The sequence below is a fragment of the Sulfitobacter sp. JL08 genome, from assembly GCF_003352045.1.
Classification (GTDB): domain Bacteria; phylum Pseudomonadota; class Alphaproteobacteria; order Rhodobacterales; family Rhodobacteraceae; genus JL08.
The window spans coordinates 732,849-788,135 of the sequence record NZ_CP025815.1 but is presented as its reverse complement, the minus strand read 5'-3'; the positions used below and the strand labels follow the sequence as shown (position 1 = coordinate 788,135).

General features: G+C 59.4%; 59 protein-coding genes and 1 riboswitch (2 of these 60 running past the window's edge). Of the genes, 36 read left to right on the top strand and 23 right to left on the bottom strand.

Annotated elements, in window-relative coordinates; genetic code table 11:
- Nucleotides 1-72, top strand: the end of a protein-coding gene (locus tag C1J05_RS04005) for an alpha-hydroxy acid oxidase (protein WP_114869132.1). It extends 1,095 nt beyond the left edge of the window; the window shows 72 of its 1,167 coding nt (coding positions 1,096-1,167); its start codon lies off the left edge, out of view; the stop codon is at nucleotides 70-72.
- Between the two features lie 23 nt (nucleotides 73-95).
- Nucleotides 96-731, top strand: a complete 636-nt coding sequence (locus tag C1J05_RS04000; RefSeq protein WP_114869131.1) for a sulfotransferase family 2 domain-containing protein — start codon at nucleotides 96-98, stop codon at nucleotides 729-731.
- Here the strand turns inward: C1J05_RS04000 and C1J05_RS03995 are convergent, their stop codons facing one another.
- Nucleotides 732-1,883: an MFS transporter gene (locus C1J05_RS03995; protein ID WP_114869130.1), complete on the bottom strand. Its 1,152-nt coding sequence runs from the start codon at nucleotides 1,881-1,883 to the stop codon at nucleotides 732-734.
- Between the two features lie 150 nt (nucleotides 1,884-2,033).
- On the opposite strand from C1J05_RS03995, the gene C1J05_RS03990 reads away from it, so the two are divergent.
- From C1J05_RS03990 to C1J05_RS03970, 5 genes are all read left to right on the top strand, one after another.
- The gene (locus C1J05_RS03990; protein WP_114869129.1) at nucleotides 2,034-2,690 is read left to right on the top strand and encodes a 50S ribosomal protein L25/general stress protein Ctc; all 657 of its coding nucleotides are present in this window, start codon (nucleotides 2,034-2,036) and stop codon (nucleotides 2,688-2,690) included.
- Between the two features lie 122 nt (nucleotides 2,691-2,812).
- The gene (gene pth / locus C1J05_RS03985; RefSeq protein ID WP_114869128.1) at nucleotides 2,813-3,517 is read left to right on the top strand and encodes an aminoacyl-tRNA hydrolase; all 705 of its coding nucleotides are present in this window, start codon (nucleotides 2,813-2,815) and stop codon (nucleotides 3,515-3,517) included.
- Complete coding sequence (locus tag C1J05_RS03980; protein ID WP_114869127.1) at nucleotides 3,514-4,554, top strand: DUF2332 domain-containing protein; 1,041 nt, start codon at nucleotides 3,514-3,516, stop codon at nucleotides 4,552-4,554. The genes pth and C1J05_RS03980 overlap by 4 nt, the downstream gene beginning before the upstream one ends.
- A gap of 76 nt (nucleotides 4,555-4,630) precedes the next feature.
- Nucleotides 4,631-5,794: a serine hydrolase domain-containing protein gene (locus C1J05_RS03975; RefSeq protein WP_114872097.1), complete on the top strand. Its 1,164-nt coding sequence runs from the start codon at nucleotides 4,631-4,633 to the stop codon at nucleotides 5,792-5,794.
- A gap of 10 nt (nucleotides 5,795-5,804) precedes the next feature.
- Nucleotides 5,805-6,176 (top strand): DUF2237 family protein, encoded by a 372-nt coding sequence (locus C1J05_RS03970; RefSeq protein WP_114869126.1) that lies wholly within the window; start codon nucleotides 5,805-5,807, stop codon nucleotides 6,174-6,176.
- Between the two features lie 188 nt (nucleotides 6,177-6,364).
- Here the strand turns inward: C1J05_RS03970 and C1J05_RS03965 are convergent, their stop codons facing one another.
- Nucleotides 6,365-7,258: a LysR family transcriptional regulator gene (locus C1J05_RS03965; RefSeq protein ID WP_114869125.1), complete on the bottom strand. Its 894-nt coding sequence runs from the start codon at nucleotides 7,256-7,258 to the stop codon at nucleotides 6,365-6,367.
- Nucleotides 7,259-7,457: 199 nt separating this feature from the next.
- Here C1J05_RS03965 and C1J05_RS03960 point away from each other — a divergent pair, with 199 nt between their 5' ends.
- Entirely contained in the window at nucleotides 7,458-7,808 is a 351-nt protein-coding gene (locus tag C1J05_RS03960; protein WP_114869124.1) for a cytoplasmic protein, read from the top strand.
- A 164-nt stretch (nucleotides 7,809-7,972) separates the two neighbouring features.
- Here C1J05_RS03960 and trpB read toward each other — a convergent pair whose 3' ends face one another.
- The 6 genes from trpB to rpsA all read right to left on the bottom strand — a co-directional run bounded on the left by trpB (nucleotide 7,973) and on the right by rpsA (nucleotide 12,942).
- Entirely contained in the window at nucleotides 7,973-9,205 is a 1,233-nt protein-coding gene (gene trpB / locus C1J05_RS03955) for a tryptophan synthase subunit beta (RefSeq protein ID WP_114869123.1), read from the bottom strand.
- Between the two features lie 15 nt (nucleotides 9,206-9,220).
- The gene (locus tag C1J05_RS03950) at nucleotides 9,221-9,670 is read right to left on the bottom strand and encodes a GNAT family N-acetyltransferase (RefSeq protein ID WP_114869122.1); all 450 of its coding nucleotides are present in this window, start codon (nucleotides 9,668-9,670) and stop codon (nucleotides 9,221-9,223) included.
- Nucleotides 9,667-10,314: a phosphoribosylanthranilate isomerase gene (locus C1J05_RS03945; RefSeq protein ID WP_114869121.1), complete on the bottom strand. Its 648-nt coding sequence runs from the start codon at nucleotides 10,312-10,314 to the stop codon at nucleotides 9,667-9,669. Before C1J05_RS03945 ends, C1J05_RS03950 begins: the two co-directional genes overlap by 4 nt.
- A gap of 29 nt (nucleotides 10,315-10,343) precedes the next feature.
- Complete coding sequence (locus tag C1J05_RS03940) at nucleotides 10,344-10,694, bottom strand: lipopolysaccharide assembly protein LapA domain-containing protein (protein ID WP_114869120.1); 351 nt, start codon at nucleotides 10,692-10,694, stop codon at nucleotides 10,344-10,346.
- Between the two features lie 8 nt (nucleotides 10,695-10,702).
- Nucleotides 10,703-10,984 carry an integration host factor subunit beta gene (gene ihfB / locus C1J05_RS03935; RefSeq protein WP_114869119.1) on the bottom strand — a complete coding sequence of 94 codons (282 nt, stop codon included), beginning with the start codon at nucleotides 10,982-10,984 and terminating at the stop codon, nucleotides 10,703-10,705.
- Nucleotides 10,985-11,280: 296 nt separating this feature from the next.
- A complete protein-coding gene (gene rpsA, locus C1J05_RS03930) occupies nucleotides 11,281-12,942 on the bottom strand; it encodes a 30S ribosomal protein S1 (protein ID WP_114869118.1) in 1,662 nt (553 codons plus the stop codon).
- Nucleotides 12,943-13,354: 412 nt separating this feature from the next.
- On the opposite strand from rpsA, the gene C1J05_RS03925 reads away from it, so the two are divergent.
- Together C1J05_RS03925 and C1J05_RS03920 are read left to right on the top strand one after the other, a co-directional pair.
- Nucleotides 13,355-14,713, top strand: coding sequence for a c-type cytochrome (locus C1J05_RS03925; RefSeq protein ID WP_368073730.1), 1,359 nt, complete (start codon nucleotides 13,355-13,357; stop codon nucleotides 14,711-14,713).
- A gap of 61 nt (nucleotides 14,714-14,774) precedes the next feature.
- Entirely contained in the window at nucleotides 14,775-15,074 is a 300-nt protein-coding gene (locus C1J05_RS03920; RefSeq protein WP_114869117.1) for a DUF1330 domain-containing protein, read from the top strand.
- On the opposite strand, the gene C1J05_RS03915 is transcribed toward C1J05_RS03920, so the two are convergent.
- Nucleotides 15,043-15,633 carry a hypothetical protein gene (locus C1J05_RS03915; protein WP_254684692.1) on the bottom strand — a complete coding sequence of 197 codons (591 nt, stop codon included), beginning with the start codon at nucleotides 15,631-15,633 and terminating at the stop codon, nucleotides 15,043-15,045. The genes C1J05_RS03920 and C1J05_RS03915 overlap by 32 nt on opposite strands.
- Before the next feature lie 160 nt (nucleotides 15,634-15,793).
- Here C1J05_RS03915 and C1J05_RS03910 point away from each other — a divergent pair, with 160 nt between their 5' ends.
- Both C1J05_RS03910 and C1J05_RS03905 read left to right on the top strand, forming a co-directional pair.
- Entirely contained in the window at nucleotides 15,794-16,480 is a 687-nt protein-coding gene (locus tag C1J05_RS03910; RefSeq protein ID WP_114869116.1) for a cyclic nucleotide-binding domain-containing protein, read from the top strand.
- A gap of 151 nt (nucleotides 16,481-16,631) precedes the next feature.
- Entirely contained in the window at nucleotides 16,632-18,176 is a 1,545-nt protein-coding gene (locus C1J05_RS03905) for an arylsulfatase (RefSeq protein ID WP_114872095.1), read from the top strand.
- 138 nt (nucleotides 18,177-18,314) lie between these two features.
- Here C1J05_RS03905 and cmk read toward each other — a convergent pair whose 3' ends face one another.
- The 6 genes from cmk to C1J05_RS03875 all read right to left on the bottom strand — a co-directional run bounded on the left by cmk (nucleotide 18,315) and on the right by C1J05_RS03875 (nucleotide 24,470).
- Nucleotides 18,315-18,926 carry a (d)CMP kinase gene (cmk, locus tag C1J05_RS03900; RefSeq protein ID WP_114869115.1) on the bottom strand — a complete coding sequence of 204 codons (612 nt, stop codon included), beginning with the start codon at nucleotides 18,924-18,926 and terminating at the stop codon, nucleotides 18,315-18,317.
- Nucleotides 18,923-20,269, bottom strand: a complete 1,347-nt coding sequence (gene aroA / locus C1J05_RS03895; RefSeq protein WP_114869114.1) for a 3-phosphoshikimate 1-carboxyvinyltransferase — start codon at nucleotides 20,267-20,269, stop codon at nucleotides 18,923-18,925. Before aroA ends, cmk begins: the two co-directional genes overlap by 4 nt.
- A gap of 89 nt (nucleotides 20,270-20,358) precedes the next feature.
- Nucleotides 20,359-21,051 (bottom strand): tRNA (guanosine(46)-N7)-methyltransferase TrmB, encoded by a 693-nt coding sequence (trmB, locus tag C1J05_RS03890; RefSeq protein WP_114869113.1) that lies wholly within the window; start codon nucleotides 21,049-21,051, stop codon nucleotides 20,359-20,361.
- Between the two features lie 62 nt (nucleotides 21,052-21,113).
- On the bottom strand, nucleotides 21,114-22,520 hold the full coding sequence (gndA, locus tag C1J05_RS03885) for an NADP-dependent phosphogluconate dehydrogenase (RefSeq protein WP_114872094.1): 1,407 nt from the start codon (nucleotides 22,518-22,520) through the stop codon (nucleotides 21,114-21,116).
- 71 nt (nucleotides 22,521-22,591) lie between these two features.
- Nucleotides 22,592-23,581: a sterol desaturase family protein gene (locus C1J05_RS03880; protein WP_114869112.1), complete on the bottom strand. Its 990-nt coding sequence runs from the start codon at nucleotides 23,579-23,581 to the stop codon at nucleotides 22,592-22,594.
- Nucleotides 23,582-23,600: 19 nt separating this feature from the next.
- Complete coding sequence (locus tag C1J05_RS03875) at nucleotides 23,601-24,470, bottom strand: hypothetical protein (protein WP_114869111.1); 870 nt, start codon at nucleotides 24,468-24,470, stop codon at nucleotides 23,601-23,603.
- A gap of 112 nt (nucleotides 24,471-24,582) precedes the next feature.
- Here C1J05_RS03875 and miaB point away from each other — a divergent pair, with 112 nt between their 5' ends.
- The 8 genes from miaB to metK all read left to right on the top strand — a co-directional run bounded on the left by miaB (nucleotide 24,583) and on the right by metK (nucleotide 32,531).
- Nucleotides 24,583-25,905 (top strand): tRNA (N6-isopentenyl adenosine(37)-C2)-methylthiotransferase MiaB, encoded by a 1,323-nt coding sequence (gene miaB / locus C1J05_RS03870; protein ID WP_114872093.1) that lies wholly within the window; start codon nucleotides 24,583-24,585, stop codon nucleotides 25,903-25,905.
- Nucleotides 25,906-26,230: 325 nt separating this feature from the next.
- Complete coding sequence (locus C1J05_RS03865; RefSeq protein WP_114872092.1) at nucleotides 26,231-26,755, top strand: OmpA family protein; 525 nt, start codon at nucleotides 26,231-26,233, stop codon at nucleotides 26,753-26,755.
- A gap of 1 nt (nucleotide 26,756) precedes the next feature.
- Nucleotides 26,757-27,059 (top strand): hypothetical protein, encoded by a 303-nt coding sequence (locus tag C1J05_RS03860; protein WP_114869110.1) that lies wholly within the window; start codon nucleotides 26,757-26,759, stop codon nucleotides 27,057-27,059.
- 167 nt (nucleotides 27,060-27,226) lie between these two features.
- Nucleotides 27,227-28,237, top strand: a complete 1,011-nt coding sequence (locus C1J05_RS03855) for a PhoH family protein (RefSeq protein WP_114869109.1) — start codon at nucleotides 27,227-27,229, stop codon at nucleotides 28,235-28,237.
- On the top strand, nucleotides 28,230-28,790 hold the full coding sequence (ybeY, locus tag C1J05_RS03850; RefSeq protein ID WP_114869108.1) for an rRNA maturation RNase YbeY: 561 nt from the start codon (nucleotides 28,230-28,232) through the stop codon (nucleotides 28,788-28,790). The genes C1J05_RS03855 and ybeY overlap by 8 nt, the downstream gene beginning before the upstream one ends.
- Entirely contained in the window at nucleotides 28,790-29,707 is a 918-nt protein-coding gene (locus C1J05_RS03845; RefSeq protein ID WP_114869107.1) for a hemolysin family protein, read from the top strand. The genes ybeY and C1J05_RS03845 overlap by 1 nt, the downstream gene beginning before the upstream one ends.
- The gene (gene lnt / locus C1J05_RS03840; RefSeq protein WP_114869106.1) at nucleotides 29,704-31,254 is read left to right on the top strand and encodes an apolipoprotein N-acyltransferase; all 1,551 of its coding nucleotides are present in this window, start codon (nucleotides 29,704-29,706) and stop codon (nucleotides 31,252-31,254) included. The genes C1J05_RS03845 and lnt overlap by 4 nt, the downstream gene beginning before the upstream one ends.
- Nucleotides 31,255-31,295: 41 nt before the next feature.
- A riboswitch (SAM-SAH riboswitch) is annotated at nucleotides 31,296-31,344 on the top strand.
- Between the two features lie 5 nt (nucleotides 31,345-31,349).
- Nucleotides 31,350-32,531, top strand: a complete 1,182-nt coding sequence (metK, locus tag C1J05_RS03835; RefSeq protein WP_114869105.1) for a methionine adenosyltransferase — start codon at nucleotides 31,350-31,352, stop codon at nucleotides 32,529-32,531.
- 473 nt (nucleotides 32,532-33,004) lie between these two features.
- Here metK and C1J05_RS03830 read toward each other — a convergent pair whose 3' ends face one another.
- Nucleotides 33,005-34,063, bottom strand: coding sequence for an IS110 family transposase (locus tag C1J05_RS03830; protein WP_114868711.1), 1,059 nt, complete (start codon nucleotides 34,061-34,063; stop codon nucleotides 33,005-33,007).
- A gap of 219 nt (nucleotides 34,064-34,282) precedes the next feature.
- Between C1J05_RS03830 and C1J05_RS03825 the strand changes: the two genes are divergently transcribed.
- Nucleotides 34,283-34,663, top strand: coding sequence for a hypothetical protein (locus tag C1J05_RS03825; protein WP_114869104.1), 381 nt, complete (start codon nucleotides 34,283-34,285; stop codon nucleotides 34,661-34,663).
- Between the two features lie 1,334 nt (nucleotides 34,664-35,997).
- Here the strand turns inward: C1J05_RS03825 and C1J05_RS21275 are convergent.
- From C1J05_RS21275 to irrA, 3 genes are all read right to left on the bottom strand, one after another.
- On the bottom strand, nucleotides 35,998-36,207 hold the full coding sequence (locus C1J05_RS21275) for a hypothetical protein (RefSeq protein WP_162797907.1): 210 nt from the start codon (nucleotides 36,205-36,207) through the stop codon (nucleotides 35,998-36,000).
- 249 nt (nucleotides 36,208-36,456) lie between these two features.
- Nucleotides 36,457-37,524, bottom strand: coding sequence for a hypothetical protein (locus C1J05_RS21270; protein WP_162797906.1), 1,068 nt, complete (start codon nucleotides 37,522-37,524; stop codon nucleotides 36,457-36,459).
- Between the two features lie 723 nt (nucleotides 37,525-38,247).
- Complete coding sequence (gene irrA, locus C1J05_RS03810; RefSeq protein ID WP_114869101.1) at nucleotides 38,248-38,676, bottom strand: iron response transcriptional regulator IrrA; 429 nt, start codon at nucleotides 38,674-38,676, stop codon at nucleotides 38,248-38,250.
- A gap of 184 nt (nucleotides 38,677-38,860) precedes the next feature.
- Here irrA and fabA point away from each other — a divergent pair, with 184 nt between their 5' ends.
- From fabA to C1J05_RS03790, 4 genes are all read left to right on the top strand, one after another.
- Entirely contained in the window at nucleotides 38,861-39,367 is a 507-nt protein-coding gene (gene fabA, locus C1J05_RS03805; RefSeq protein WP_114869100.1) for a bifunctional 3-hydroxydecanoyl-ACP dehydratase/trans-2-decenoyl-ACP isomerase, read from the top strand.
- Between the two features lie 29 nt (nucleotides 39,368-39,396).
- Entirely contained in the window at nucleotides 39,397-40,626 is a 1,230-nt protein-coding gene (fabB, locus tag C1J05_RS03800) for a beta-ketoacyl-ACP synthase I (protein ID WP_114869099.1), read from the top strand.
- Between the two features lie 9 nt (nucleotides 40,627-40,635).
- Nucleotides 40,636-41,427 (top strand): enoyl-ACP reductase FabI, encoded by a 792-nt coding sequence (locus tag C1J05_RS03795; RefSeq protein WP_114869098.1) that lies wholly within the window; start codon nucleotides 40,636-40,638, stop codon nucleotides 41,425-41,427.
- Nucleotides 41,428-41,498: 71 nt separating this feature from the next.
- On the top strand, nucleotides 41,499-41,795 hold the full coding sequence (locus C1J05_RS03790) for a hypothetical protein (RefSeq protein ID WP_114869097.1): 297 nt from the start codon (nucleotides 41,499-41,501) through the stop codon (nucleotides 41,793-41,795).
- A gap of 221 nt (nucleotides 41,796-42,016) precedes the next feature.
- Here the strand turns inward: C1J05_RS03790 and C1J05_RS03785 are convergent, their stop codons facing one another.
- From C1J05_RS03785 to C1J05_RS03775, 3 genes are all read right to left on the bottom strand, one after another.
- On the bottom strand, nucleotides 42,017-43,417 hold the full coding sequence (locus tag C1J05_RS03785; RefSeq protein ID WP_254684690.1) for a phospholipase D family protein: 1,401 nt from the start codon (nucleotides 43,415-43,417) through the stop codon (nucleotides 42,017-42,019).
- Nucleotides 43,418-43,562: 145 nt separating this feature from the next.
- On the bottom strand, nucleotides 43,563-44,090 hold the full coding sequence (locus C1J05_RS03780) for a GNAT family N-acetyltransferase (protein WP_114872091.1): 528 nt from the start codon (nucleotides 44,088-44,090) through the stop codon (nucleotides 43,563-43,565).
- A gap of 223 nt (nucleotides 44,091-44,313) precedes the next feature.
- Nucleotides 44,314-44,742, bottom strand: a complete 429-nt coding sequence (locus C1J05_RS03775) for an FKBP-type peptidyl-prolyl cis-trans isomerase (RefSeq protein WP_114872090.1) — start codon at nucleotides 44,740-44,742, stop codon at nucleotides 44,314-44,316.
- 191 nt (nucleotides 44,743-44,933) lie between these two features.
- Here C1J05_RS03775 and C1J05_RS03770 point away from each other — a divergent pair, with 191 nt between their 5' ends.
- The 10 genes from C1J05_RS03770 (at nucleotide 44,934) to C1J05_RS03725 (ending at nucleotide 54,234) form a co-directional block, all read left to right on the top strand.
- Nucleotides 44,934-45,620: a haloacid dehalogenase type II gene (locus C1J05_RS03770; protein ID WP_114869096.1), complete on the top strand. Its 687-nt coding sequence runs from the start codon at nucleotides 44,934-44,936 to the stop codon at nucleotides 45,618-45,620.
- Nucleotides 45,620-46,444, top strand: coding sequence for an alpha/beta fold hydrolase (locus C1J05_RS03765; RefSeq protein ID WP_114869095.1), 825 nt, complete (start codon nucleotides 45,620-45,622; stop codon nucleotides 46,442-46,444). The genes C1J05_RS03770 and C1J05_RS03765 overlap by 1 nt, the downstream gene beginning before the upstream one ends.
- Nucleotides 46,441-47,415: a threonine ammonia-lyase gene (locus C1J05_RS03760; RefSeq protein ID WP_114869094.1), complete on the top strand. Its 975-nt coding sequence runs from the start codon at nucleotides 46,441-46,443 to the stop codon at nucleotides 47,413-47,415. The genes C1J05_RS03765 and C1J05_RS03760 overlap by 4 nt, the downstream gene beginning before the upstream one ends.
- A 4-nt stretch (nucleotides 47,416-47,419) precedes the next feature.
- Nucleotides 47,420-48,613, top strand: coding sequence for an endonuclease/exonuclease/phosphatase family protein (locus tag C1J05_RS03755; protein ID WP_114869093.1), 1,194 nt, complete (start codon nucleotides 47,420-47,422; stop codon nucleotides 48,611-48,613).
- 10 nt (nucleotides 48,614-48,623) lie between these two features.
- Nucleotides 48,624-49,412, top strand: coding sequence for a 3-oxoadipate enol-lactonase (gene pcaD / locus C1J05_RS03750; protein WP_114869092.1), 789 nt, complete (start codon nucleotides 48,624-48,626; stop codon nucleotides 49,410-49,412).
- Nucleotides 49,405-49,782, top strand: a complete 378-nt coding sequence (gene pcaC, locus C1J05_RS03745; RefSeq protein ID WP_114869091.1) for a 4-carboxymuconolactone decarboxylase — start codon at nucleotides 49,405-49,407, stop codon at nucleotides 49,780-49,782. The genes pcaD and pcaC overlap by 8 nt, the downstream gene beginning before the upstream one ends.
- Nucleotides 49,782-50,498, top strand: coding sequence for an alpha/beta fold hydrolase (locus tag C1J05_RS03740; protein WP_114869090.1), 717 nt, complete (start codon nucleotides 49,782-49,784; stop codon nucleotides 50,496-50,498). The genes pcaC and C1J05_RS03740 overlap by 1 nt, the downstream gene beginning before the upstream one ends.
- Nucleotides 50,495-51,832 (top strand): lyase family protein, encoded by a 1,338-nt coding sequence (locus C1J05_RS03735; RefSeq protein ID WP_114869089.1) that lies wholly within the window; start codon nucleotides 50,495-50,497, stop codon nucleotides 51,830-51,832. The genes C1J05_RS03740 and C1J05_RS03735 overlap by 4 nt, the downstream gene beginning before the upstream one ends.
- A gap of 71 nt (nucleotides 51,833-51,903) precedes the next feature.
- Nucleotides 51,904-53,067: a TCR/Tet family MFS transporter gene (locus C1J05_RS03730; RefSeq protein WP_114872089.1), complete on the top strand. Its 1,164-nt coding sequence runs from the start codon at nucleotides 51,904-51,906 to the stop codon at nucleotides 53,065-53,067.
- Between the two features lie 84 nt (nucleotides 53,068-53,151).
- Nucleotides 53,152-54,234, top strand: a complete 1,083-nt coding sequence (locus C1J05_RS03725) for a zinc-binding dehydrogenase (RefSeq protein ID WP_114869088.1) — start codon at nucleotides 53,152-53,154, stop codon at nucleotides 54,232-54,234.
- Here the strand turns inward: C1J05_RS03725 and C1J05_RS03720 are convergent.
- Complete coding sequence (locus tag C1J05_RS03720) at nucleotides 54,231-54,680, bottom strand: GNAT family N-acetyltransferase (protein ID WP_114869087.1); 450 nt, start codon at nucleotides 54,678-54,680, stop codon at nucleotides 54,231-54,233. The genes C1J05_RS03725 and C1J05_RS03720 overlap by 4 nt on opposite strands.
- Nucleotides 54,681-54,709: 29 nt before the next feature.
- Between C1J05_RS03720 and C1J05_RS03715 the strand changes: the two genes are divergently transcribed.
- Nucleotides 54,710-55,287, top strand: the start of a protein-coding gene (locus C1J05_RS03715) for a mandelate racemase/muconate lactonizing enzyme family protein (protein ID WP_114869086.1). Its footprint extends 655 nt past the window's final position; 578 of the gene's 1,233 nt are visible here — the first part of the coding sequence; its start codon is at nucleotides 54,710-54,712; its stop codon lies beyond the right edge, outside the window.

The window sequence follows — 55,287 nt, the reverse complement described above, 5'->3', positions numbered from 1 at the left end:
CGCGACGTCAAGAACCTCAGCCGCAAGGATCTTCTTATTCCGCAGGATTTCGAAGGCCGTTGGCAAGACTAGCGCAGGCAGGCTAGAACAGGGGCATGTTGGTTTTCTCCGATCAGTCGCTGGCGTTTCTTGCCGTGCCCAAAACCGGCACGACGGCTGTGGAAATGGCGCTGAAACCGCGCGCCGATATCGTATTTACCAAGCAGCGCAAACACATGACGGCCCAGCGGTTTCACACCAGGATCGCCCCGTTTCTGCGCGACACTTTCGATCTGGTGCCAGACCGCGTGGCGGTGATCCGCGACCCTGTCGATCAGATCCGCAGCTGGTACAGATACCGCAACGGTCCGCGCCGCGCCGGCACGGCACGCAGCACGAACGGATGCAGTTTCAATGATTTTGTGCTGGCAGTGATTTCCAAAAATCCCCCCGCCTTTGCCGGCATCGGCAGCCAGTATAATATGCTGACATCGGGCAATCTGAACAAAGAGGGTGATCTTCTGGTGCATCACCTGTTCGCCTATGATCACCAGCCGTTGTTTCGCAGTTTTCTGTCAGACCGGTTCGGCAAAGAGATTGTTCTGAAACAGAAAAACGTATCACCCGACGCACATGCCCCGCTTGATCCTGATATCGAGGCGCAGTTGCGCAAGGCGCGCGCGCGGGAATTCGCGCTTTATGATCAGGTCATGCAGGCAGGGGGCCATCTGGTCAGCAGGGTAGAGGGATAGCTACCCGCGCACTGCGACCCGCCGCGCCAGAAGCGGAACCAGAAACGCCGCGACCAGAACCAGCCAGACCGACACCAGCAGGAACGCAACCGACAGGCTGAACGCCTCGGATGCAAAGCCGATCATGGCTGGCCCGATGAAATAGGCACCATATCCGATCAGCGATGTGCGCGACAGCGCATGCACCCGCGCATCGGGCGGCACCACACGCCCCACCAGCGCCAGCGCCAGCGGCATGACCACGGAAATGCCAAGGCCCATGATCCCGAACCCGAAATAGGCCACCAGAATATTGGGCGCAAACGCCGCCAGCGCCAGACCTGCGGCAGAGATCAGGCAGGCCACAGTGATCATCACCGTATCGCGTACCCGCGCCGCCAGCACATGGCCAAACAGCCGCCCGAACCCCATGGTCAGGCCCAGAACGGCCGGACCGAACGACCCTTCGGCGGCCCCTGCCCCCAATGTGCGTTCCAGATGCAGCGCAGACCAGCCTTCGGTGGCCTGTTCGGCCATCAGCGCCGCCAACACCACCAGCCCGCCGATCCAGACAATGCCGCGCGGCGCCGGGTGCATGTCCAGCACTGTATCCTGCGGCGTGATTTTGTGCGGCGCGCGCATCCACAGGCACATCAGCAGGATCGCGCCGCAGATGATCGAAAAAATCGTCACCGGGCCCAGCCCCGCCTCGCGTGCAAACCCGGTCAAAATCGCGGCCCCCGCGTAAGCGAACGAAAAAATCGCATGGTTCAGGTTCATCAGGGACCGGCGCGCGGCGCTTTCGGTTTCCGAAATCCGCGCATTCATCAACACATCGGCGATTCCCGTTCCCGCCGAAACCATCATCAGCCCGAACGTGAAAAACCAGATGCCCTGCGCATATCCCGGCAACAACAAAGCCACAGCCATCGCCGCCGTACATACCTGAAGCGATGCCGCCCTGAACACCCGGTCAAACAGCGGCGCCAGCCACATCGCGCTCAGCGCGCCCAGACTGGCAACAAGGGAAATCAGGCCCAGATCCGCATCACTTGCCTTGATTTGTGCTTTTAGATCAGGGATTTGCGCCGATATACCGGCCCAGACCAGACCGATTGCGATAAAGCCCAGCAAAGGCGCGCGGCTGATCCTGATATCGGTTCTGATTGACATGGCGCCACACCTGCCACGCGCCCTGAACCAAAGCCAAGCAAAAAGAGCGCTGCGGCCTCTTTTCAACACCGCAAATCCCGTCTATACGCGCGCTTTCACGCGGGGCTACAGCCTTGGAGGAGTCCCGCCCTTATCAAATTGGAGATTAACATGGCTGGAGAGATCCCTGATCTTGAAGTCCTGGAACGTACGGGGACAGGCAAGGGCGCCGCTCGTCAGGCCCGTCGCGACGGGATGGTTCCCGGAGTTGTTTATGGCGGTGGCGCAGACCCCGTTGCAATCAACGTTCCTTTTAACGCCCTGCTGAAAAAGCTGAAGCAGGGGCGTTTTCTGTCGACGCTGTTCAACCTGAAAATGGACGGCCACGATGATGTGCGCGTGATCTGCCGCAACGTCCAGCGTGATGTTGTAAAAGACCTGCCGACGCATCTGGACCTGATGCGCCTGAAGCGCACGACCCAGATCAATCTGTTCATTCACGTGAACTTTGAAAACGAAGACCAGTGCCCCGGCCTGAAACGCGGTGGCGTTCTGACGGTTGTGCGCCCCGAGGTTGAACTCAAGGTGACCGCGGGCGACATCCCCGAAAGCCTGACCGCAGACCTGACCGGTCTGGATGTGGGCGACACGATCACGATTTCGTCGATCACGCTGCCCGCCGGTGCAAAGCCGACAATCGACCGCGACTTTGTGATCGCAAACATCGCAGCACCATCCGGCCTGCGCGCGTCTGACAACGAAGACGAGGACGAAGCCGAAGAAGTCGCTGCAGACGAAGTCGAGGCGACACAACAGTCCGACGAATGATCTGACGACAGACATGACAGATGAAAACGGAGCCTCTGGGCTCCGTTTTTTGTTTGACCACTGGAAAATCCCGCCATTTACGGGCATGACAGGGTCAAACCGGAGACAGGCAGGCGCGGGCTATGAAACTTATCGTCGGATTGGGCAACCCCGGCCCAAAATATGCGGGCAACCGGCATAACATCGGGTTCATGGCGCTGGACCGGATTGCCGAAGATCACGGCTTTGGCCCTTGGAAATCGAAATTTCAGGGCGTTATCAGCGAGGGCCGTTTTGGCAGCGACAAGGTGGTTTTGCTAAAGCCTGAAACCTTCATGAACAATTCCGGCCAGTCGGTGGGCAAAGCAATGCGGTTTTACAAACTGGACCCGCAGGATGTGATTGTGCTGCACGACGAAATCGATCTGGCACCGGGCAAGGTGCGGGTCAAATCCGGCGGTGGCCATGCGGGGCACAACGGATTGCGGTCCATGCACGCGCATATCGGCGACACCTATCAACGCGTACGGCTTGGCGTCGGCCATCCCGGCCACAAAGACCGGGTGCCCGGCTATGTCCTGCATGATTTTGCCAAGGCAGATCAGGACTGGCTTGAGGATGTGTTGCGCGGCCTGTCGGACGGTGCGGCCCATCTTGCCGCAGGCGACAGCGGCAAATTCATGAATGCCGTGGCCTTGCGGGTCAATCCGCCCCGCTCCAGCACATCGGGCAAGGGGGACAGCGCACCCGACGCAAAGGCGACGCCTGCGAAAACCACGCCCGAACCAGATGCGGATACATCCGAACCCCGCTCTGCCCTGCAACGGCTGGTCGATCGGTTTCGATGAGCCTGCGTGCCGCGTTTCTCAGTCAGGCGGCCTCGTGTGAAAATCTGGGCTCCGGCTTTATGGGGCGGGTGTTGCGCCTGCTGGCTCGGGATTGGCCGGAAGATACCGAACTGGGGCAGTTATGTTCCCGCTGGCCGGGTGATCCTGGCCCCAACGGCGCGTCCCTGCCGCTGCGCATTGCCGGCGGGTTGCACGCGCTGGTGCTGACCAACCGGTCCAGCGCACTTGCGGCGGTCTATCCACCGCAGCGGGTTGCCGACGATGTTCTGGGTGCGCAGGTTCTGGCCACCCTGCACGATCATGAACCTTTCCTGCTCGACTGGATCAAAAGCGCCCCCCAAACCAACGAAGTGCGCCGCAGCGCCCCTTTGATTGCCGCAGGTCACTGGCTGGCGGCACGCCATGATTTGCCGTTTGTCACATCCGAACTGGGCGCAAGCGCCGGGTTGAACCTGATGTGGGATCACTACGGGCTGACCACCGCACGCGGGCATCTGGGGCCACCGGATGCGCCGCTGACGCTGACCCCGGACTGGCAGGGTGACATGCCCGTACCTGCCGCACTGCATGTGGCAGAGCGGCGCGGCGTTGATCTGAACCCGATCAACGCGCACGATCCCGATCAGGCCCTGCGGCTGATGGCCTATCTGTGGCCTGATCAACCCCACCGCGCCCGCCTGACCCGCGCCGCCATTGCGGTTCAGAACGCCACCGTGGATCGCGGAGATGCCATCGACTGGCTGGAAACGCGCCTGAACACGGCCCCGCCGGATCACCTGCACCTGATCTATCACACCATCGCGTGGCAGTATTTTCCGCCCGATGCCGCAGAACGCGGGCGCGCTCTGATCGAAGCGGCCGGCGCGAAGGTGACCGCGCGCGCCCCGCTGGCCTGGCTGGCCTATGAAAACGATGGTGATGCCGGTGCGGGCGGCGCCGCACTTACCTTGCGTCTGTGGCCCGGCGATGTGACGCTGGCTTTGGGGCGCGCGGATTTTCACGGACGTTGGGTCAATTGGCGCGTCACCGGGGCCTAGCGCCTGCACACGGGATTGCACCGCCCGGCGCGCCATGTTCTGGTGCATGAAAACCGACTGGAGAAAAGTACACCAGATGCGCACATTCGGAAAATGGCTGGGCCGGATCCTGCTTTCGCTGCTTGTGGCGGCGATTGTTATCGGGGTCTGGAAAAAAGACGAAATCACCCGCCTGATGGCGGTGAATTCGCTGTTCAGCGCGGACAGGATCGTGGCCAATTTCAGCACGATGGACAGCGCGTTCCTGACGGTCGAGGTGCCGCGCGGCAGCGGCGCAACAACCGATCTGCCCTACGGCCCGGAAACCACCCTGCCCGATGCAGTAACCGGCTGGGTGCAAGACCGCGCCGTCACATCGCTGCTGGTTTTGAAAGACGGGCAGATCGTGTTCGAAGAATATTATCTGGGTACAACGGCGGATGACCGTCGCTTATCCTGGTCCGTCGCCAAAAGCTTTGTGTCGGCCCTGTTCGGCATTCTGCTGGACGAAGGCGCGATCGCGTCGCTTGACGATCCGGTGACGCAATACGCGCCGATGCTGAAAGGTGGTGCCTATGACGGCGCGACCATCCGGGATGTGTTGCAGATGGCCAGCGGCGTCACTTTTGACGAGGATTATCTGGACTTCAATTCCGACATCAACCGCATGGGGCGGGTTCTGGCCCTTGGCGGGCGGATGGATGATTTTGCCGCCGACCTGACGGAGACCTTTGTCGCGCCCGGCCAGCAATGGCAGTATGTCTCGATTGATACCCATGTGATCGGCATGGTGATCCGGGGGGCAACCGGGCGCACCATTCCCGATCTGCTGTCGGAAAAGGTGATTGCACCCTTGGGGCTGGAACAGTCGCCGCTTTACATCACCGATGGCGCGGGCACGGCCTTTGTGCTGGGCGGCCTGAACCTGACCACGCGGGATTATGCGCGCTTTGGCCAGATGTTTCTGCAAAACGGCCGCTATAACGGGCAACAGATCGTTCCGGCCGACTGGGTTGCCGCGTCAACCGCGCCCAGCGCCCCGACGAAAGCCGACGCAATCGGCTATGGCTATCAGTGGTGGGTGCCCAAGGGCGCGCCTATGGGTGAATTCATGGGGCGTGGAATTTACGGCCAGTACGTCTATGTCAACCAGAACAGCGGCGTGGTTATCGCGACCACGGGGGCCGACCGGAATTTTCGCGATGACGGTGTGAATGACGCCAATGTCGCCATGTTCCGCACCATCGCAAACAGCCTTTAGGGGGGACGACATGGAAAAGGACGACAGCATAAACGTACTGGGCGGCCCGCTTCTGATCTGCGGCACCGACCCGATGACCGGTTTCTTCCGCGATGGCCACTGCAACACCTGCGCCGCCGATCAGGGCTCGCACACCGTGTGCGCCATCATGACGGTGGAATTTCTGGCCTTTTCAAAATATGTCGGCAACGATTTAAGCACACCGCGCCCCGAATTCGGCTTTGCCGGTCTGAAAGACGGCGATGCGTGGTGCCTGTGCGCCAGCCGCTTTCTTCAGGCACATGACGAAGGCTGCGCGCCGCAGGTCAATCTGGCGGCGACCCACAAACGCGCGCTGGCGATTGTTCCGCTTGAGGTGTTGCGCCAGTACAGCGCGGGCTAAGCGCACGGTCCGCTCACGCGCCGTCAACCTGCCCCTGTCAGGGTGCCGCCCGTAGCTACATCGCTGCGCGCAGAGCCCATCGCCATTCCTGCGGGAGTATCTGCAATGCGGAGAGGTTTTTCAGCGCCGTGGCCAGTTAACGCTTCAAATTCCAAGTTGCCACGTCGGCAAAACTCAGCATCGACTCGTCAACCAGTCAATACCGGTTTAAGGTTGTCTATTTCAGCGTGGACGAAATCAAAAAATAATACCACGCGCCGGGTTTGCCGAACGTTAGGATGACACAGAATGCGCCATGCCCTTGTCAGTTCCGGCACGAGATTGATGACACGTATCAAATCGGGTTCGGCATCTCCTAAAGCAACCGGCAGAGGGGCAATGCCGACACCGGATTTCGCGGCTGAAACCAGACCCAGAACACTGCTGCTGCGCGCTGCGTATTGCGCATCGGGTGCCACCCGGGAAAGCCAGATGGACAAACGGTGTTTCTGCATCTTCTCGTCGAATCCGATCAGCGGATGGGCCGCCAAATCTTCAATAGACTGCGGCACCCGCACGCGTGCAACGTAGGTTCGACTGGCATAGATACCCCAGATCGAGTCCGCAATTTTCCGCCCCACCAGAACGCCATCTTCGGTATCGCCGGACCTCAGTGCTACATCGGCCTCACCCGTCGACAGATCGACATACCTGTCGCTCAGGACGAACTCGATATGTATATCTGTATGCGCGGTGTGAAAACGGTTGGTGAACCCGCTGTTGGTTAGCCGGGCGGCGATCGGCTCAGGACAGGTCAGCCGCAGCAAGCCCGATTTTGAAGTGTCCTCTAATTTGGCGTGGTGTTCGAATGCCGACGCCGCTGACGCGACACTTTCCGCGAAAGGTTGCAGATGTTCTCCCAGTTGAGTCAAGCGGTAGCCACTCTGATGGCGCTCGACTAACGCGCAACCGAGTTTGCGTTCGAGCTCCGCAATGCGTCGCTGTACGGTTGACTGGTTGACTCCAAGTGAACGCGCGGCAGCCAATGTGCTGCCGTGCCGCGCAACAGCAAGCAGGTGTTTCAGGTCGTTCCAATCGTACATGATGGGTGTGCCAAGAGCGCGCCGGTACCGCGATACTGCAGCACCATTGCGCAAAATAGCATATCACAGATCGCATAGCGATACGGTATGTTCTTCTCAGACCGGTCGACCGGTCAGTTTCAATCCAATGCGAGCATCAAAGAATTCTGTACCAACGGCACAGGATTTTAGTTGCTCGCTCAAACAAGGGAACATCGCAATGACAAAGATCGTTTCAGTTCCGGCCCTGCTTTTGTGTGCGTCGGTCGCCCATGCCGCCGATCCAATCCAAACCGATGCCGACAAATACAGTGTCCGGTTTGAAAATGAACGGGTTCGTGTCCTCGAGTACCTGGATGCGCCTGGCGACATAACAAAAGAACACGATCACCCCGATTTCGTGCTCTACGCGGTTAGTCCGTTTAAGCGTCTGATCACGCTTCCAGACGGGAAGACGATGATCCGGGAATTCGCCGCAGGTGATGTGCTATTCTCAAATTCGCAGACCCATGTCGGCGAAAACGTCGGTGCCACGCCCACGCATGTGATCATGATCGAATTGAAGGAGTAGCGTTTTCTATGTTTGCGACTGTCCGTCAGTCAACCGAGGGTGGTTGGCTGACAAGCCCGCGGTACGGTACGCTGCCTCAACAGCATCGCCTCAAAGCCCTTGTTCACGGTGGGCGTCCAACCGTACCTTAGACAGACGCAAAACCCGGCGTGTTTCACACCCCCCTAAGCAAACTCGCCCATTTCAAACCCCAGCGCACGGGCGACCGTAAAGATATCCTTGTCGCCGCGGCCGCACATGTTCATGCAGATCAGGTGGTCCCTGGGCAGGTCGGGGGCGATCTTCATCACGTGGGCCAGTGCGTGGCTGGGTTCCAGCGCGGGAATGATGCCTTCCATGGTGCAGCACAGCTGGAACGCCGCGAGCGCCTCGACATCGGTGATCGACACATATTGCGCGCGTCCGATATCGTGCAGCCAGGCGTGTTCCGGCCCGATGCCGGGGTAATCCAGACCCGCGGAAATGCTGAAGCCTTCCAATATCTGCCCGTCATCATCCTGCAACAGATAGGTGCGGTTGCCGTGCAGCACGCCGGGGCGGCCACCGGTCAAGGAGGCGCAATGTTCCATCTTGGCGTTGACGCCCTTGCCGCCGGCCTCGACCCCGATAATGCCGACCTCCTTGTCATCCAGAAACGGATAGAACAGGCCCATCGCGTTTGATCCGCCGCCAATCGCGGCGATCAGCGTGTCGGGAAAGCGGCCTTCGGCGGCTGTCATCTGGTCGCGCACTTCCTTGCCGATGATGCTTTGGAAATCGCGCACCATCGCGGGATAGGGATGCGGGCCGGCCACCGTGCCAATGCAATAAAACGTATCGCGCACATTGGTCACCCAGTCGCGCAGCGCATCGTTCATCGCATCCTTGAGGGTGCCGCGCCCCGATGTGACGGGCACAACCTCGGCCCCGAGCAGTTTCATCCGGAACACGTTGGGGGCCTGACGTTCGACATCATGCGCGCCCATGTAAACGATGCATTTCAGCCCGAATTTCGCACAGACGGTTGCGGTGGCCACGCCGTGCTGGCCGGCACCGGTTTCCGCGATGATCCGGGTCTTGCCCATGCGCCGCGCCAGAATGATCTGGCCCAGCACGTTGTTGATCTTGTGCGCGCCTGTGTGGTTCAACTCGTCGCGCTTCATATAGATTTTGGCGCCGCCCAGATGATCGGTCAGCCGTTCGGCAAAATAAAGCGGGCTGGGGCGACCCACATAATGGGTCCACAGATCGTTCATTTCCGCCCAGAAACTTTCGTCTGTCTTGGCCTTTTCGTATTCTTCCTCAAGGCTCAGGATCAGGGGCATCAGCGTTTCGGACACAAAGCGCCCGCCAAAGTCGCCAAAGCGGCCGTTTTCATCCGGCCCCGTCATGAAAGAATTGAAAAGATCATTTGCCATTTTGGCCTCCGCAGATCACGTCAGGTCGCGTTTATACCCGATATGCGAAGGGGTAAACCCAACGCGTTGGTAGAAGCGCGCACTATCGGTGCGCGACGCGTTCATTGTCAGTTGCATCAGGCTGCATCCGGCGGCACGCGCGCGGTTTTCGGCATCGCCAATCAGCGCCTCACCGATCTGTTGGCCGCGCATGTCGCTCGCCACCCGGACGCTTTCGATCTGGGCGCGGCGCGCGGCGCGCAGGGACAGGCCGCGAATGAATGTCAGCTGATAGGTCGCTACGATCCGGCCATCACTTTCGCCCACAATCAGATGATTGTGGCCTTCGGATTGCATCTGGTGAAAGGCGGCAATGTAGTCGTCCATGTCCAGCCCTTCGCGCGCCTGCCCCAGCATGTCATCGCGCAACAGGGCCACGACCGCGGGCACATCCGCCACCCCGGCCAACCTGAACACCACGCTCATGCCGCGTGCGCGGCGTCCAGAAACGCCACGATTTTCGCAGGATCCTTGATCCCCGGCGCGCTTTCGATGCCCGAGGCAACATCGACCTGAACAGCGCCTGTCATCCGGATCGCTTCGGCGACGTTCTGAGCGGTCAGACCACCGGCCAGCATCCACGGCACCGGCCAGCGGCGCCCGGCAATCAGGCGCCAGTCAAAGGCCAGACCGTTGCCGCCCGGCAATTCGGCCATCTTTGGCGGCTTGGCATCCACCATGATCTGATCGGCCACACGGTTGTAGACATCCAGCGCCTCCAGATCACCGGCATCGGCCACGCCGATCACCTTCATCACCGGCAAACCGTAACGCGCCTTGATCTCGGCCACACGCTCGGGCGTTTCGCTGCCATGAAGTTGCAACATATCGACAGGTACAGCCGTCGTCAGCGCATCCAGCATCGCATTGTCCGCGTTGACCGTCAGCGCAACCTTGCAGATGCCAGCGGGCACAGCGGCCGCAAGGTCTGCCGCCTTTTGAAAATCGACATAGCGCGGCGATTTGGGGAAAAAGTTGAACCCGATATAGGCCGCGCCCGATTTGGCCGCCACGGCAATATCCGACGGCAGTGTCAGGCCGCACAATTTTACGCGGATCCGGGATGTCATCTGTCAGGTGGCCTTTGATCGGTTGCGGGTCAGCGTGCGTCTTCCAGCAGGGCAAGCACCTCGTCTTTACCCTCGTGCTTCTCGCCTTTCAACTTGGTCACTTCACGCTCCAGCTTGCGCACCTCGCGTGATTTGCGTGTCGCTTCGGCGCGGTGTTTGTATTCGCGCATCCATTCCCAGACAAATCCGATGATCAGCCCCGCCACGATGCCGCCGAAAATGATGACAAACAGCGGCAGATCGACACTGTGGCGCAATCCCAGCGGATCGGGCAGGCCTTCGGGCATCGTGCTGACCGTGACGTGCGTACGATTGGCCAGCGCAAGGCAGACAAGAACAATGGCCAGAGTGGCCAGAAACGCATAGCGGATATAGCGCATTACCTGTTTTACTTTCCGTTCAGACGGTCACGCAGCAGTTTTCCGGTCTTGAAGAACGGCACGTGTTTTTCCTCGACCTGCACTGTTTCGCCAGTGCGCGGATTGCGCCCGACGCGCGCATCGCGTTTCTTGACAGAGAACGCGCCGAAACCGCGCAGTTCGACACGATCGCCCCGTGCCATTGCATTGGTGATCTCGTCAAAGATCGTGTTCACAATTCGTTCGACATCCCGTTGGTACAAGTGCGGGTTGTCGTCTGCAATTTTTTGAATCAGTTCCGACCGGATCATCGGTTGGTCCCCCCGAGGTGTAGTTTCTTTTTTTCGTTCCGAGTTCTTTCAAACTATAGGAACAAACCTGCGCCGCGGAAACAATAAGCACGATAATGTAGCAAAAATAATGCCTTATACGCGTGAAATCCGGTCACATTCTACCATGTGAAGGCATCAAAGCGCCAAGTTGGGCACCGATTGTTGAATGCCGCGTTGCGGCGCCACCGTTTTTGACCAAAACGATTCGCGATAAAAAACGGCCCCGCACGCGATGTGCGGGGCCGTATCACTCAACGCCGGAATGGCGTCAGGTCTTATTCGTCGCCCTTCAGGGCCGCGCCCAGAATGTCGCCCAGCGATGCGCCGGAATCCGAGCTGCCGTATTGCTGGACAGCTTCTTTTTCCTCTGCAATCTCGCGCGCCTTAATCGACACGCCCAGACGGCGGGTTTTCGCGTCGACATTGGTGATGCGCACATCAACCTTGTCACCCACGCTGAACCGCTCGGGGCGCTGTTCGGCACGATCACGCGACAGGTCAGAGCGGCGGATGAAGGATTTCATGCCTTCATATTCCACTTCGATGCCGCCATCTTCGATCGACGTTACTGTCACGGTCACGATCGATCCGCGTTTCACGCCGCCCACCGCTTCTGCGAACTTGTCACCGCCCAAGGCTTTGACCGACAGTGAAATGCGTTCTTTTTCCACATCCACTTCGGACACGACCGCCTGCACCATGTCGCCCTTGTGATAGGACTGGATCGCGTCTTCGCCGCGCTCGTCCCAGCTCAGGTCGGACAGGTGAACCATGCCGTCGATGTCGCCTTCGAGACCGATGAACAGACCGAATTCGGTGATGTTCTTGACTTCGCCTTCGACTTCGGTGCCCTCGGGGTGGGTTTCTGCAAACACTTCCCACGGGTTGCGCTGTGTCTGTTTCAGACCCAGGGAAACGCGGCGCTTGGCGCTGTCGATTTCCAGAACCATGACTTCGACTTCCTGGCTGGTCGAAACGATCTTGCCGGGATGTACGTTTTTCTTGGTCCACGACATTTCCGAAACGTGCACCAGACCTTCGACACCGGGTTCCAGCTCAACAAACGCACCGTAGTCGGTGATGTTGGTCACGCGGCCTGTGTGGGTCGATCCCAGCGGGTACTTGCCAGCCACCAGATCCCAAGGATCTTCCTGCAACTGCTTCATACCAAGGGAAATCCGGTGGGTTTCCTTGTTGATCTTGATGACCTGCACCTTGATCGTTTCACCGATTGTCAGAATTTCCGACGGGTGGTTCACACGGCGCCATGCCATGTCGGTAACGTGCAGCAGGCCGTCAACACCGCCCAGATCAACGAACGCACCGTATTCGGTGATGTTCTTGACCACACCGTCGACTTCCTGGCCTTCGGTCAGGTTGCCGATGACTTCGGCGCGCTGTTCGGCACGGGATTCTTCAAGGATGGCACGACGCGACACAACGATGTTGCCACGGCGGCGGTCCATTTTCAGAACCTGGAACGGCTGCTTCAGACCCATCAGCGGGCCGGCATCGCGCACCGGGCGCACATCGACCTGCGAACCGGGAAGGAACGCAACCGCCCCGCCCAGATCGACTGTAAAGCCGCCTTTGACACGACCAAAGATCGCGCCTTCGACACGCTCTTCTTTTTCGTAGGCTTTTTCCAGACGGTCCCAGGCTTCTTCGCGGCGGGCCATTTCACGCGAAATAACGGCTTCGCCGCGCGCGTTCTCGACCTGACGCAGGAACACTTCTACTTCGTCGCCAACGGCGATTTCAGGAGCTTCCCCGGGATTTGCGAATTCTTTAAGTTCAACGCGGCCTTCCATTTTGTAGCCGACGTCGATGATGGCTTGTCCCGCTTCGATCGCGATGACCTTGCCTTTAACGACAGACCCTTCTTCGGGTGTGTCCATTTCGAAGCTTTCGTTCAAAAGGGCTTCGAATTCGTCCATAGATGTTGATTGAGCCATGTGGTCTCTGGTTTCCTAATCTAGCGTTTATACGGGCCGAACGGTTGTCTCCGCCGGTCTTTGGGTTTCAGTTGGTCACGGGCTTTGGTCCAAATAAACGAAGGGCCGGCGTATTCCCCCGACCCTGCTCATATATGTCTGCGATCTGGACCGCCGCTTAGACGAGGCGGGGTATAGGTCAGCTTTGCCTTGTTGGCAAGGGGGTTCGGCCATGTTGGCCAGGTTGCGCCGGCACAAGGATCGGCGGGTGAATACACCAGCGCAGCGCCGCGACAGGCAGGGCCGCGCCGTCTGTGTTTGCAACCGATAGACCGAAGCCGGAACTTGATGTAATATCTGGCGTTACTGGCGTTGTTACGCAGGTTCAGGTTCGGGCAGTCCACTTGATGGTAATGTGACCAAAGCAGATGCAAATATCCCGCCGCAGGCACGGTTCCGGCCTGCGTTACCGGGCTGGCGCGCCATATGTGGCGCGGCATTGTTTCTATTCGCCGCTTCGGGGCACGCCGGGGCGCAGGAATTCTATACCCTCAAGGGCCATGGCGGCCCGATCAAGGGCATCGCGGCGGCCGGTGACGGTACGATCCTGACGGCCAGTTTTGACAACACCGTCGGGCTGTGGCGCAACGGGGCGCCGACATGGCTGGACGGGCATGATGCGGCGGTGAATGCGGTTGTCTATCTGGGCGATGGCAGGGTGGTTTCGGCGGGGGATGATTATTCCATTCGCCTGTGGGACAGCGCGGCAGGCACCTCGCGGCTCTTGGGGCGGCATGCAGCGAAGATCCTGCAACTGGCGGTGTCACCGGATGGTAAATACGTGGCCTCGGCCAGCTGGGACAGAACCGCGCGGGTCTGGCCGCTAAAGGGCGATGCGCCACCGGTGGAAATGCGCGGCCACGGCAATATCGTGAACGATGTCGTGTTTTCAGGCGACGGCACACAGCTGATTACCGCGTCCGGCGATGGCACGTTGCGGGTGTGGAACACGGCGACAGGCGCGGTGGAACGGCTGCTGGTGGAACACGGGTTCGGCATCAATGCGATCGAACTGGCCCCTGATGACAACTGGATCGCCTATGGCGCAGTTGATGGCGGCACCCGCGTGCTGTCCCTGCCAGACGGAGAAGTTCTGGGCGATTTCACGCTGGGTCACCGCCCGATACTGGCACTGGCCCAGCACGCCGGAACCGCGCGGATCGCGGTGGGCGATGGTCAGGGCTATATCATGATGGTCGATACGGAAAACTGGCGGGTCGCGGATGATTTCCAGGCCTCGACCAGCGGGCCGGTCTGGGCGCTGGCATTTTCACCGGACGGGCAGAACATCCACGCGGGCGGGCTGGACAATGCGATGTACAGCTGGCCGGTGAACAATATGGTCAAGGCCAACCAGATGGCCGCCGGGCAACGCAGCTATCAGACCCCGCCCGAAGAAATGAGCAATGGCGAACGCCAGTTCCAGCGCAAATGTTCGATCTGCCACACGCTGGGCCCCGACAGCGAACGCCGCGCCGGGCCGACACTGTATCAGGTGTTCGGGCGCCCCGCCGGTACGATCGACGGGTATTCCTATTCGGACACGCTGAAAACCTCGGATATCATCTGGTCCGAAACCACCATTGATCTGCTGTTCGATCACGGCCCCGATGATTATATTCCCGGATCGAAAATGCCGCTGCAACGCATCACATCCGCCGCCGACCGCGCCGACCTGATCGCGTTCCTGAAGACCAGCACCACGCCAGAGTGATTTCGAAACCCGCACTCTGGTGCCGACTCAGTTCAACCCGACCAAGCCGGAAAGACACGCCATGGCAGCCTATGCGATTTTTGACGTCGAAATCCACGATGCCGAGCAATATCAAAGCTTTATGCTTGGCGTGAAACCCGCGCTTGAAGCGGCAGGTGCGAAATATCTGTCACGCGGCGGGGCGCACAAGGTTTATGAGGGCGATTGGGAGCCGCGCCGGATCGTGCTGCTTGAATTCCCTTCGGTCGCGCATTTCGAGAGTTTCTACAACAGCGCAACCTATCAGGGTCTCAAATCAATCCGTGATGCGTGCAGTTCCGCCCGGCTTGTCAGTGTCGAAGGGATCGATCCGGGCCAATAGCGGCCCAGGCGTGCCCTAGATTTCTTCGCCCTTTTCCAACAACCGGTCGATCAGCTGGCGCTGTAACGGAACGGAATCGCCGCCCCCGAACTGCATCGCCCCGCCGGTGTAAAGCGATCCATAGGTCTGGGGTCTGGGCGACATTCACCGTCTGGCCGATGCCCGAAATGAACTGATCCCGCTCCAGCGGCGACAACGGGTGGATGAAAACCGCCCACAAACGCCCCTGCGCCACGGCATATCGCGCATCCAGCGCGCTGTCGAAATTGGCCTGCATCAGGCGCTGCCATTCCGCCGCATCAATATCTTCGGCCAGACGGATCGGCACCATCGCGCGCATCCGGTCGGCGCGCGGATCGGTGATGATCAGGATCGGCACATCGTCTATCGACAACTCGAACGCGGGCCCCATCTGTTTTGCTTCGGGATCAAGCGCCATCACGATCTGCGCCATACGGTCCAGCGTCATCGGTGGTTCCGTGGTCGGGGCGTCCTCTTGCGCCTGCGCAAGGCGCGCAACGCCCCCCGCAAACAGCAGCGCCAGAATAAGGGTGCGCATGATCTATCCTTTCGCCGTGGTTTCGCAATTCACCCTAGCCTGCCGACGGTTCAATCCCAAACCACACTTTGGTGAGGCATTTTGCCCGCATCGCCTAAGCGGCTGGATCGAAACCGCTTTGCGCTGTAGCGTTTTGCACAGTTCAAACGGAGACGCCTGAATGGAACTTACACTGGAATCGGCGTTTTCGACGGGCGGGCTTGTCGGGCACACGTCTTATCTGTTGCTGGTCGCATCGATGCTGATGCGCGATATCACCCGGTTGCGCATACTGGTGATCGCCTCGGCCCTCGTGGCCATCACCTATGATACGATCTGGCTCAAGGATCCGATCGGCGTATTCTGGGAAACGCTGCTGGTTACGGTCAACGTGGTGCAGATCGCCCTGATCTGGAACAAGAACCGACGCACAAGATTCAACGCGGACGAACAGGCGCTGGTCAATGCACGCCTGTCGCGGCTGGACCCGCATTTTGCGCGCGCGATCCTGAACATGGGGTTCTGGGCCGATGGCACAGCGGGCACCGAACTGACCCGGCAGAACCGGCCGGTGCGCTTTCTGGTGTACCTGCTGTCCGGACAGGTTGATATCATGTGCGATGGTCACAAGGTCGGCACCTGTGGTCCGGGCAACTTCATCGGCGAAATGTCCCTGCTGGACAACAGCAACGCGTCCGCCACGGCGGTGGTTGCCGCGCCGTCGCGCTACTGGATGATCCCGACATATGAAATCCGCAAAATGCGCGTCGTCGCGCCGGAACTGGCTGAAGCGATCGAAATGGGCATCGCGCAGGATCTCAAAACCAAGATACTGGCGCTGAACGCACGACCCAAAGCCACCGGTTAGCCAGACGCATGGTTGCGCCACAATAATTTCATACAATCCTGACTTGAAAGCAGGCAGGATCAATCTATCATCCCAATATTATATTTTCGAAACAGGAGGGTATGCCAAAATTTTTTATAAATCTGTTACAATTTCTGCATGTTGCATCACCATGTTCTGTGCCGGGTTTGCGTCGGCACAGGATACGTCGCGCCCCAATATCCTGGTGATCTGGGGGGATGATATCGGCTGGCAGAACCTGTCTGCCTACGGGGCCGGAACGATGGGTTATACCACCCCCAATATCGACCGGATCGCCAATGAAGGCATCCGGTTTACCGATCACTATGCCCAGCCCAGTTGCACAGCAGGACGCGCGGCGTTCATCACGGGCCAGTATCCGATCCGGTCCGGCATGACGACAGTGGGGCAGCCGGGATCGCCGCTTGGGCTTCAGGCGGCGTCGCCTACTTTGTCCGAAGAACTGAAGGATATCGGCTATCGGACCGGCCATTTCGGCAAGAACCATCTGGGGGACCGCAACGAACATCTGCCCACTGTACACGGGTTTGATGAGTTTTTTGGCAACCTTTATCACCTGAACACGCAGGAAGAATCCGAACAGCGCGACTATCAGCGCTCCGGGGAACAATTTGCCGGTTCGCTTGAGGCATATGAAGAACGGTTCGGAACGCGCGGCGTGATCCACAGCTTTGCAACCGACACGTTTGACGAAACCGAGCACCCCCGTTTCGGCGTGGTCGGCAACCAGACCATCGAAGATACCGGCCCGCTGACGCAAGAGCGGATGAAAATGTTTGACGAAGCCGAGGTTATTCCGTTGGCCAAGCAATTCATGGCCAACGCACAAGAGGCGAACGAGCCGTTTTTTGTCTGGCTCAACACCAGCCGGATGCATCTTTACACCCGTCTGAACGAAGAATGGCGCTATGCCGCGGAAGAGTTCACATCCGAGGCCGACATGCATGGATCAGGCATGTTGCAACACGACCATGATATCGGTCTGGTGCTTGACTGGCTTGACGAACGCGGACTGAGCGACAACACAATCGTCTGGTATTCCACCGATAACGGGCCGGAACATTCATCCTGGCCACACGGGGCCACAACCCCGTTCCGCGGCGAAAAGATGACAACCTATGAAGGCGGCGTGCGCGTGCCTTCGATGATCCGCTGGCCCGGTATTTTGCCCGAACGGACAACACTGAACGGGATGCAGGCGCATCAGGACATGTTCACGACACTGGCCGCTGCTGCCGGTATCGAGGACGTGGCCGCAAAAGTGCTGCAAGAGGACGACCAGTTCATCGACGGTATCAACAACCTTGCGTACTGGAAGGGCGAACAGGACAACACAAACCGCACGCATATCTTTCACTATTATGAAAGCATCATGACAGCGGTGCGAATGGGGCCGTGGAAGTCCCATTTCTCGACCAAGGAAGACTATTATGCCAACGTCGTGCCGCGCACGGTGCCCCTGGTCTTTAACATCCGTCAGGATCCGTTCGAAAGCTATGACACCACAGACGCCTACGGGCATCTGATGCAAAAAGTATCGTGGTTGATCCAGCCGATGGGCGTGTTGATGGGCCAGCACCTGCAAACGCTGGCCGAGTACCCGCCGGTGCAGGGCGGAACTTCGTTCAATATGTCCAATATCGTCGAAGATTTCATGAGCAAGGGTATGCAGTAACCCGTCTGAAACAATGGTCGCGCGTTCGGGAACCAGCCGGGCGCGCGGCTTTTTCACTTTTTCCTTTGTCGTGGTTTCAATGAACGGTGCGATCCACGATGTGTCATCGCAAAGTGTAGGGCGTATGTTGATGCGGTTCTAAATCGCTCTGGTCGCCTGCACGGCTGCAATCGCAGTGGCGACAGCTTCGTCAATGCTCAGCTCGGACGTATCAAGAACAACTGCCCCATCAGCAGGGATCAGGGGGGCTGTGGCGCGGTCGCTGTCGCGCGCATCGCGGCTTTGCACATCGGCCAGAACAGCCTCCAGCGTCACCTCGTGGCCCTTGGCCAGCAGTTCGTCATAACGGCGGCGCGCGCGCACTTCGGCGCTGGCAGTGACAAACAGTTTCACCTCGGCCTCAGGGCAGATGACCGTGCCGATGTCGCGCCCGTCCAGTACCGCACCACCCGGACGGCGGGCGAAACTGCGCTGGAAATCGGTCAGCGCGGCGCGCACATCGGGCAACACCGCGACACGGCTGGCGGCCTGTGCCACATCGGGGGTGCGCAGGCGGGCATTTTCCAGATCGACCGGATCAAGGTTGCGCGCCGCCTCGACCGGGTCGGCCCCGTCCAGCGTTTTGGCCCCGACTGCACGGTACAACAGACCGGTATCCAGATGGGCAAAGCGGAAATGCGCGGCGACTGCCTTGGAAATCGTGCCCTTGCCGGCAGCGGCAGGGCCGTCGATGGCGACGGTAAAGCTCATCCCGGATCGCGCGTGATCTGCGCGCCCAACCGGGCCATAAGTGGTTCGAATATCGGAAAGGACGTGGCAATCGGCGATCCGTCATCCAGTTGCACGGGTTGCTCTGTGGCCATGCCCAGCACCATGAACGACATGGCAATCCGGTGATCCAGATGGCTGGCACAACGCGCGCCGCCCTCAACGGTTTTGCCGCCGGTCACCACCCACCAATCGGGTCCGTCTTCAACGGTGACGCCGCAGGCGCGCAGGCCGGTGGCCATGGCATCGATCCGGTCGCTTTCCTTGACCCGCAATTCCTTGACGCCGCGCATTTCGGTGTCGCCCTGCGCAAAGGCCGCCACGACAGACAGGATCGGGTATTCGTCGATCATGCTGGCCGCGCGTTCGGGCGGCACGGCGATGCCTTTCATATCCGGCGAATAGCGCGCGCGCAGGTCGGCGACGGGTTCGCCGCCTTCAAGGCGTTCGTTTTCATAGGTCAGATCGGCGCCCATGTCGCGCAGGGTGATGAACAGGCCCGCGCGCGTCGGGTTCAGACCGATATTGGGGATCAGAACGTCCGACCCCGGCACGATCAGTGCTGCACAGACCGGAAACGCCGCGCTGGACGGATCACGCGGTACGGTAATGGTTTGCGGTTGCAGTTCGGGTTGCCCGGTCAGGGTGATCACGCGGCCTTCTTCGGTGACTTCGGTTGTGATCTCGGCGCCGAAACCTGCCAGCATACGTTCGGTGTGATCGCGCGTGGCTTCTTTTTCGATCACGACGGTCTGGCCCGGCGCATTCAGCCCCGCCAGCAGCACCGCCGACTTCACCTGCGCCGACGGCATCGGCACGGTATAGCGCACCGGCACAGGATTGGCCGCGCCGACAATCGTCATCGGCAACCGCCCGCCCGAACGCCCGACAGACACCGCACCGAACAGGGCAATCGGATCGGTCACACGCGCCATGGGGCGTTTGTTCAGACTGGCATCGCCGGAAAAGGTTGCGGTGATCGGGCACGTTGCCATCGAACCCATGATCAGGCGCACGCTGGTGCCAGAATTACCGCAGTCAATCACCCGGTCCGGCTCGGCAAACCCACCCACGCCAACGCCATGCACCGACCAGTTGCCATGGCCCAGATCGGTCACTTCGGCCCCGAAGGCGCGCATCGCGGCGGCGGTATCCAGCACATCTTCGCCTTCAAGCAGGCCGGAAATCCGGGTTTCGCCCACCGCCATCGCCCCAAGGATCAGCGACCGGTGGGAAATGGATTTGTCGCCCGGCACATCGGCCACACCCGTCAGCGGACCGCAGGCGGCAGAGGTCATCGGGATCGGCGTGGCATGGCTGGACATGGGGTACGGTCTTTCCTGCGAAGTGGTATTTGGGCAGGCTTAGCCAATCGGGCCGGACGGGTCCAGCGCAGAACGTCCGGTGGCCGGCCCTAGCTACGGCGGAACGTCAGATAATGCGGCGGCCGGCCTTCGCGCAGCGCCTTTTGTTCATAGCGCGTTGAAATCCAGTCGGGCCAGGGCGTGTGAATATCGGCCTTTACGCGCTCGAACCCGGCGGCTGGCACCTCTTCCAGCGTCTGGCGCACGTAATCCTCGATGTCGGTGGCCACACGAAACAGCGCTCCCGGTTTCATCACCCGCGCCAGCGGTCCCAGATGTTCGGGGGTGACAAACCGGCGGCGATGGTGGCGCGTTTTCGGCCAGGGATCAGGATAAAGAAGGAACGCACGCTCGATCGATGCATCGGGCAGCACATCGAACATATCGCGCACATCACCGGGAAACACGTTCAGGTTTTCAACGCCGGCCTTGCGGATCTTGCCCAAAAGCATGGCCACGCCGTTGATATAGGGCTCGCACCCGATGATCCCGACATCGGGGTTCCGGCTGGCCTGATGCACCATGTGTTCCCCACCGCCAAAGCCGATTTCCAGCCAGACCGGTTTGCCGTTGAAACGGGCGTTCAGATCAAGCGGCAGGCGTTTGGGGTTTTCATCCCATCCCACCGGGCCGGGCGACAGGCGCGCCAGATCCTGATCCAGATAGGTTTTCTGGCTGTCGCGCAGGGCCTGCCCTTTCAGGCGGCCATAGAAATTGCGGTGCGGGCGATCTGGATGTGTCATGAGCGCGGGTTTAGCGACAGTTGCAGACAGGAGCAACGGGGGGCAAAGCCGGTTGCGCCGGATCAGTCGCGCATCCACATCCCGTGATGTTTTCCGTCCTTGTCCAACCGTTCAAAGCCGTGTGCGCCAAAGAAATCGCGCTGCGCCTGTATCATGTTGGTGCTGCCGCGACCGTGCCGCATGGTGTCGTACCACGAAAGCGCACCGGAGAGGGCCGGAACCGGCACGCCCGCAAGCGCGGCCTGTGCCACCACGCGGCGCAGCGGGCCGATGGACGCAGCCAGCATGTCAACCATGCGGGGCGCCAGAATCATGTGCCCGAACGGCATGTCGCTGCGCAGGGCAGCGGCAAAATCATCCAGCAGCGCCGAGCGGATGATACAGCCCGCCCGCCAGATTTCTGCGATCCGCGCCAGATCAAGCGACCAGCCAAACTCATCCGATGCCGCCTGAAGCAGGCGAAACCCCTGCGCATGGGCCAGAATACGCCCGGCCAGCATCGCATTTTCAAGATCTGCGTCCTGCGGAACGGCCGCCGGTTGCGAATCAGCAGCCAACACGGTTTCGCCCGCCTGACGCGCGTCTTTTTCCGATGACCAGCCGCGCGCGGCAATCGCCGCCTCAATCGTGCTGGCCGACTGGCCCAGTTTCAGCGCCTCGATCACGGTCCAGCGGCCAGTGCCTTTTTGCCCGGCCTTGTCCAGAATCACATCCACCATCGGGTGCCCGGTTTCGGGATCGACCGATTGCAGAACACGGGCCGAAATATTCATCAGATAGGATTGCAGCGGTCCTGCGTTCCAGCGCGCGAACACCTCGCCGATTTGCGGCGCATTGCGCCCTGCCCCATCCCGCAACAGGCCGTAAAGTTCGGCGATCATCTGCATGTCGGCATATTCGATACCGTTGTGCACGGTTTTCACGAAATGCCCCGCGCCATCGGGGCCAACATGGGCCACGCAAGGGTCGCCCTTGTATTTGGCGGCAATCGCCTCGGCCATGGGTTTGAGCTGCACCCAGCTGTGATCGCTGCCCCCCACCATCATCGACGGACCGTGGCGTGCGCCTTCTTCCCCTCCAGATACGCCCATGCCGACAAAGTGGATGCCACTGCCCTGCAAGGCGGCATCGCGGGCCCGCGTCGCGTTGAAATCGGCGTTGCCACCATCAATGATCGTGTCCCCGTCTGACAGCAGCGGCGTGACAGCGGCAATCATCGCATCCATCGGTGCGCCGGACGGGATCATGAACAGGATGGTGCGCGGGGTTTTCAGCGCGGCCACGAACTGTTCCAGCGTTGCCGCGGGCACCAGATGCTGTGCCAGCGGGCCGGCTTCGCTGACAAAATCGGCGATCCAGTCGGTTTCGCGGTTGGTCACGGCCACGCGAAACCCATGATCCGCAAGGTTCAGCGCCAGCGCGCTGCCCATGGTGCCAAGGCCGTAAACCCCGATATCCGCCTGTGCCATGTGCCGTGCGCCCTTGTCGTTCATGTTTGCGCTAAACTTATCCGCTGACCGCGCAAGCGCAAGCGCCCCGATCAGCGCCCCAGCCGTTTGCGCCGTGTTTTCATCTTTTCATGGGCCGCGCCGGTACCATCGTGAAACGAGCCGAACCACTTGTCCCATGGCATTTCCAGATTGCCGTAATTCACCTCGAAGTAACGATGATGCATCTGGTGGTGGAACGTGCCCAGCGCCAGACGCTTGCGATCCTTGACCAGCAGATTTTCAAAGCCGGTGTGCGATGTTGCCGCCGTCAGCGCCTGATGCTGCATGTGAAACAGGATGTGCAGCGGATGGGCCGGCACAATGAAATGGATCAGGACCGAACTGAAAAAGGCGATATGTTCCACCGGATGCATCGACAGGCCCGACCAAGGGCCGACATTGACGTTGCGGTGATGCAGCGCATGCACCAGCCGGTAAAGCGGCCCCCAGTGCAGCGCGCGGTGAATCCAGTAGAAATGGAACGATATCCAGATCGGGGTCAGAAAAAACAGGGCGACGAACCAGACCGGATTGTCAGACCACAGCAGAACCGGCGCCCACCCGTTCGCCATCGCGTGGAACATCAGAACCTCATACGCTGTCCAGAACCCGACGCCGCTGGTCAGCGACCAGAACATGTTGTCACACACCTGCCCGCCAAAGCTGAACTGTTTGCCTTTTGTAGCCAGATCACGCGGATCGTACTTCAACCGGTCGCCCTGTTTCCTGTGGTGGAAAAAGTAAAGATGCAGCCCGCCGGCCACCAACAGCATCAGGATGGTGTTGCGCAGCCAGATCTGCGCGATCCATCCCAGGGCCAGGGTTTCCATTTCGGCCAAGGACGGTTGCAACCATGTCCAGCAGATCAGGGCCAGCCCGACAAGAAGGCTGTTTTCGGCCAGCGACAGCCAGCGCGCCGCAACCCAGCCTGCCATTCTGCGCGGATCGGGGGGCCAGCTGAAAAACGGCGACACGGCGATCGGAACGTCGGGCACATGGTTCCAACCCGCGATACTGTCCGGTTTGTCGGTCTGCGTCATCGCCGTATTCCCATCGCGATCAGAACCACTGGCCCGGCTCCATCAGCCCCAGATCCAGCAATTGCCGCGAATGCCATTCAAACGGTGTCGAATTGTGCCAGGTAAAGGTTTCAATCTCGAACGTGCTGCCGGGGTTGCGTTTCAGCGCCTTGGCGGTGCGGAACGAACAGATCGCCGATGTCAGGTTATTGTGCCACGGACAGGCATAGGTGTTGTATTCTTCGTCGTTGAACGTGTGATCATCGCGCAGTTTCAGCCCCGGCTTGGCACGAAACAGGGCCACGCGATCAATCTTGCGCCGCAGTTGCGGCACATGTTCTTCATAGCGCCAGCGCAACCCGCCGAAAAAATCAAGCTGCCGTTCCTTGGGGTGATCGTGATTGGCCGGATCGGTGCGCGCCAGCGCGTAATAGCCCGATTTGTCCAGACACGCCTGTTCCAGCGATACCGCGTTCGGATTGGCGTTCAGGTCAGAGGCGTAAAGATCGATCACATAGCTCAGCATGGCATCGCGCCGCTCTTCCGTATGAAAGGACAGCATTTCGCCGACAGTGCGGGACTCGCAAAACGGGAAAAACAGGTATTCGGCGTTGAAGCAGTAATAAAGCCAGGTGCCCGGTGCAGCCGCGATAATCTGGTTCACCGCCGTTTCCATCGCGCCTTGCCGCGACATATCGTAATCGATCCGGTGCACCACACCGGCCAGATCATCGGGCAGCGCAAAGCTGGGCGGCATCAGCGCCAGAACCTGATGGAAGCCCGATTGCAGATGGTGACGCAAGGTTGTGTCCACCTCGACATCGTCTTCGACCAGCACCATGGCAACCGGCCCCTTGGCCAGCGCGGCCTTGCCGACATTCAGAAAATCGCTGATCGAAGAATATCTCATGGGGCCTGCATCTACCGGTTTTCTGCAAAATCCGTTAATTCCGTTTGCATTGCAAGCCACCCCTGCTTGGTCTAGTCAGGCGGCGCATCACATCCGCAGAAAGTTTTATACCATGTCCGCGCCCAAAAAGCTGTTTATCAAGACCTATGGTTGCCAGATGAACGTCTATGACAGTGAACGCATGGCCGAAGCCCTGGGCGGTCAGGGCTATGTCACGACGGACAAGGCGGACGAGGCGGACATGATCCTGCTGAACACCTGCCATATCCGCGAAAAGGCGGCGGAAAAGGTGTATTCCGAACTGGGACGACTGAAGGTGCACAAGGCCACCAATCCGGACCTAAAAATCGGTGTGGCCGGGTGCGTGGCGCAGGCCGAAGGCGCCGAGATCATGCGCCGTCAGCCTGCTGTCGATCTGGTGGTGGGGCCGCAATCCTATCACCGCCTGCCCGAGATGGAGGCCAAGACCCGCGAAGGCATCAAGGCGCTGGATACGGATTTTCCTGAAGAGGACAAATTCGAAAAGCTGAAATCGCGCCCCAAGGCAGCGCGCGGTCCAACCGCGTTTCTGACCGTGCAGGAAGGCTGTGACAAGTTTTGTGCCTTCTGCGTCGTGCCCTATACACGCGGTGCCGAAATCAGCCGCCCGGTGGACCGCATCCTGCGCGAGGCGCAGGATCTGGTCGAACGCGGCGTGCGCGAAATCACGCTGCTGGGCCAGAACGTAAACGCCTATCACGGCGCCGGTCCGGACGGATCGGAACAGACCCTTGCCCAACTGATCTGGGCGCTGGACAAGATCGACGGGCTGGAACGCATCCGGTTCACGACGTCCCACCCCAATGACATGAGCGATGATCTGATCGAGGCGCACGGCACCTGCGCCAAGCTGATGCCCTATCTGCATCTGCCGGTGCAGTCGGGATCAGACCCTATTCTGAAACGGATGAACCGCGGCCATACCGCCGAACAATATCTGCGCCTGATCGAACGCATTCGCGCCGCGCGCCCCGATATCGTGCTGTCGGGGGATTTCATCACCGGCTTTCCCGAAGAAACCGATGACGATTTTCAGGCAACGCTCGATCTGGTCGAGGCGGTGCGCTATGGCTATGCATTTTCGTTCAAGTATTCGACCCGCCCCGGCACGCCGGCGATGGAACGCCCGCAGGTGCCCGAAGACGTCAGGGCCGAGCGGTTGCAGCGTCTTCAGACGATCATCACCCGCGACCAGCGCGCCATTCAGGACGCGATGGTCGGGCGCGATGTAACCGTGCTGATCGAAAAGCCGGGGCGCTGGCCAGGACAGATGGTGGGCAAATCGGAATATCTGCACGCGGTGCATGTGACCGGATCGAATGCGCAGGCGGGCGATCTGGTACGGGCCAGAATCGTGTCCAGCACCACGAATTCGCTGGCGGGGGAATCAATCTAAGGTATTTCGAAAACACTGCGTGTTCTATCCTGACGCGATCCTGAGTTCGCGAAAACTATCCAATTTACCCGATCCCTAGCCCAATGTGGCCGATTTAGACACAATATGTAGTCAAAGCGGCTTCACAGAGCGATATTTTGTTCCTAGACTTTTTGACGTGAGGGAAAGGCAGAGCGTCTGCAATGTGGAACGCGTGTCTTTTTGGGGAATAGTCATTGGGGAATAGTCAAAGGATAGTGTTGTGGTGTGTACTTTTATCCGCGCAATGCGGGCGTCATTATCAGCGTCCGCGATTGTATTTGCCAGCGCGGTATTTTTTCCGCAGATGGCATCGGCGCAATCGGACGCCGTAAGTTCCGGTGAACCTCGGACAATCAAGGGCGAACGTTATGTCCCGACCATCTGGGTCGATCCGGACGGATGCGAACACTGGGTCATGGATGACGGGATCGAAGGCTACATGTCGCCCCATGTCACCCGCGACGGGCGGCCTGTCTGTCATCGGGGCAAAGTCTGCGGCGTGATGAACACCGATCAGTTCTTTGCCACCGACCGTTATTCGATCAACGCCGCGGGCCAGCAGCGTCTGCGTGAATTCTTCACCAGCGCCACCGCTGAATCCTTTATCATCGTCGGCCACACCGACAGCCGCGCATCGGACAGCTATAACATGCGCCTGTCGCAAAACCGCGCCAATGCGGTTGCCAGGGTCGCGCGATCGGCCGGGGTCAGAGTGGCGGAAATCCGTGGCTACGGCGAACGGCAGCCCAAGGCTTCGAATGCCACGGCAGAAGGGCGCGCGCAAAACCGCCGCGTCGAAATCCTGTGTTTACGCTACAAGGGGGGCTGAGATGTCTGTTCTGAAGATATTGTGTGCCCTCGGGGCCGTTTGCGCCATGTCGGCGTGTGAATTGTCCAGCAACGCCGACAAGACGGTCGATGGCGGTCTGGACAAAAAATCGCTGACTGGCCTGACGGCTGGCATTTGGGTCGATCCCAACGGCTGCGATCACTGGATCATTGACGATGGCTTTGAAGGCTACCTGTCGCAACGGTTGCAACCTGACGGAAAACCTGTCTGTTCGGGCATCGCGCCTCCGGGGTATGCGGTGGGGCCGTTCAAACGCGGCACCACGGTCGAAGACCCGATCTGACGCCAGACCATTCGCAAAAGTGCACCGGCCCGCCCTGAACACGGCGGGCCTGTTTGTTTATGCGCGATGCGGCAGTTTTTGTGACTCTTTTAGGATATTATTGATCCAGCCGCTTGCGCTTGGGTTCGGATATTGGCACCATCCCCACAGGTTGTTTAGCTAAGGATATGCGTTTGGCAATCAGTGCCCAGACTCCCCCGCCCCCTTCCGATCCCGCGCCCGAAGTGCTGGTGGAATTTCCCGATAACCGTTTGCTGATTGATCTGTGTGGCGAATTTGATCGCAACCTTGCGGATATAGAACAGAAACTGGCGGTGCAGTTGTTGCGACGGGGCAACCAGATCGCAGTTATCGGTGCCCCCGAAGCACAGAAACAAGCCACCGACATCCTGCAATCGCTTTATGCACGGCTTGAGGCGGGGCGCGCGGTGGAAGCCGGCGATATCGATCGCGAATTCCGCATGGGCAGCGAAGAGGACGGCGCAAGCCTGTCCACCCAACTTGAAATGTTCAAGGGCGGTAAGGTTGAAATCAAGACCCGCAAGCGGCTGGTCGAACCGCGCACCGATGCACAGAAAGCCTATGTTCAGGCACTGTTTGAAAACGAACTGGCCTTTGGTATCGGCCCGGCCGGTACCGGCAAGACCTATCTGGCCGTCGCCGTGGGCGTGAACATGTTTCTGAATGGTCAGGTCGACAAGATCATCCTGTCGCGCCCCGCTGTTGAAGCGGGCGAACGGCTTGGCTTTCTGCCCGGCGACATGAAGGAAAAGGTCGATCCCTACATGCAGCCGCTTTATGACGCGCTGAACGATTTTCTGCCCGCCAAGCAACTGGCCAAAATGACCGAGGAAAAACTGATCGAGATTGCGCCGCTTGCGTTCATGCGGGGGCGTACATTGTCCAACGCCTTTGTTGTGCTGGACGAGGCGCAGAACGCCACGACGATGCAGATGAAAATGTTCCTGACCCGCCTTGGCGAAGGCAGCCGCATGGTGATCACGGGCGACCGCACCCAGATCGATCTGCCACGCGGAGTGCCCAGCGGCCTTGCCGATGCCGAACGGTTGCTGAACAGCATCCCCAAGATCAGCTTTAATTACTTCACCTCCAAGGACGTTGTGCGCCATCCGCTGGTGGCCGCCATTATCGAGGCCTACGAGAAAGACAGTGCCTGACAGCGTCCTGTGCCAGATCGAAGACAAAAGATGGCAAACCATCAATCTTGAAGACGTGGCCGAACGTGCCACCTGCGTAACACTGGCTTTTCTGGGCCATGATCCCGCGCGCTTTGAAATCAGCCTGCTGGGTTGCAGCGATACGCGTATCGCCGATCTGAATGCCGATTTTCGCGGCAAACCCGTGCCCACCAATGTTTTAAGCTGGCCAAGCGAGGATCTGGCGCCGAAAAAGGCAGGCGACCCGCCACATCCCCCTTGCAAGACTGCGTTTTTCCCGACAGGCGCAGATATGCCCATCGAATTGGGGGATATTGCAATTGCCTTTGAAACTTGCCAATCCGAAGCGGACAAAGCCGGTCTGCCGCTTGTGGATCACACCACACATCTGATCGTTCACGCTGTGTTACATTTGTTGGGGTATGACCACGTGCGTGACCAAGATGCCACTTTGATGGAAGATCTTGAGACGGATATACTTGGCAGCATGGGGTTGGATGACCCATATAGGGACGATAACGGGGCCGCACGGCCCCATTCTGGATTGGATTGATGGGCGATATTGACGGTTCCTCTAACGCAGCGCGCAGCGCGCAGCCGACAGAGCAAGACGAGTTAAACGAGACAGATCAGGGCGATACGCTGGTTACAGACAGGCCCGGTTTCTTCCGAAGAGTGATTGAGGCGCTCAGCCCGTCCGAAATGGACGAAGCCACCCCCGACGCCCCGACAGAGGCGCCGCGCCCCGCATCACATGGCATGATCAATCTGCGACGCCTGCGCGTCGAAGACGTGGCGATTCCGACAGCGGATATCGTGGCGGTGCCCGACACGATCACCAAGGACGAACTTGTTGCGGTGTTCCGCGACAGCGGCCTGACCCGCCTGCCCGTCTATCACGGCACGCTGGATACGCCCATCGGCATGGCCCACCTCAAGGATTTCGCGCTGACCCATGGCTTCAACGGCAGCGGCGGGCGCTTTTCGCTGAAAAAGATGGTGCGACCTTTGATGTTCGTGCCCCCGTCGATGAGCATTGGTGTGCTGCTGACGAAAATGCAGACCGAACGGCGGCATATGGCGCTGGTGATCGACGAATATGGCGGCGTGGACGGGCTTGTCACCATCGAAGACCTGATCGAACAGGTGGTCGGTGAAATCGAGGACGAACACGATACGGTCGAGGGCGAATACTGGGTCAAGGAAAAGCCCGGCTGTTATGTCGCCTTGGCCAAGACGCCGCTGGATGAATTCGAGGCCGAAATCGGCCTGTCCCTGACAGATCACGACCGCGTCGACGAAGAAGAAATCGACACGCTGGGCGGTCTGGTGTTCATGCTGTCCAGCCGCGTGCCCGCACGCGGAGAGGTTGTGGTACATCCCGACGGGCCGGAATTCGAAGTGATCGATGCAGACCCGCGCCGGATCAAGCGGTTGCGCGTTCGGGTGCCGGGCCTGGCCGCGGCATGAACCTGCTGCGGCGGGCCAGACAGATCCGCACGACCCTGCCAGATGCCAGCCCCAGCCGCGCATATGCCTATGGTGTGACTGCGGGCGCGGGGACGGCACTGGGGCTGGCCCCGTTTGATCTGTGGCCCGTTGCCGTTTTCGGGCTGATCGCCGGATACGTCCTGTTTTCCGCTGCCGCCACGCTGCGCCGGTCTTCGCTGATCGGATGGGCGTTTGGTACCGGGTATTTTGCCGTTGCGCTGCACTGGATCGTGGAACCGTTTGCGGTGGATGCCGCGCGGCATTTGTGGATGGCGCCCTTTGCGCTGGTGTTCATGGCAACGGGGCTGGCGCTGTTCTGGGGTGCTGCGTTTGCGCTGGCGCACTGGCTGGCGCCGCCCCCTGCCCGCTGGACGCAGGGTGTGGCGCTGGCGCTGTGCCTTGGGCTGGCGGAGCTGGCGCGCAGCTATGTGTTGACCGGGTTTCCCTGGGCGGTGCTGTCGCAAATCTGGGTGTCGACACAGGCGATCCAGTGGATCAGCGTGATCGGGCCACACGGGCTCGTTCTGCTGGCGCTGCTGGCGGTCTGGATGCCTTTGAGCGTGACGGGCGGCGCGGTCCGGCGCGCAATATCTTTCGTGCCGGCACTGTGTCTGGGGGCGGGTGCGCTGTTGTGGCCGGATACCGCGCCAGTGGCGGGCAGCGATGCCCCGATCATCAGGTTGATCCAGCCCAACGCCGCCCAGCGCGACAAATGGAACCCGGATATGATCCCGTTGTTCTTTGACCGGCAGGTCGCGTTTACCCGCGCACCGGGTCAGACCGGACAGCGCCCCGATCTGATCGTGTGGCCGGAAACGGCAGTGCCAACGCTGCTGGAATATGCCAACGGCGCGTTCGATGTGATTACCGATGCCGCGCAGGGCAGCACCGTTGTGATGGGCATCCAGCGCAAGAACGACGCACGGCTGTTCAATTCCATGGTTGTTCTGGATGGAAACGGCACGCTGACCGGCATCTATGACAAACACCACCTTGTGCCCTTTGGCGAATACATCCCGTTCGGGTCCGTTCTGGGCCAGTTCGGGTTGCGCGGCCTTGCTGCCGAAGACGGCGACGGGTTCAGCGCCGGGCCCGGCCCGGCCTTGCTGGATCTGGGCAAGGCGGGGCGCGCGCTGGCCCTGATCTGTTACGAGGCGATTTTCCCGCAGGATGTGAACCGCGCCCCGACACGCCCCGATTTTCTGCTGCAGGCCACCAATGATGCGTGGTTCGGTACGTTTTCCGGCCCCTACCAGCATCTGGCACAGGCGCGGATGCGGGCCATCGAACAGGGGGTACCTATGGTGCGGGCGGCCAATACCGGCGTGTCGGCGATCATTGACGCACAGGGGCATGTGCTGCGGCATCTGGCGCTGGATACATCCGGGTTTATCGATGCCCCGTTGCCACCTGCTCGGGCTGCGACGTGGTACAGCAAAACCGGCGACCTGCCTGTGCTGCTTGTGTTGCTTGCAGGCCTCTTTGCGCTGGCCGCTGTCAATTTGAGCGCACGCTCAAAACTTTAGCAATTGACCCTGTGGTGCGCACCGCGTACTGCATCTTGCAGCGCCTGCCACAACGGCTTCCTGACGTGGCGGGGTAAAACCAATGGAGCATTTTCATGTCACGGCAGAACTATATTTTCACTTCGGAATCCGTTTCCGAAGGACACCCCGATAAAGTGTGCGATCGCATTTCCGACGCGGTTCTTGATGCGTTTCTAAGCGAAGAACCCGAAGCGCGGGTGGCCGCCGAAACCTTTGCCACCACCAATCGCGTGATCATCGGCGGCGAAGTGGGCCTGTCGGATCAGGAAAAACTGCACGACTATATGGGCCGCATCGAAGACATCGCGCGCGCCTGTATCAAGGATATCGGATACGAGCAGGACAAGTTTCACCACGCCACCTGCGAGATCACCAACCTGCTGCACGAACAATCGGCCCATATCGCCCAGGGCGTGAACGCCGCCGACAACAAGGACGAAGGCGCGGGCGATCAGGGCATCATGTTCGGATTTGCCACCAACGAAACAGACATGCTGATGCCGGCGCCCATTCATTATGCGCATGCGATCCTGCGCCGTCTGGCCGAGGTCCGCAAGGACGGCACCGAACCCACGCTGCGCCCCGATGCCAAAAGCCAGCTGTCCGTGCGCTACAAGAACGGCAAGCCGGTTGGCGTATCCTCTATCGTTCTGTCGACACAGCACGCCGACGCTGGGCAAACCAGCGATGATATCCGCGACATTGTCGAACCCTACATTCGCGAGGTTCTGCCAGAGGGCTGGATCACGCCCGAAACGGAGTGGTGGGTGAACCCCACCGGCACTTTCGTGATCGGCGGGCCGGATGGCGATGCGGGCCTGACAGGGCGCAAGATCATCGTGGATACCTATGGCGGCGCGGCCCCGCATGGCGGGGGTGCGTTTTCCGGCAAGGACCCGACCAAGGTGGACCGTTCGGCCGCCTATGCCGCGCGTTATCTGGCCAAGAACGTGGTCGCCGCCGGACTGGCAGACCGCTGCACCATCCAGCTGAGCTATGCGATCGGGGTCAGCAAACCGCTGTCGATCTATTGCGAAACCTTCGGCACCAGCGATGTGCCCCCGGCAGCCATCGAAAAGGCCATTGATCGGGTGATGAACCTGACGCCCCGCGGTATCCGCGAGCATCTGCAACTGAACAAACCGATCTATCAGCGCACGGCGGCCTATGGCCATTTCGGGCGCGAACCGGACGCCGATGGCGGGTTCAGCTGGGAAAAAACCGATCTGGTCGAGGCGCTTCTGAAAGAGGTCTAGGGCACCAGCCCAAGTCTGACTGCAAGAAAGCCGCCCCTGCAAGGAATTGCGGGGGTGGTTTTGTGTGTGGGTGTGATGGAGCTACAGCATTCGGCCCAGAGCCGACCTTCGTAGATGATGCAGCGAACGGCAGGTCTGAGCCCATTTTTGCACGATGCTGCGCGGCGAACGAATGTCCGCAATGAACCCAAATTACCGGATGCTGTACCCGGCACGAACGGCTGATCCGAGCCCGAATGTATGTACCGGCTGCTGTTCGCAAGTGTTCAATTGCATGTCTTCTGGAAGTCGCTGATATGTATCCGGCCTTTGGATCGGCTTGTGTTGCTTGCCGTGGCCCTGTTGGGAGTACGCACGCGCCTTTGTCTCATTAGCGGACAGGTCGATTATGACCATTCGGGCTCTCAGACTTTGAGTGCGTTTTTATTCCGTTCCATGCATTTGAGGTTTACGAACGTCGTTTGCGGCTGTGATCAGATCGCAGTCGCCAATTCTTTTTCCATCCAATCGAAGTCCTTGCCTGAGTTAAGAACACTCCATGCGATCCGCGCTAGCTTATTGGCAAGCGCCACGCCGAGCTTGTTGTGCTGCATGCGCGTCGCGGCGGCTTCCAACCATGCGCCAAAACTAAACTTATGCCAGTTCTTCGGTCGCATCATGATGACCTGCGCGGCCTGCACAAACAGCATGCGGAGATACCGGCTGCCTCGTTTTGTGATACGACCCAGGATGGTGCGCCCGCCGGTGCTGTGTTGTCGCGGAACGAGCCCCAGCCAAGCCGCAAAATCTCGCCCCCGATCATAAGCCTCGCCGGTCCCGACAGCTGCAACCACAGCCGTTGAGATGATTGGCCCGATGCCCGGAATGGTCATCAGACGTTGGCAGCTTTCCTCGGTCTCGCTGACCTCTTTGATTTCAGATGTGGTCATATCGATCCGTTTATCCAGCCATATCCAATCCTGTTGGAGCCCCAGGATCAATCTCCGCATCCGCAAGGACATCTCGTCGCCGCGATTGCTAAGAATGGCTTCGAGCGAGGCGCGCAGAGCCGCGACACTACGTCGGACAGTGATCCCCTGTTCGATCAGAAAGGCCCGGATCTGATTCATTGCTGCTGTCCGACGTGACACAAGCCGTGACCGAACGCGATGCAGCGCCTGGAGATCAAGCTGCTCCTGCGTCTTCTCCGATACCGTCTTGAGATTGGGACGCAAAGCGGCTTCTGCAATAGCTTCAGCGTCATTGTAGTCGTTCTTCTGGCCCTTGTTGAAAGGCTTCACATAAATCGCGGGAATGATCCGGGGCTCGAACCCCATCTTGCTCAGCGTTCGGCTGACAAAGTGCGCGCTCAGGCAAGCTTCCATCCCGACAATACATTGCGGCAGCTCCTCAAACGTCGCAACCAACGCCATGCGTTTGATCTTCTTGCGCAAAACAAGCCGACCTTCTTTGTCAAAGCCAACCAAGTGAAATACGTCTTTGCCGATATCAACGCCAACTGACATCAGCTCATCAAAATCATTCTTCGCCATGCTACTTCTCCTTTTTGCAGTATAGGCCAAGCCTAACCTGCTGGGTGAAGCAGCCGGTACATCCCATTAGCAGACATACTTCCCCGCTGACGCTCGCATTTGCAGCAATGCAAATGACCTAGACCATCAGACGCACCCCAAAAATCAGCGGAAAAATGCACAGAGATTAGACCTGTTCTAGCAACTCAGCTAGGATGCGGAGCAAAAGGAGCATCGGAAATGATGGTAAAATCTTGCTTTTCCGCAGCGTTGGTGGCGATGTTTCTCGTTGCAACTCCGGCTTTGGCCGGAAATGGCAAAGGGAAAGGCGCAAAGAATTCTGGCCCGGGTATCATCGCAAATTGTCCACCTGGTCTGGCCAAGAAGAACCCACCATGTATTCCACCCGGGCAGGCAAAGAAGCGCTATCCAGATTATCGCCCCCGCTATGATGTTGGTGACCGGATTTACGGAGATTATCGTATCATACGGGATGCCAAGCGCTATGGGCTGCGCGAAGGTGATCTTTACTATCTGATTGGGCGAGAAGTTTTCCGCATCAGCCCGGACACCGGGCGGGTTATCGCTTTTGTTGGACTGGTGGATGCCTTGCTGAATTGACTGTAGTTCTTTGTTCAATAATTACTGAGGTATTCGCTCGGTAACGTGTGTCACCATTACCTACGCAACCGATTGTGCCAAATCCGCATTGGCCCGGGTTGTCCCGCAACTCGGTCATCTCAGCAATTCTCTTCAGTGTCTGACTTGGGCCGAAGCTACCGTTGACGCAGTTCCTTTTTGTTGGCTCAGAGCTACGAATACCTGGCCACCCATTGGCGCCGCAGGCATAAGTCCACCCAGTCCACCTGACGGGCAAAACTAAAAACGGTGCATTACTATCATTTAGGCGCCTTTGTATCGCTACCGCTTTGAGTGCTGATGTCCCCCCAGCAAGGAAAAACGGTCCGTCGCGCTTCATTCATTTTCAAAGTTCGCGACGGGTCGTCTTTTCCCAAAGACGCGATAGAGGTGCGCAGAAGCATACCGCAGCAAAAGCTTTCTCTTTTTTGATGGGGTGGTAGCAACGTTCGCCAAATTCAGTGGCCGGACATACGGTGGGGTAAACCAGAACACTGACCCCAACCCAAGAAAACTCGTGCGCGACAAACGCCGCTACCACAATTTAAAGTAGTAGTGGCCTTTTGATATGCAAGGGGGAATTGGTGCGACCTTTTCCCCACTGCCCAAAAGGTCCACAGAACCAGCGTCGCATCCGGCCTTCGCCTTGCTGACGAAAGCCGGACTGCGCGTTAGCTCAGTATAAGATGATAAACCGAAGCGCAGACAAGCAGCGCAATAACGCACACTTCGGCGATCTCTGCTGAGCGTTCCCAAAAACTCGGGATGTACTTTTTACAAATGACGAAGGGGTCATCGTGCCCTTCCTTATGCAGTTCATTCATCTGGAAACCCAACGAACTCGTTACTAACCAGCTCAGTATTGAATAGGTTCTTGTTAGGAATAAGACTGTTTCTGGGTCATTTTGGTAAAGTAACTACCGCTCTTGAATCTCTGTTTTATCAAGCGATGACAGTGGCTTAAGGTGCCATCTCACAACGTTAGTGTACAAAATTACACCTTAGGGTCTACTAATTGACACTTTCTGCCAATCCTCTACAACTAAAGCGTGCTGAATGGGTTTGTTGTTCTCCATACCATCCAGTGTTGTTTGTGTTTGTAACCAGTATCCTTGTTTATAGGGCCTTTGAGTATGACTTTTCTTGCTACGTGCGTTGCTTTTTGCCACATGTCACTGTCCCAAGCTGCGGCAGAAGCGACGCACGAAGCAATTGATTTATCCGTACCGTTCCGGGCGAATCCGTTTCTAGATTTCCCGTTCATACTGACGTATGTCGCTGTCGTTTCGACCGCGATAATTCTCATCGCAAAGTCTCTAGAAATTCTGTTCTAGAAACCGTTGCCAGCCGAAAGCACGCCGCACACCTGTTGCCAGGGCTTTCGGTTCATTCATCGCAACACGCAGGCCCGGTAGTTGCGCCCTTTCCGTTCGTAAACGGATTTTGACAGGCGAAATGCGCCTTTGAGCAAAGCTTTGAATTGCGAGGATTTCCGCCCGATCCAACTTGCGGAAAGCTTTGTACATACACGCTTCCAAGAATTCAGAACATTCAAACGTCAGGTTCTGAAGAAAGCGGCCGTTCGGGTCGGAAATTTCACATAATCTAATTCGATCGACCGCTCACCGGTACTCAGCAGACGCCCAACAAAATCCAACGAATGATTGCACTGAGCCAATTGCAACTCCTTTAGCGTAGAAGTCATTCGCAAGCGCGGCCGGTATCGCTGCGTTTGAACAGCGGCTCATGTTCTGCCGAAGTTTACCGAACTTACTTCATTCTGTGGACAACTCTGGGATTGAAGCCTCATCAAGTCCCAGCAGACCATGCAGTTCTGAGAGGGCATCTTCCGTTAGGTCGTCGACGTCCTGTGGAGCATAAGCCTCTGACAATGCCGAAATCTGATTTGCTTTCGAATCATCCAGATCACCTTCAAGCTCGGCGATGTTTTCAGCCAGTTCTGCCTGCGCGTCCTGTGCTGTCACCGTATCATCAATGCTTTCCGCAATCTCATTCAAAGACTGCTGGTTTTCCGGGTCGTTTGGATCCAACCCACTCAGTGCGGCCGCGATCGCGTCCACATCGGATTGATAATCATCCGCCGCAGGATCAAGTGCATCAATTGCTTCCGCTATGTCCTCGGGTGAAACCGAGCTATCCTCGGAAATATTCTCGGCAACAAATTCCGCAGTTGTAGCCACTGTGTCGTCGACCTGTTCGTTCAGGGCCGCAATCTGGTCCGTCAGTCCGATCACGCCTATCTTCGCTTCCTGATAACCTGCGATCTTGCCGACCCGGCTATTTGGGCTGGCATTCAATCGTGCTGTTTGACTGGCATGGGCAGCGTTCAGGCCTTTTAGGTTGCTTGCGACTTTACCGTGCTGGTTTTTCGAAACAGTCGAACGGGCCTGCTTTGCCTCTTTACTGCGTTTTCCCTTGTTTCCGGAAAACACCGAGCTGATTGCGTCAGATAATGATGAACCTGACAAGCCTGCCAAACCCAACCCCGTTCCCCTTGAGCGTCCTTTTCCCCTATCAGCGCTCTTGCTCTTGCCTTTATCTGCGCGGGATTTCGAATTGCCGCGTCCTCCAGAGGCGCTACTGGATGCACCTTCATTGCCATTGGATGCGCCATTCCCACCATTGCCGCCACCATTGCCATTACCGCCGCCATTGCCGCCGCCGTTGCCACCACCGTTGCCATTGCCGCCGCCGTTGCCGTTTTTTGCATGTGCTGTGTCTGCCGAAACGGCCAGCGCTACGACGCTGGTTACAACTGGTGTTGAGCTCATTGCCGCAACGATCAACGCGCTGATGAGTGATTTGGAAAGTTGATTGGTCATGGCAACCTCTTTGGAAAATACTGAATATCAAGGTAGTAATGTCGCAAAGACACGGCAAATTTGTATCACAAGCCGTTCTCCAGAATATGACCAAAATTTGACGCATTAAGCACTGAAACACAGACAGTCCTGAGCACTGCGTGTCATTGTTGAGAATGTCGAAACGGGCTCAGATCAGGAGCAGAAAAGTACTCTTCCAGAATCCGGCGATGGTCCGGGGCCGTTATTTGACTGAAATCAATTTAGATGCGGTTGGTACGGATAAAGTCGACGGGCCTGATTTCATCGAAAGGACACGAATATGAAGCCCGTGTGTTTAACAACAGCGTTCTGCTTGGTTTTGGTTTTGGCGGGATGCGAAAACGAAGGTAAATACCCAATCTCAGGTCAGGAATGTGATCCGGGTGATCCGGTTCAATCGATGGGCGAGTCAGATTGCATTATGCCTTCCACCGTTGGATCCGGAACATTTTGATGGACTCCTTCAGATCGATTTGATCGCTTAATGGATGAACAACAATGACCGTTTTTTCCGCACTCCGGACCTTGGTGCATTGTGCAGCGATCAACCGCTCCCCGGCCAACGTATCGAATGCCGCCATCGTCCCGGCAAGAGCTCTATGCCGGGAGTTGACCGCGCGCTTCAAGCCTCGGTGTCGTCTACTGCATCATGTACTGCAAAGCGCTGGACCTGAGCCGCGCTTTTTCCATCCGGCGAACGCTTCAGCGCTTTCGCAGCCGGATCACAACGTCGACCGATGCGATTTCAGCACCGGCGGGGGCATCGGGCACGCGCGAGATAACCAGCTGGTCGGCGGGCGCATCGCTCAGCCGGCCTTCGTCTTCCCAGTAGAAATGCGGGTGGTCATGCACGTTGGTGTCAAAATAGCTTTTTGATCCGTCAACGGTAACTTCCTGCATCAGGCCCGCATCGCAGAAGGCGCGCAATGTGTTGTAGACCGTTGCCAGCGATACGGATTCACCATGATCCTTGGACAGGGCAAACAGGCTTTCCGCGGTGACGTGGCGGTTTTGGCCGTCGCCCACAAGAAGCGCCGCCAGCGTCACACGCTGGCGCGTCGGGCGCAGCCCTGCGCCGCTTAGCCATTCCGTGCCGCGTGTGTGGGCGCTGGATGTCAGGTCCGTGCTCATTGAAAGCCTCGTTTTTGCAACTTTCCTTATATAAAGGGCGAAACGGACAAATTTCAATTGAAAATAAGTCGCAGCACGCGTTCTAATCCTGAATATTACATCTTTTGCCGCACCCTTGCGGGACCCTTTCACGCGATGCTAGACGGGGCAACAAGAGCAGCCAGAACACAGGAGAAGCGCCGGTATGGCAGACTATCCAACCCAGTTTGACAAAGACGACCTGCTGAAATGCGCCCGCGGAGAGCTGTTTGGCCCCGGAAACGCGCAATTGCCCGAACCCCCGATGCTGATGATGGACCGGATCACCGACATCAGTGCCGATGGTGGCGCGCATGGCAAAGGCCACGTGGTCGCCGAATTCGATATTCACCCCGACCTGTGGTTCTTCGCCTGCCATTTTCCGGGCAATCCGATCATGCCGGGCTGTCTGGGGCTGGACGGGCTGTGGCAGCTGACCGGGTTCAATCTGGGCTGGCGCGGCTGGCAGGGGCGCGGCATGGCGCTGGGTGTGGGTGAAGTAAAGCTGACTGGCATGGTCAAGCCCGACCGCAAGATGCTGACCTATTACGTCGATTTCACCCGCGTGATCGACCGCCGTTTGAAAATGGGCGTGGCCGATGGACGGGTTGTTGCCGACGGCGAAGAGATTTATGTGGTTAAAGATATGAAGGTTGGTCTGGCCACATCGTAAGGCCAAGGACCAAAAAGGGAGAGTCGCCAATGCGCCGCGTTGTTGTCACCGGATTGGGGATTGTTTCCTCTGTCGGAAATAATGCATCCGAAGTTCTGGCTTCGCTGAAAGCCGGAAAAAGCGGAATCGAAGCCAGCCCGACCATGGCGGAACACGGGTTTCGCAGCCAGATCGCCGGTACGCTCAAGATTGATCCGGCCGAACATATCGACAAACGGACATTGCGGTTCATGGGGCCGGGTGCGGCCTATGCGCATATCGCGATGAGCGAGGCAATTGCCAATGCAGGTCTGAGCGAGGACGATATCGTCAACCCGCGCACCGGTCTGGTGGCCGGATCGGGCGGGCCATCGACCAGCGCCATGTTCGCCGCGCACCAGACGGTGCTGAGTTCGGGCGCGACCAAGCGGATCGGCCCCTTTGCAGTGCCCAAATGCATGTCGTCGACGATTTCGGCCAATCTGGCCACGGCCTTCCACATCAAGGGCATCAACTATTCGATCACATCCGCCTGTTCGACATCGCTGCATTGTATCGGCAACGCCGCCGAACAGATCATGATGGGCAAGCAGGACGTGATGTTTGCCGGTGGCGGAGAAGAGCTGGACTGGACCCTGTCCTGTCTGTTCGACGCGATGGGCGCGATGAGCAGCAAATACAATGACGCGCCGGAAACGGCATCGCGCGCCTTTGATGCAAACCGCGACGGGTTCGTGATTTCGGGCGGTGGCGGCATTGTCGTACTGGAAGACCTTGATCATGCAGTGGCGCGCGGCGCCAAGATTTACGCCGAGGTGACCGGATACGGGGCCACATCGGACGGCCACGATATGGTGGCCCCATCCGGTGAAGGCGGCGAACGCGCGATGCGCATCGCCCTGTCCACCCTGCCTGAAGGACGTCGTGTGGATTACATCAATGCCCATGGCACATCGACACCCGTCGGCGATGTCGGCGAGGTCGAGGCCGTGCGCCGTGTGTTCGGCCAGGGCAGCACGCCTCCGATCAGTTCGACCAAGTCAATGACAGGCCACGCCCAGGGGGCGGCCGGCGCGCTTGAGGCGATATTCTGTCTTTTGATGCTGGATCAGGATTTCATCACCCAATCCATCAACGTGGAAACGCTGGACCCGGCACTGGACCCAGCCGAAATTGCGACCAAACGGGTCGACAATGCCGGACTGGACAGTGTCATGACCAACAGCTTTGGCTTTGGCGGCACCAACGGGTCGATGATCCTGTCGAAATTCAAAGGGTAGAACACGCACATGACAAAGCTTCTTGAGGGTAAACGCGGCCTGATCATGGGCGTTGCCAATGAAAGGTCGATCGCCTGGGGCATTGCCAAGGCCATGCACGAGGCCGGGGCAGAGCTGGCCTTTACCTATCAGGGCGAAGCCTTTGGCAAGCGGCTGGAACCTTTGGCGGCCAGTGTCGGATCGGATTTCATGGTCGATGTGGATGTTACCGACGATGCGTCCCTTGATGCGGCGTTTGACGCGCTGGGATCGCGCTGGCCGACGATCGATTTTGTTGTGCACGCGATCGCGTTTTCTGACAAATCCGAACTGACGGGCCGGTTTCTGAACACCAGCCGCGCCAATTTCAAGAATTCGATGGATATCAGCGCCTATTCGTTCATTGAAATCGCCCGCCGTGCCTATCCTCTTATGAAAGACCAGGGCGGCACGCTGCTGACGCTGACGTATCAGGGATCGAACCGCGTTGTGCCAAATTACAACGTGATGGGTGTGGCCAAGGCCGCGCTGGAATCGGCCACCCGCTATCTGGCCAACGATCTGGGCCCCGAAGGCATCCGCGTGAACGCGATATCGCCCGGCCCGATGAAAACGCTGGCCGGTGCGGCCATTGGCGGCGCGCGCAAGACCTATAAACACACCGATCAGAACGCGCCCCTGCGCGCCAACGCCACGCTTGAGGCGGTGGGCGGAACAGCCGTCTATCTGGCCTCGGATGCAGGCGCCTGCACCACGGGCGAGATTGTGCGCGTCGATGGCGGCTTTCACATCCTTGGCATGCCGCAACCGGATTATCTGTAACGCGCAAGGACGCGAAGTTTCAGCGCAGATTCGCCCCATTTCTGACACGGGCCTGCGTTAGTTTCCCTGCCATGACGCAGACACCGACCGAACCGGACCGGCGCCAGAAACGGCATCAGGTCAGAGCACGCCGCGCCCGCTGGGCCGGGCGCCTGCTGATCCCCGTTCTGGGCCTGCTGATTTCAGCATCCTTGTGGTCCGATCCCGACATCGCCAAACAACTGGAACGCGGGTTGGAAGTGGTGGCTGGCATGACCGGCCCACAAAATCCCGATGACCTGATGGATGATCGCGCGCCGGAACCGAAATCCAAACCTGTGGTCACTCAACTGCCGACCAGCAGCGTCAAGGTAAACCGGTATCCCTAGACTGGCGATCGCCGCCAGACGGGCCAGGCAATTCGGAACGATGACACTGCCGTCACGTCTGGTTCACGACGCGCCCGACCCGCCGCAGATGTCAAAGCTGCGATCCGATGGGAAGCAGGCCATAAACCCCGGACATGAACGCATCCCAGGATGATCCGGTAGGTTCGCGGTAATAGATTCTCTGCGTTCCGTCCGGTGTTGTTTCCGTCCAAGACACCCGATCATCTTCGTCCAGCGTCACGGCGTAGGTTTCGTCTTTCAAAACATCGCGCAACGCATTCGATGCCCGTTTTTTTAAAGGACGGCGACTCGATCAGGATGCCCATTTCGGTGTTGATATTGACCGAGCGCGGATCCCAGTTGAACGATCCGACAAACAGATATCGGTCATCAATGGTAAACGCCTTTGCGTGCAGCCCTGATCGGGATTCACCCCAGTTGACGCCACGGTGTTTTTCGCGGTCCGCATCGGGTTTCACCTCGTAAAGGGCAACGCCGCCTTCCAGAAGCCTGCGCCTGTCGCGGGCATAGTGCGCATAGACCGGTTTCACATCGTTGGACGCCAGCGAATTGGTAACGACGGACACGTCAACGCCGCGGCCCTCAAGCTCTCGCAGCCATTCGGTGCCGCGTTTGCGGGGCACGAAATAGGCGGAAATGATCTCGACCTTGGATTGGGCGTTGACGAAATAGGGAATAAGTTGCGAGGCAAGGATTTCACCGCTGTCGTCCTCGCCCGCCGCCTTGGACGGCGGATCGGAATAGAGTTTCGCGGGCACCCAGAAAAGTTCGAGTGTCGAGGGTGTAAAGCTTTGTTCGGTCGCAGCGTTGACGACATCGGCATATTTCGTCTCGCGGGCGTCGCCCATGATCTGGTTTAGCCGGTCGCGCGCGCCCTCCAGACTGACGCCGCCATCGGTTCCGACGACCGCGCTGGCCGGCACGGCAAAGGCGCTGTTCCAGTAGGCATCAAAGTTGGTCGAAATGTCATTTACAACCGGCCCCGCCACCAGCAGATCAAGATCTGAATAGTTCATTTCTCGCTTGGCCAGAAAATACTCATCGCCCACATTGCGCCCACCGACAATCGACATGGCGTTGTCGGCGGTCATTGATTTGTTGTGCATCCGGCGGTTGATGCGTCTGAAATCGGTCAGCCCCGCCGCGATCCGGCTTTGATCGCGCCAGAACGGGTTGAACAGGCGAATTTCGATATTCTCGTGGGATTCAAGCGCAGCTGTTGTGGCGTCGTAACCCTTGGTGTCCATATCATCCAGCAAAAGCCGGACCCGCACGCCGCGGTCCGCAGCATCCAGCAGGCTCCACGCAAAGACCTGTCCGGTCTGATCATTGTGCAACAGGTAATATTGCGCATCGATGGTCAGTTCGGCCGCCGCCGCCAGCGCCAGACGCGCGGCCAGCGCTTCTTCTCCGTTGCCGATCAGGCGGATGCCAGAGCGACCATCGCCAGGATCGCCCAAGCCCTGCACAGCCCGTGTGAGGCCCGAATTTGTCGGGGATTCCAGTGCAAAGGAAGGCGTCTGTTCAAAGGTCCGCTCGGTTGGTGAACAGGCCGAAAAATAGAGCAGTGTCAGCCCTGCCGCCACGGCCAGAATTCTCATCAATGTCACTCCGGTTTGCGTCACTTTCGCCACCTGTCGGCACCTCGCGCGGTGCAAGCCTAGCGGCTAGGTTCCACCGAAGACAAGCGCAAATCCGATCATGACCATCACCCGAGGTGCACTTTCAGACAGGAAACAAAAGGCTTCACAGATCCTTTGAAAAATAGTGCAGATGCGGGCGCAGCATCGGTTGATCCTTGTATGTCGTCGTTTCAATCGGCGTGTCCAGTTCGACAAACCCGAGCTTTGGATAGAGGTTTCGCATTTCGACATTGGGCGTAAGTGTATCTGCGATCAGCCGTTTCAATCCCATGCTGCGCGCCGCTGTTTCGCGCGCTTCGATCAATGCTCTGCCGGTTCCGGTTCCGCGCGCGGCCTGCGTCACAAATACCCGTTTCAATTCGCCGGTGTCCTGATCCAGACGTTTGAGCATGCCGCATCCGATTATTTCATTGGCATCGTTGCGCGCAACGACCAGACAGCCTTGCGGCGGTAAATAATCGTCCGAATTCTCCCAGAATTCCGCCAGCGCGCTTTTTGGGGCGGCAGGATCCAGTTCTAAGCCCATGGCCTGCATTCTTACGACGATAAGGTCGTAATATTGCGACAGGATAACGTCAAGTTCGTCCTTTGGCGGCAGAGCCTTGCACCATTCGATCCTGATATTGCTCACACGGCCCCCAAACATCGCCAACGCGCATCCACTTTTGTCAGGGGTTTGAGTGTGGTCTATGGCCCGTCATTCATCAAGCCTGTTTGTCGGGCACCTGAACAAGCGCAAGCCTGTTTGGCACCTGTTCCGGCACCCCGGCTTTTCATCGCCACGGCATGACAAAAGCACACGGCACCCCCGCCCGCCGCAGGGTTGCGGTTGGCGGGGGAAATGTTCTTGCAGGTTACGCGATGGCGACCAGTTCGATGTCGAATGTCAGGTCCTTGCCCGCCAGCGGATGGTTGGCATCCAGCGTCACTTCGTCTTCGGTGACGTTGACCACGACAACCGGCATCGCCTGCCCGTCGGGGGTTTGCATCTGCAATGTCGTGCCCACCTCAAGCGGGATATCGGCGGGGATGCCGGAACGCGGCACACCCTGCTGCATTTCGGGTTTGACGGGGCCATAAGCCTCGTCGCAGGGCACGTTGACAGACTTTTTGTCGCCTACGGTCATGCCGGGCAATGCAGTATCAAGCCCCGGAATGATCATGCCGGACCCGACCTTGAATTCCAGAGGGTCGCGGCCCTGGCTGCTGTCAAACACGCTGCCGTCCAGCAGGGTTCCGGTATAGTGGATTTGTACGGTGTCACCCGCTTTGACTTCGGTCATGAATTTCGTCCAATCTGGTTTGATTTTTTCGATTGTGCGGCGCAAAGGCGCGGCGTTGATACAATCAGCGTAACAAGCCATGCCGCGGGATGCAAACACGCGCCGGTGCGGCCGGACGGGGTCGCGTGTGAATAGCCCCTTTTCCCCCTGCCCTGCCCGTGTCAGTCTGCACCCGAACCCGGAGGATCAGAATGCCCATCACCACCTGTATTTTCGACGCTTACGGCACGCTGTTCGACGTGGCCGCCGCCGCCCGCGTGGCGGCAGGCGAACCGGGTGCGGGCGATCTGGCCGAACGCTGGCCCGCACTGGCCGAGGCATGGCGGCTCAAGCAGTTGCAATACACATGGTTGCGCGCAATCACCGGCGCGCATACCGATTTCTGGACTGTCACGCAGGACGGGCTGGACTGGGCGTTGGATGCAACAGGGCTGGCGGGCAATGCCGCCCTGCGCGAACGCCTGCTGGCGCTTTACTGGGAATTGCAGGCCTATCCCGAGGTGCCCGCCATGTTGTCGGCGCTGAAACAGGCGGGGCTGAACACCGCGATCCTGTCGAACGGATCGCCCGACATGTTGCAGGGGGCGGTCGCGTCGGCGCAGATCGGCGATCTTCTGGATGATGTCCTTTCGGTTGAAACGGTCGGTATCTTCAAACCGGCGGAAGCGGTCTATGATCTGGTCGGGCAGCGGTTCGGCTGTGACAAGGACCAGGTTCTGTTCGTATCCTCGAACGGATGGGATGCCGCAGGGGCCAGCGGATACGGGTTTGAAACCGCGTGGGTCAATCGCGCCGGCGATCCGGTGGATCGCCTGCCATGGCGGCCCAAACACATGCTTCAGGATCTGGTGCGCATTCCTGAACTGGCGGGTGTGTGATGGCGACGTTTCAGACAGCAGACGGTTTGACGCTGCATTATACCGATGAGGGCCACGGCCCCGCAATTCTGTGCCTGTCAGGGCTGACCCGCAATGCATCCGATTTTGATTATGTCACACCGCATCTGCACGATGCCCGCCTGATCAAGCTGGATTATCGCGGGCGCGGCAAATCTGACTGGGCCAAGGACTGGACAACCTACACCATCCCCACCGAAGCGGGCGATGTTCTGGCCCTGATGGATCATCTGGGGCTTGAGAAGGCGGCCATATTGGGCACTTCGCGCGGCGGGCTGATCGCAATGGGTCTGGCCGCCGGGGCGCACGACCGGATCAGCGGCGTCGCGCTGAACGATATCGGGCCGGAACTGGACCCCGCCGGACTGACCAACATCATGGGCTATCTGGGGCGCAATCCGAAATGGAAAACCCACGCCGAAGCCGCGGCAGAGCGCCCGGCCTATATGAAAGGCTTTGCCAATGTCCCGCCCGAGCGCTGGCTGGAAGAGGTGCAAAAGCTTTATGTTGCCATCCCAGAGGGATTGAAGATCAATTACGATCCGCACCTGCGCGACGCTGTCGAGGCGGCAGGCGCCACGCCGGCCCCCGATCTGTGGCCTTTGTTTGATGCGCTGGATGGCAAGCCGCTGTGCTGCATCCGCGGCGCGAATTCCGATTTGCTGTCGGTGGACACGCTGGCGGAAATGGTGCGCCGCCGCCCAGACATGATCGTCGCCGAGGTGCCTGATCGCGCCCATATTCCGTTTCTTGACGAACCCGAGGCCGTATTGGCCCTGCGCACTTGGCTGGGAGAACTGGCATGAACATCGACATGATCAACGCTGCCGCACAGCGGCTTGACGGGCATGTGCGGCGCACGCCGCTGTTGTCATCGCCCTTTCTGGACGACATCGCGGGGCGGCGCGTGTTCGTAAAGGCCGAATGCCTGCAACATACCGGCAGTTTCAAGTTTCGCGGCGCATGGTCGGCCCTGTCGGCAATGGATCCCGAAACCCGCAGCCGGGGTGTGATCGCGTTTTCCAGCGGCAACCATGCCCAAGGCGTGGCATTGGCAGCGCGCGCGCATGGTACCAGCGCGGTGATCGTCATGCCCGAAGACGCCCCGAAGATGAAAATCGAAAATACCCGCGCACTGGGCGGCGAAGTGGTTCTCTATGATCGCGAAACCGAAGACCGCGACGAAATCGGCGGCGCGCTGGCGCAAGAACGCGGCCTGACCCTGATCAAACCGTTTGACGAGCCACTGGTGATCGCCGGTCAGGGCACGACCGGGCTGGAAATCGCCGAACAGGCGCGCGCAGAAGGCGTTGAAAACGCTGACGTGCTGGTGTGCTGCGGCGGTGGCGGGTTTCTGTCGGGCATCGCCCTTGCGCTTGAAGCCGTCGCACCCGGCCTGCGCCCCCGTCCGGTGGAACCCGAAGGATTTGACGATGTGGCCCGTTCGCTGGCTTCGGGCGGGATCGTGCGCAACAACCGCACATCGGGTTCGTTGTGCGATGCAATCATCACGCCCGCACCCGGGCAACTGACCTTTCCGATCATGCAGCGCCTGTGCGGGGCGGGCGTTGTGGTCAGCGAAGATGAGGCGTTGCACGCCGTGGCACTGGCGTTTTCGCGGCTCAAGATCGTGGTGGAACCCGGTGGTGCTGTGGCACTGGCCGCGGCGCTGTTTCACCCTGACCAAAGCGAAGGCGACGCCGTGATCGTCACGGCATCGGGCGGCAATGTGGATGGGGATGTGTATCAATCCGCACTTGCCCGGTTCGGAGACTGATCAAATGACCCGGTTCACCATTGCCAGTTTCAACGTGAAGAACCTGATCGGGCCGGACCGGGAGTATTACAAGTTCCAATCCTACACGCCCGAGGAATACGCGTGGAAAAAAGACTGGATGGCGGAACAGGTGTTGAAGATGAACGCCGACATTGTCTGTCTTCAGGAAGTGTTCGAGGAAGAGGCGCTGCGCGATGTGATAGACGAGGCCGACCGGTTGGGCAGCGAAGGCAACGAGGCCACGATCCCGGACAGGTCCAAAGGTTATCGCAAAAAGGCGATCTTTCGAAAACTGGCCTACACGCCCTATACCGATGCCGCCTTTGCCTTTGCGCCCAACGTGAATGATGGTGAACCGGGCCAGCGGCGCCCCGGTCTGGCGGTGATTTCGCGCCTTGGGTTTGTGGATGCGCCCGAAGTGATCCAGCATTTGCCGGCACCTTTGGTCATCCCGTTGCAGGAACTGGGGGGCGGTGATGCGGGGCATTATCAGATCACCCGCCTGTCGCGACCGATCCTGAAGGTACGGATCGCTGTCGGGTCGCGCGTGATTACGGTTTTCAACTGTCACCTGAAGTCAAAGCTGGGCGAATTCATCACGCCGGCGGGGGCCGAATATGCGCCCGAAGCGGACCTGACCCAATATGACCCGATCGGGCGGGCCATGGGGGCGATGCGCGCGGGCTTGCGCCGCATGGCCGAAGCCTGGGTCTTGCGCGCCGCCATTCTGACAGAATTGCAGGCCGGCCATCCGGTGATGGTGACGGGTGATTTCAACGATGGCGAACATGCCGTCAGTTCCGAGATCATCAGCGGTGAACGCCCGTTCCGCAATTACGCATGGATGCTGCGCCATGATGCGATTGCCGCCAATGACCGCTACAGCAAGGAAGAAAACGAACAGATCACCGAAGCGGTCGAGGCGGTTAAACTGCATTCCGCGGAAAAGCTGTTTGTGCGCAAATCCCTGCGCGATATGGTCTACACGTCGGCCTTTGGCGGGGTCTATGAAAGCATCGACCAGATTTACATGTCACGCCATTTCCTGCCCGATTTTGACAAATCCATCAGCGAAATGGAATATTTCAGCGTTCTGAACGATCATCTGACCGATGGCAGCCACGCCGAAGCCCCCTATAACAAGCTGGCATCGGATCACGGGCAGATCGTCGCGCACATGCGCATGAAACAAGAGTGAGGGCCACAGCATGCACATACTGGAACTGGACGATATCCGCCTGCATTACCGCGTTGACGGCGACCCGGATGGCGCGCCTGTCGTGTTTGCCAATTCTCTGGGCACCGATATGCGATTGTGGGATCCGATCCTGCCATTGCTGCCCTCCGGTTTGCGCATCATCCGCTATGACAAGCGCGGGCACGGGTTGTCGACCTGCCCTGATGCCCCCTATGCGATGGGCGCGCTGATCCGGGATGCCGAACAGTTGCTGGATCATCTGCAGGTCACCAACTGCGTTTTTGTCGGGCTCAGCATCGGTGGTATGATTGCGCAGGGTCTGGCTGTGAAACGGCTGGATCTGATCCGCGCGATGGTCCTGTCGAATACGGCCGCGAAAATCGGCAATCCGCCGATGTGGGACGACCGGATCGCCGCCGTGCGCACAGGCGGGATCGAGGCGCTGGCGGATGCGGTGATGGAGCGGTGGTTTTCAACCGAATTCCGCAAGACCCCCGAGCTTGAGCTGTGGCGCAACATGCTCGTGCGGCAACCGGATCAGGGGTATATGGGATGTTCGGCCGCAATTTCAGGCACCGATTTCTATACCACGACAGCCAGCCTGCGGCTGCCGACGCTGGGCATTGCCGGTTCCGAAGACGGATCGACCCCGCCCGATCTGGTGCGCGAGACAGTCGATCTGATCCCCGGATCGGATTTTCATCTTATCCGGCGCGCGGGGCATTTACCGTGTGTGGAACAACCTGTTGAATACGCACAGGTTCTGACAGATTTCCTGCGAAAGGTCGGGCATGTCTGAACGGTTTGAAAAAGGAATGAAAGTGCGCCGGCAGGTGTTGGGCGATGCCCATGTAGACCGCGCCGAGGCCGCCAAGACCGACGCGGATGTGCCGTTTCAAACCCTGATCACCGAAGGCGCGTGGGGCACGGTCTGGGCCTCTGATGCGATAACGTTGCGCGAACGTTCGATGCTGACGCTGGCCCTGCTGGCGGCGACCGGCAATTTCGATGAAATTCCGATGCATGTACGCGCCTGTGCCAATACCGGCGCCAGCGAACGCGATGTGATGGAAGCGTTCCAGCATGTCGCGATCTATGCCGGGGTGCCCAAGGCCAACCACGCCATCAAACTGGCCAAACAGGTGTTTGCCGAAACAAAGGTCGGATAGTGGCACGGTTCCTACTGGTTCACGGTTCCTGCCATGGCGCTTGGTGCTGGCGCGATGTGATCCCGGCACTGGGCGCGTTGGGGCACCACGCCGATGCGATCGATCTGCCATCGCACGGGGCGAACAAGACACCGATTGGCGATGTCACGCTGGACAGCTACCGCGATGCCATCCTTGCCGCCTGCACGGCTGACACCATTGTCGTCGGCCATTCGATGGCCGGATATCCTATTGCGGCCGCGGCCGAACATGCGCCCGACGCGATGGCGCGGCTGGTGTTTGTGTGTGCCTACGCCCCGGTGTCCGGACTGTCGCTGGCGCAAATGCGCCGCGCGGCGCCGCGCCAGCCGTTGTTGGGGGCCATCGTGATGTCGCAGGACCGCCAAAGTTTCACGATTGATCCCGATCAGGTGGAACAGGTTTTCTATCACGACTGCACACCGGATGTCGTGGCCTACGCCAAGGCCCATCTTGGCCCGCAAGCCGTATTGCCACAGGAAACCCCGATCACACTGGGCGCGCGCTGTGCATCAGTACCCAAATCTTATATCCGCTGCACGCAGGACCAGACAATTCCGCCGGAATACCAGATCACCATGACCCAAGGCTGGACCGACAGCGATGTTTACGAAATGGCGACCGGCCATTCGCCGTTTTTTGCAGACCCGTCCGGTCTGGCCGCAATGTTGGACCGGATCGCGAAAGGCACATCATGACAGGATCACTATTCGACAGCCCGCTTTACGGCGGGCTTTTCCCCACGGGCGAGGTGAAACGCCTGTTTTCCGACAGCGCCGCGATCCGTGCGATGCTGCTGGTCGAGGGCGCGCTGGCCAAGGTGCAGGGGCAGGCAGGCGTGATCCCCGAAATCAGCGCCGCCGCCATCCACCGCGCCAGCCTGGAGGTGCAGATTGATCCGGCGGCACTGGCGCAGGAGACAGCGCGGAACGGCGTGCCCGTTCCGGCACTGGTGGCTGCGTTTCGAAGTGAAATGAAGGCGCCGGAACATGCGCAATACGTGCATTGGGGGGCCACATCGCAGGATATCATGGACACCGCGCTGATGCTGCGGCTGCGGCAGGTTCTGGTGTTGCTGGAACGGGATATCCGCGCGGTGCTGGGTGCGCTGGCGGGATTGGCGCAGGATCATGCGCACACGGTAATGGCCGCGCGCACCTGGGGCCAGCATGCCACGCCGACAAGTTTTGGCGCAGTTGCCGCATCCTGGGGCGCACCGCTGGCAGATTTGCTGGACGGTTTGCCGGCGCTGCGCGACAGCGCGCTGGTGGTGTCGCTGTCGGGCGCGGCGGGCACGGCATCGGCATTGGGGGCCAGCGCCGCGCAGCAGCGCGCCGATCTGGCGGCAGCGCTGGGTCTGGCCGATCCGGCGTGCAGTTGGCACACCCACCGCGCGCCGGTTCTGGCGATCAGCGGCTGGATCACGCGGGTGGCCGTGGCACTGGGCAAGATGGCGGAAGACGTGATTGCCATGGTTCAAAGCGAGACCGGCGAACTGGTGCTGGACGGCGCGGGCGCGTCCTCCACCATGCCGCAGAAACAGAACCCGGTTGCCGCATCGGCAATGGTGTCGCTGCACGCACAGATCAACGCGGCGAATGCGCTGTTGCACGGCGCGGGCACGCACCGGTTCCAGCGCGACGGGGCCGCATGGATGACCGAATGGGCCGCCCTGCCCCAACTGGTACTGGGCGGCGCGTCGGCGCTGCGCCATGCTGTTGCGCTGACAGGCGGGATGCACCCCGATATGGCGCGGATGCGGGCCAATCTGGACAGTGGTGCGGGGCTGATTTTTGCCGAAGCGCTGTCCTTTGCGCTGGCTGGTGCCATGCCACGGCCACAGGCGCAGGCGACCACGAAAGAGCTGTGCCAGAAGGTGATGGCCGAGGGAAGCGACCTTAAGACCGTGGCGCTGGCCGCGTTTCCCGATCTGGACGAAACGGTGTTTGATCCCGAACGGCAACTTGGCACAGCCCCCGATGATGCACTGGCCTTTGCCGCGCGTGTCGGTGCGCTGACGCAAGATGCGTGATCCGGCGCGGCGGGGATGATGAACCCGTGACCATCCACCGCCCTGCCCTGATTTTCATCCTGATCACCGTGATGCTGGATGCAATGGGGATCGGCCTGATCATGCCGGTGATGCCCGACCTGATTGTCGAGGTGCAGGGCGGTTCGCTGGCCAATGCGGCACTATGGGGCGGCATCCTGTCAACGGTGTTCGCGATCATGCAATTCCTGTTCGGACCGCTGATCGGCAACCTGTCGGACCGGTTCGGGCGGCGCCCCGTGCTGTTGATCTCGCTTGTGGTGATGACGGTGGATTATCTGGTGATGGCGGTGGCGGGCAGCATGGCACTGCTGCTGATCGGACGGCTCGTGGGCGGCATCGCCACAGCCACCAGCGGCACGGCATCGGCCTATGTTGCCGATATTTCCGCACCCAAGGATAAGGCGGCCAATTTCGGCCTGATCGGCGCGGCTTTTGGCATCGGGTTCGTGCTGGGCCCGCTGATCGGCGGCTTGCTGGGCGGGTACGGTACCCGCGCGCCGTTTTATGCGGCCGCCGCGCTGTCGGCGCTGAATGCGGTGTTCGGATATTTCGTGCTGCGTGAAACCGTGACCGACCGCATCCGTCGTCCGTTTCACTGGCGGCGCGCCAACCCGCTGGGGGCGTTGCGCCATCTGGGCAAACTGCCGGGCATACGCCCCTTGCTGATGATGTATTTCCTCTATCAGGTGGCGTTCCATGTCTATCCGTCGATCTGGTCGTTTTTCACGCAGGAACGGTTTGGCTGGGGGCCGGGTACCATCGGCCTGTCGCTGGCGCTGTTCGGGATCACCATGGCATTTGTGCAGGGGGTGCTGATCCGGTTTGTGCTGCGCTGGTTGGGCGAGCGCAACACAGTGGTTTACGGCCATGTATTCGATGTGTTTGCCTTTGCCGCGCTGGCCTTTGTGACCAGCGGTGCGCTTGCGCTGGTGCTGACACCGCTGGCGGCGCTCGGGGCGGTGATCACGCCCGCATTACAGGCGATCATGTCGAAAATGGTGGGGGATGATCAGCAGGGCGAATTGCAGGGCATCCTGACGTCGATCTATGCGCTGGCGATGATCGTGTCGCCGCTGATGATGACTTCGGTATTCGCCGCCTTCACCCATGACGGGGCCGCGCTCTATCTGCCCGGCGCACCGTTTCTGGTGTCGATCCTGCTGATCCTGATCGGGCTGGCGGTGTTTGTCCGCAATCCGCCGCCGCAGGGCTGAGCACGGCAATTGCGGCTTGCGATGCGTCCCGCAAACCGTCACGCTGGACGCATGATTTAACGCCCGAAAACCGGAGTTTGAACCATGCAAACGATCAAAGCCGCCGTCTGCCACGCCTTTGGTGACCCCCTTGTGATCGAGGATATCCAGTTGCGCGCCCCCGTTCTGGGCGAGGTCGAGGTGACGCTGGAAGCTGTGGCGATCTGCCATTCTGATATTTCCTTTGCCGAGGGCGCATGGGGCGGATCGCTGCCCGCAGTTTACGGCCACGAGGCAGCGGGGCGTGTGTCTGCGATCGGGGATGGTGTCGGCACGGTGGCAGTGGGTGATCCCGTGGTCGTGACCCTGATCCGTGCCTGCGGATGCTGCCGGACCTGCGCCAGCGGAATGCCGACCTTGTGCGAAACGCCCTATGACGGTGACAGCGGCCCGATCAAAACCGCCAGCGGGGGCAGACTGCATCAGGCGATGGCCAGCGGCGCCTTTGCGCAAAAGGTGGTGGTAGACCAGAGCCAGATCGTGAAAATCCCGGCCACCATGCCGATGGACGCCGCCAGCCTGATTTCGTGCGGCGTGATCACCGGTGTCGGGGCCGTGGTGAATGCCGCAAAACTGCGCGCCGGGCAGGATGTGGTGGTGATCGGGTGTGGCGGTGTCGGGCTGAATGCCATTCAGGGCGCGCGGATCGCCGGCGCGCGGCGTATCGTCGCCGTGGACATGAGCGATGAAAAACTGGCTGTGGCGCGCGAATTCGGTGCGACCGACGGTGTGCTGGCCAGCGCCGAAAAACCGTGGCGCGCCGCAACCCGCGCGATGGGGCGTGGCGCGGATGCGGTGATCGTGACCGTGGGCGCGATCCCCGCCTATGACAGCGCGCCGCGCTATCTGGCTGCGGGCGGGCGGGTGATCATGGTGGGCATGCCCCATTCCGGCGATACATCCAGTTACGAACCGGTGGTGCTGGCCGCGATCGGGCAAGGCATGGTTGGATCGAAAATGGGCGATGTGGTGATCCAGCGCGATATTCCGTGGATGGTCGATTTGTACCAGCAGGGGCGGCTGAAGCTGGACGAACTGATTTCGGGGCGCTGGTCGCTTGAGCAGATCAACGATGCGATTGCCGATACCAAATCAGGTGCGGCGCGGCGCAATGTGATCCTGTTCTAGGGATTGCCGCCCGGTTTACGCGGCCCCCATTCATACATCACAAGACCGGTTGTTTGCCGCCCGCCCAGCGCGGAATAAAGTGCGCGGGCTGGGGCATTGTCGGCTTCGGTGACAACCCAGATGTCATGGCAGCCACGGGCGCGGGCAATATCTAACAGGGCGGTGCATAATCGCGCACCCAGACCGCGCCGCTGAAAATCATCGTGCACGCCCACCTCGTTCACGAAAAAAGACGGCTGTTTGTCGGGGTGCAGAACAACCAATCCTGTGGCCATCCCGATCACCTGCCCCGCTGAAAGGGCCACAACAATTTCGTGCATCGGATCGGTCAGAAACGCCCGCGCCTGCACAGGATCAACGGGGCCGTCAAAGGTTTCGGGGCGCACGTTCTCCAGAACATGCGCATCCTCTGGACCCAGATGCAAAAGCGTGATTTGGTCGGTCATGCGCCCCCTTGCTCAACGAAAGACTTTACATGAAACTTGCCGATCTTGATATCATTGTGACTGCACCGCCCGCGCCGGGCTGGGGCGGACGGTACTGGATACTGGTCAAGCTGGTGACAGATACCGGCATCACCGGTTGGGGCGAATGTTACGCCACCTCTGTCGGGCCCGAGGCCATGCGCGGCGTCATCACTGATGTGTTTGAACGCCACATGCAGGGCCAGAACCCGGAAGATATCGAACTGATGTTTCGCCGCGTCTATTCGTCGGGATTTACGCAGCGGCCCGATCTGACGGTCATGGGTGCGTTTTCCGGGCTGGAGATTGCCTGCTGGGACATTCTGGGCAAGGATCGCGACCGGCCTGTTTATGCGCTGCTGGGCGGCAAGATGAACGACCGCGTGCGCGCCTATACCTATCTTTACCCCCTGCCCCATCACGATATCAACGCGTTCTGGACCAGCCCCGACATGGCTGCAGAAAGCGCCGCGGCGGCGGTGGCCAAGGGGTATACAGCCGTTAAATTCGACCCTGCCGGCCCTTACACGATGCGCGGCGGGCATATGCCGGCGCTGTCCGATATCAGCCTGTCAGTGGCCTTCTGCAA

Bases quoted from the DNA above. Each gene is read 5' to 3' on its own strand.
- C1J05_RS03785 (WP_254684690.1), bottom strand. From the start codon at position 43,417: ATGAGAATTCTGGCCGTGGCGGCAGGGCTGACACTGCTCTATTTTTCG.
- irrA (WP_114869101.1), bottom strand. From the start codon at position 38,676: ATGAGCACGGACCTGACATCCAGCGCCCACACACGCGGCACGGAATGG.
- fabB (WP_114869099.1), top strand. From the start codon at position 39,397: ATGCGCCGCGTTGTTGTCACCGGATTGGGGATTGTTTCCTCTGTCGGA.
- aroA (WP_114869114.1), bottom strand. From the start codon at position 20,269: ATGTCCAGCCATGCCACGCCGATCCCGATGACCTCTGCCGCCTGCGGT.
- rpsA (WP_114869118.1), bottom strand. From the start codon at position 12,942: ATGGACGAATTCGAAGCCCTTTTGAACGAAAGCTTCGAAATGGACACA.
- cmk (WP_114869115.1), bottom strand. From the start codon at position 18,926: ATGAGCTTTACCGTCGCCATCGACGGCCCTGCCGCTGCCGGCAAGGGC.
- C1J05_RS03790 (WP_114869097.1), top strand. From the start codon at position 41,499: ATGACGCAGACACCGACCGAACCGGACCGGCGCCAGAAACGGCATCAG.
- trmB (WP_114869113.1), bottom strand. From the start codon at position 21,051: ATGACACATCCAGATCGCCCGCACCGCAATTTCTATGGCCGCCTGAAA.
- C1J05_RS03965 (WP_114869125.1), bottom strand. From the start codon at position 7,258: ATGTACGATTGGAACGACCTGAAACACCTGCTTGCTGTTGCGCGGCAC.
- C1J05_RS03830 (WP_114868711.1), bottom strand. From the start codon at position 34,063: ATGGCGAAGAATGATTTTGATGAGCTGATGTCAGTTGGCGTTGATATC.
- C1J05_RS21270 (WP_162797906.1), bottom strand. From the start codon at position 37,524: ATGACCAATCAACTTTCCAAATCACTCATCAGCGCGTTGATCGTTGCG.
- pcaC (WP_114869091.1), top strand. From the start codon at position 49,405: ATGTCTGAACGGTTTGAAAAAGGAATGAAAGTGCGCCGGCAGGTGTTG.
- ihfB (WP_114869119.1), bottom strand. From the start codon at position 10,984: ATGATCCGGTCGGAACTGATTCAAAAAATTGCAGACGACAACCCGCAC.
- trpB (WP_114869123.1), bottom strand. From the start codon at position 9,205: ATGGCAAATGATCTTTTCAATTCTTTCATGACGGGGCCGGATGAAAAC.
- metK (WP_114869105.1), top strand. From the start codon at position 31,350: ATGTCACGGCAGAACTATATTTTCACTTCGGAATCCGTTTCCGAAGGA.
- C1J05_RS04000 (WP_114869131.1), top strand. From the start codon at position 96: ATGTTGGTTTTCTCCGATCAGTCGCTGGCGTTTCTTGCCGTGCCCAAA.
- C1J05_RS03905 (WP_114872095.1), top strand. From the start codon at position 16,632: ATGTTCTGTGCCGGGTTTGCGTCGGCACAGGATACGTCGCGCCCCAAT.
- C1J05_RS03775 (WP_114872090.1), bottom strand. From the start codon at position 44,742: ATGACCGAAGTCAAAGCGGGTGACACCGTACAAATCCACTATACCGGA.
- C1J05_RS03760 (WP_114869094.1), top strand. From the start codon at position 46,441: ATGAACATCGACATGATCAACGCTGCCGCACAGCGGCTTGACGGGCAT.
- C1J05_RS03950 (WP_114869122.1), bottom strand. From the start codon at position 9,670: ATGAGCGTGGTGTTCAGGTTGGCCGGGGTGGCGGATGTGCCCGCGGTC.
- C1J05_RS21275 (WP_162797907.1), bottom strand. From the start codon at position 36,207: ATGTACAAAGCTTTCCGCAAGTTGGATCGGGCGGAAATCCTCGCAATT.
- C1J05_RS03795 (WP_114869098.1), top strand. From the start codon at position 40,636: ATGACAAAGCTTCTTGAGGGTAAACGCGGCCTGATCATGGGCGTTGCC.
- pcaD (WP_114869092.1), top strand. From the start codon at position 48,624: ATGCACATACTGGAACTGGACGATATCCGCCTGCATTACCGCGTTGAC.
- C1J05_RS03975 (WP_114872097.1), top strand. From the start codon at position 4,631: ATGCGCACATTCGGAAAATGGCTGGGCCGGATCCTGCTTTCGCTGCTT.
- C1J05_RS03915 (WP_254684692.1), bottom strand. From the start codon at position 15,633: ATGCGCACCCTTATTCTGGCGCTGCTGTTTGCGGGGGGCGTTGCGCGC.
- C1J05_RS03990 (WP_114869129.1), top strand. From the start codon at position 2,034: ATGGCTGGAGAGATCCCTGATCTTGAAGTCCTGGAACGTACGGGGACA.
- C1J05_RS03755 (WP_114869093.1), top strand. From the start codon at position 47,420: ATGACCCGGTTCACCATTGCCAGTTTCAACGTGAAGAACCTGATCGGG.
- C1J05_RS03875 (WP_114869111.1), bottom strand. From the start codon at position 24,470: ATGAGATATTCTTCGATCAGCGATTTTCTGAATGTCGGCAAGGCCGCG.
- C1J05_RS03945 (WP_114869121.1), bottom strand. From the start codon at position 10,314: ATGACATCCCGGATCCGCGTAAAATTGTGCGGCCTGACACTGCCGTCG.
- C1J05_RS03845 (WP_114869107.1), top strand. From the start codon at position 28,790: ATGGGCGATATTGACGGTTCCTCTAACGCAGCGCGCAGCGCGCAGCCG.
- C1J05_RS03725 (WP_114869088.1), top strand. From the start codon at position 53,152: ATGCAAACGATCAAAGCCGCCGTCTGCCACGCCTTTGGTGACCCCCTT.
- C1J05_RS03730 (WP_114872089.1), top strand. From the start codon at position 51,904: ATGCTGGATGCAATGGGGATCGGCCTGATCATGCCGGTGATGCCCGAC.
- C1J05_RS03970 (WP_114869126.1), top strand. From the start codon at position 5,805: ATGGAAAAGGACGACAGCATAAACGTACTGGGCGGCCCGCTTCTGATC.
- C1J05_RS03865 (WP_114872092.1), top strand. From the start codon at position 26,231: ATGGCATCGGCGCAATCGGACGCCGTAAGTTCCGGTGAACCTCGGACA.
- C1J05_RS03825 (WP_114869104.1), top strand. From the start codon at position 34,283: ATGATGGTAAAATCTTGCTTTTCCGCAGCGTTGGTGGCGATGTTTCTC.
- C1J05_RS03920 (WP_114869117.1), top strand. From the start codon at position 14,775: ATGGCAGCCTATGCGATTTTTGACGTCGAAATCCACGATGCCGAGCAA.
- C1J05_RS03860 (WP_114869110.1), top strand. From the start codon at position 26,757: ATGTCTGTTCTGAAGATATTGTGTGCCCTCGGGGCCGTTTGCGCCATG.
- miaB (WP_114872093.1), top strand. From the start codon at position 24,583: ATGTCCGCGCCCAAAAAGCTGTTTATCAAGACCTATGGTTGCCAGATG.
- C1J05_RS03910 (WP_114869116.1), top strand. From the start codon at position 15,794: ATGGAACTTACACTGGAATCGGCGTTTTCGACGGGCGGGCTTGTCGGG.
- fabA (WP_114869100.1), top strand. From the start codon at position 38,861: ATGGCAGACTATCCAACCCAGTTTGACAAAGACGACCTGCTGAAATGC.
- C1J05_RS03960 (WP_114869124.1), top strand. From the start codon at position 7,458: ATGACAAAGATCGTTTCAGTTCCGGCCCTGCTTTTGTGTGCGTCGGTC.
- C1J05_RS03765 (WP_114869095.1), top strand. From the start codon at position 45,620: ATGGCGACGTTTCAGACAGCAGACGGTTTGACGCTGCATTATACCGAT.
- gndA (WP_114872094.1), bottom strand. From the start codon at position 22,520: ATGGCACAGGCGGATATCGGGGTTTACGGCCTTGGCACCATGGGCAGC.
- C1J05_RS03735 (WP_114869089.1), top strand. From the start codon at position 50,495: ATGACAGGATCACTATTCGACAGCCCGCTTTACGGCGGGCTTTTCCCC.
- C1J05_RS03770 (WP_114869096.1), top strand. From the start codon at position 44,934: ATGCCCATCACCACCTGTATTTTCGACGCTTACGGCACGCTGTTCGAC.
- pth (WP_114869128.1), top strand. From the start codon at position 2,813: ATGAAACTTATCGTCGGATTGGGCAACCCCGGCCCAAAATATGCGGGC.
- C1J05_RS03880 (WP_114869112.1), bottom strand. From the start codon at position 23,581: ATGACGCAGACCGACAAACCGGACAGTATCGCGGGTTGGAACCATGTG.
- C1J05_RS03720 (WP_114869087.1), bottom strand. From the start codon at position 54,680: ATGACCGACCAAATCACGCTTTTGCATCTGGGTCCAGAGGATGCGCAT.
- C1J05_RS03940 (WP_114869120.1), bottom strand. From the start codon at position 10,694: ATGCGCTATATCCGCTATGCGTTTCTGGCCACTCTGGCCATTGTTCTT.
- lnt (WP_114869106.1), top strand. From the start codon at position 29,704: ATGAACCTGCTGCGGCGGGCCAGACAGATCCGCACGACCCTGCCAGAT.
- C1J05_RS03980 (WP_114869127.1), top strand. From the start codon at position 3,514: ATGAGCCTGCGTGCCGCGTTTCTCAGTCAGGCGGCCTCGTGTGAAAAT.
- C1J05_RS03995 (WP_114869130.1), bottom strand. From the start codon at position 1,883: ATGTCAATCAGAACCGATATCAGGATCAGCCGCGCGCCTTTGCTGGGC.
- C1J05_RS03855 (WP_114869109.1), top strand. From the start codon at position 27,227: ATGCGTTTGGCAATCAGTGCCCAGACTCCCCCGCCCCCTTCCGATCCC.